The sequence below is a fragment of the Mycobacterium sp. NGS24 genome, assembly GCF_059813065.1.
In genome coordinates this window covers 1-56,966 of record NZ_JCALDW010000029.1, presented here as the reverse complement: position 1 = coordinate 56,966, position 56,966 = coordinate 1, and the positions used below count along the sequence as shown (strand labels likewise).

Genomic DNA, 56,966 nt, shown 5'->3' with positions numbered 1-56,966 from the left:
GGCGTGCGGCGCGGGCTCCCGGACGGTCAGCTGACCGGGCCGAGCGCCGGCTCGCCGGGCGCCGGCGGGCTGGGCTGCTGCGGACCGGCCGGCTTGGGCGACGGCGACGCGTTGGGCGCCCGCGGGGCCGGTGCCGGGCCTGCCGGGGCCGGAGCGGCAGGGGCCGGAGCGGCCGGGGTCGGCGGTGCCATCGGCGCCGGGGCGGCGGGCGGAGCAAACGGGTCCGGGAACGGCGGCGCGGCCGGCGGCGGAGCCGGCGCAAGCACGATGCCCCCGTTGGGAACCGGCGCAATCCCGGGCTGAACAGCCTCGGGGTTCTGCGAACTGATGCAGATCAGCGTGCATCCCGGGGTGTTCGTCGGGAGCGGGGCCGGCTGTTGGGCCGGCGGCAGCCAGGGCCACGCCGGTGCTTGCGGCGGACCGTTCAGGTTGGGGTACTGCGCCACGATCTGCGGCTGACCGAAGTCGATCAACGGCATGTGCTGCCCCAGCGGGTCGTTCACGCCCAGTCCGGTCACATTCAGCGGCAGGTTGGGTCCCAGGCCTTCGGTCCGCTCGAGGTGAGCATCGCCGATGGGCGGCGGCGGTCCGGTGATCGGCGGCAGGTCGACCGGGACCACACCGGTGGCGTAGGCGGCGGCCCAGCCCAACACGTTCTGGGCGTAGGACATCGAGTTGTTGTAACGCAGGATCGCGGCCATCACCTGCGCCGGGTCCCGCAGGTTGAGCCCGCCACTGCACAGATACCGGGCAGCGGCCATGGTCGCGTCGAACAGGTTCTGCGGATCGGGGATGCCGTCGCCGTCACCGTCGATGGCGTAGCGCGCCCAGGTGCCGGGCAGGAACTGCATCGGTCCCATCGCGCGGGCGTAGGTCACCCGGTTGCCCTGGTTGCTCTGGACGATCACCTCGTTGCCGGGCAGGGAGCCGTCCAGCGACGGACCGTAGATCGGGTTGGTTGCGGTGCCGCGGGCATCGACGGCGCCGCCTCCGGCGTGGCCGGATTCGATGCGGCCGATCCCGGCGAGCAGATTCCAGCTGACCCCGCAATTGGGTTCCAGCGTGGACATCTTGTGCTCGGCGTTGCGGTATGCAGACAAAGCCATGATCGGAATGCCAAGAGCGCCAGGGGAATTGACGACTGTCGGGGGCGGTGGCGCGGAACTGTGCGCGGCGGCGACGTGGAAGCTGGTCGGCACCCGCTGCACGGAGATGACCGTCGGGCCGGACAGGTCGACGTGCGGAGCCGGGCCCACTGCGGCGACCGGTGCGATCGCGGTGCGCGACGGCAGCTTGCCGTGCATCGCGGGCGCCGCGCCGCTGACCGCGCCGGCGAAGATCAGGGGGGAGATCATCACGACGCCGAAAGCCGGCGTCCTCGTCACGTGAAGTGCCCCCTGCCGCACTTTCGCGACGGCCGGGCCAACACCCCAGCGTCCCCCTATGCGCACCTCGACCGTCCTCGATTCATGAGCCGCCGGGAAAGCTGACCTGATTGTTAGCGTCTTGTTAGCTTCGTGAACTAGATCACCATACATAACTCTTGTAACGGGAGTTGCGCAATGGTTCAGAGGTTTCTCAGCTCGATTTCTTAGCTCGCCGCTCGGCACCGTCGGGCACCCGCACGGCGTCACCGTCCGGCGCCCCGGCCGCCAGATTCGCGAGCATGTCGCGCAGATCTTCGAGTTCGTGGCGCAGGTAATCGCGGGTGGCGACCTCGCCGACGGCCAGCCGCAGCGCGGCCAGTTCGCGCGCCAGGTACTCGGTGTCGGCCTTGGTTTGGGCGGCGCGGCGCCGATCCTCTTCCAGGGCCACGCGGTCGCGGTTCTCCTGCCGGTTCTGGGCCAGCAGGATCAGCGGGGCCGCATAGGCCGCCTGGGTGGAGAACGCCAGGTTGAGCAGGATGAACGGATAGGGGTCCCACCGCCAGCGCACGGCCCACAGATTCAGGGCAATCCAAATCATCACGAACACCGTCTGCAGCAGCAGATAGCGGCCGGTGCCGAAGAACCGGGCGATGGATTCGGTGATCTGCCCTACGGCCTCGGGATCCAGCCGGGGGGTGAATCGGCGCGACGTGCGCGGGGTGTACAGGCCCCGCGGGGTCGAGGACTTGCTCACTCCGATGAACCTCCGGGTCGTGCCGGCCGGCCGGCCGGGTCGAGCTGCGGCACGTCCACCCGCCAGTCATGCGGTAGCAGGTGATCCAGCAGGTCGTCGACGGTCACCGCACCCAACAGATGGTTCTGATCGTCGACCACCGGTCCACATACCAGGTTGTAGGCAGCGAAATACCGGGTCACCGCGGCCAGCGGGGTCTCCGGTGTGAGGGTCAGCAGATCGCTGTCGACGATTCCGCCGACCAGTTCGGCCGGCGCCTCGCGCAGCAGCCGCTGCAGATGCACACAACCCAGGTAGTGCCCGGTCGGAGTGGCCGTCGGTGGCCGCGACACGAACGCCATCGACGCCAGCGCGGCGGTCAGGTCGGGGTCGCGCATCCGGGCCAGCGCCTCAGCGACCGAGGTGTCCGGGGCGAGCACCACCGGATCGGAGGTCATCAGACCGCCCGCGGTGTCGGGGGAGTGCTTGAGCAGCCGTCGCACCGGGTCGGAATCGTCGGGATCCATCCGGGTCAGCAACACCTCGGCGTCGGTGGGATTGAGCACGCCGAGCAGGTCGGCCGCGTCGTCGGGATCCATCTCCTCCAGGACGTCGGCGGCGCGCTCGGTGCCCAGCTGGGACAGCACCTCGGCCTGGTCGAGTTCGGGCAGCTCCTGCAGGATGTCGGCCAGCCGCTCGTCGTTGAGGGCACTGAACACCTCGTAGCGGCGTTTGGACGGCAGGCCACGGATGGCGTCGGCGACGTCGACCGCCTTGCGCCCTTCGAACTGGTCCAGCAGCTGAGCCACACCCTGCCCGGGCATCGCCAGCGCCGACGGCGTCAGGCCGTGCACGTTCTGCCAGTCCACTACGTGCACCGGCCCGCGCCGTCGCAGCCGGCGATGGGTGCGCACCGCGACCCGGCTCACCACCCAGTCGCGGGTCCGGGTCTGCTCGATCCCGAGATCGGCGACCACGAAGTCCAGTCCGGCCAACTCCGGCAGGTCGGGATCGTTGACCTTGACCTGCGTGTCCAGCACCTGGCCCACCGCAAGCACCTCACCCGGCCGCTGCTCGAAATGACGCAGCGACACGTTGCCGGTGCTCAGCGTGACCGCGCTGGGCTCGATTGCTGCGACTCGCAGCATCGGGATGAAGATGCTGCGCCGGGTGGCCAGGTCGACGACCAGCCCCAGTACCCGGGGTTGCTGACGCACGATGCTGATGCCGATCACGACGTCGCGGACCCGTCCGAAGGATTCCCCGAGTGGACCCAGCACCATCATGCGCGGCAACCGCGCCACGTACACCCTGTTGACGGATCCCATAGATAAGAGCCTAGGAGCGCCCTCGGCGGTCACGCGTGGCGAGTCCGCCGAACGGGTCGCGCGGGGTGTGCGATCAGCGGCTGGCAGCGGCCATCGCGACGAGGTAGATGATGAAAAACACCGCGCCGAGCCCCAGCGTCGTCCCACCCACCGCGATGCCCGCGATCGCCATGCCGCGTCCGGGCTGCTGGGTTTGTTTGATCTGGTTCAGTGCGACGACGCCCAGCACCACGGCGGTAATGGGCAGCGCCGCCCCGATGAAACAGAACAACATCAGCGGAATGCCGATCACCACACCCACGATCGAGGTGATCAGCGCCGCGAGGGCCATGCCGTTGTTGCCGGGGGCGGCGGGGTAGTAGGGACTGATCGGTCCCGGATAGGGCGGGTAACCGGGAGCCGGGTAGGCCGGAGGAGGCGGCGCAGCGGGATACGGCATGGCGCCATAGTTCGGCGGAGGTGCGTAGCCGGGCGGCGGCGTCGACGGGTAGGGGGGCGGGTAGCTCGGGGCCGGTTGCGAGGACCCTGGCACTGCCCACTGGGTTTCGTCGTACGGGGACGAGGATCCCCCGTAGGCCGCGCCGTCGTCGCGGGGAGCTGTCATGGTGGTCGACTTTACCCGCGCACGGGCCGGTGGCCAGGGGATATCCGGACCGTTGCGGACGCGGCCGGGCCCGCTGCATAGTGCGTGGACCAGGGACGTGAAAGAATGAGGACCGATGACTAGCCCATTCCAGCCCGAACAACCCGGGCCCGCGGCGGGCCGCGGTGCCGCGGGTCGGCGCAATGTGCCCGGATTGCCCACCCCGCCCAACGGCTGGCCGGTTGGGTCGTACCCCACTTACGCTGAGGCGCAGCGCGCCGTCGATTACCTGTCCGATCAAGAGTTTCCGGTGCAGCAGGTGACGATCGTCGGCGTCGACCTGATGCAGGTGGAACGGGTGACCGGGCGGCTCACCTGGGGCAAGGTGCTGGGTGGTGGCGTGCTCAGCGGCGCGTGGCTCGGGCTGTTCATCGGGCTGGTGCTGGGCTTCTTCAGCCCGAACCCGTGGGGTGCGCTGGTCACCGGCCTGGTCGCCGGAGTCTTCTTCGGTTTGATCACCTCAGCGGTGCCCTACGCGATGGCGCGCGGGACCAGGGACTTCAGCTCGACCATGCAATTGGTGGCCGGGCGTTACGACGTGCTCTGCGATCCGCAGAACGCGGAGAAGGCACGAGACCTGCTGGCGCGCCTGGCGATCTGACGCTGGGGCGGAAGGTTGCTGTTGCGGCGTTGGGGGGCGGCCGCGCTGGCGGCGCTCACCGTCGCGTCGGTGACCGCGGCCTGCGGCTCTGGGAATTCCGGCCTGGCGATCAGCCTGTATACCCCGGCCACTGACGGGACTACCTACACCGCGATGGCGGCGCGTTGCACGGCGCAAGCCGGCGGGCGCTACCGCATCGCTCAGGTGAGTCTGGCCAGGTCGCCCGACCAACAGCGCCTGCAGCTGGCCCGCCGGCTGACCGGCAACGATCACACCCTGGACCTGATGGGCCTCGACGTGGTGTGGACCGCGGAGTTCGCCGAGGCGGGCTGGGCGCTGCCGTTATCGGCGGACCCGTCCGGGCTGACCGAGTCCGACGCGGTGGCCGATACCCTGCCGGGCCCGCTGCAGACGGCCACCTGGAATCATCGGCTGTACGCCGCGCCGCTGACCACTAACACTCAATTGCTCTGGTACCGAGCAGATTTGGTGGTGCAGCCGCCGCGCGACTGGAGCGGCATGCTGGCTGAGGCGACCCGCTTGCACGCAGCCGGCCAGCCCAGCTGGATTGCCGGCCAGGGCAACGAGGGCGAAGGTCTGGTGGTGTGGTTCAACACGTTGCTGGCCAGCGCCGGTGGTCGGGTGCTCGCCGAGGACGGCAAGCACGTCACCCTGACCGACACCCCCGAGCACCGCGCCGCCACCGTGACCGCGCTGCGGATCATGAAATCGGTGGCCACCGCGCCGGGGGCCGACCCGTCGATCACCCGCAGCGACGAGGGCACCGCGCGCCTGGCGGTCGAACAGGGCCGCGCCGCACTGGAAGTCAACTGGCCCTACGTCCTGGCGTCGCTACTGGAGAATGCGGTCAAGGGTGGGGTGCCGTTCCTGCGCCTGGACCGGCTGCCCGAGCTGGCCGGCAGTGTCAACAAGCTCGGCACATTCGCACCCAGCGACGAGCAGTTCCGCACCGCCTACGCGGCCAGCCGCAAGGTGTTCGACTTTGCGCGTTACCCCGGCCTGGACGGTCGCCCGGCCAGAGTCACCATCGGAGGATTGAACCTGGCCGTGGCGTCGACCACCCGCCACCGGGCTGAGGCCTTCGAAGCGGTCCGGTGCCTGCGCGACCTGCAGAACCAGAAGTACGTGTCGATGGAGGGCGGTCTGCCGCCGGTGCGGGTCTCGCTGTACTCCGACCCGCAGTTCCAGGCGAAGTACCCGATGTACGGCATCATTCGCCAACAGCTGACCGAGGCCGCGGTGCGGCCCGCGACCCCCGCCTACCAGGCGTTGTCCATCCGGCTGGCGTCGGCGCTGAGCCCCATCACCGCGATCGACCCCGAGCGCACCGCCGACGACCTGGTGGTTGAAGTGCAGAAGGCCCTCGACGGCAAGGGGTTGCTGCCGTGACCGCCTCGGAGCGGCGGCTGGCGTACCTGCTGGTCGCGCCGGCAGTGACGATGATGCTGGCCGTCACGGCCTATCCGATCGGTTACGCGATGTGGCTGAGCCTGCAGCGCAACAACCTGGCCACGCCCGAGGACACCGTCTTCGTGGGCCTGGAGAACTATCAGACCGTCCTGACCGACCGGTACTGGTGGAGCGCCCTGGCTGTGACGCTGGGGATCACGGTGGTCTCGGTGACGGTCGAGTTCATCCTCGGTCTGTCGTTGGCGCTGGTGATGCATCGCACCCTGTTCGGCAGGGGGCTGGTGCGCACCGCGGTGCTGATCCCGTACGGAATCGTCACGGTGGTCGCGTCGTACAGCTGGTACTACGCGTGGACGCCGGGCACCGGTTACCTGGCCGGTCTGCTGCCCGACGGAAGCGCGCCGCTGACCCATCAGATTCCGTCGCTGGGCATCGTGGTGCTCGCCGAGGTGTGGAAGACCACGCCCTTCATGGCGCTGCTGTTGCTGGCCGGGTTGGCGTTGGTCCCCGAGGACCTGCTCCGGGCGGCGCACGTCGACGGCGCGGGCGCCTGGCAGCGGCTGACGAAGGTTACCCTGCCGATCATCAAGCCCGCGGTGGTGGTCGCGCTGCTGTTCCGCACCTTGGACGCATTTCGCATCTTCGACAACATCTACGTGTTGACCGCGGGCGACAACAACACCGGCTCGGTGTCGATCCTGGGCTACGACAACTTGTTCAAAGGCTTCAATCTGGGTCTGGGTTCGGCGATCAGCGTGCTCATCTTCGCCTGCGTCGGGATGATCGCGCTGATCTTCATCAAGCTGTTCGGTGCGGCGGCTCCGGGAAGTGCTGCCGATGGCCGTTGAACGGTTCGAGGGCCGTCGCGTCGCTTTCTGGGTCGTCGTCGACGCACTGGTGCTGGTGTACGCACTGTTGCCGGTGCTGTGGATCTTCAGTCTTTCCCTGAAACCGACATCGGATGTCAAGGACGGCAAGCTGATTCCGGCCCAGGTGACGCTGGACAACTACCGGGGCATCTTCCGCGGCGACATCTTCAGCTCGGCGCTGATCAACTCGATCGGAATCGGGTTGATCACCACCGTGATCGCGGTGCTGCTCGGTGCCATGGCCGCGTATGCCATTGCGCGCCTTGAATTCCCAGGTAAGCGGTTGCTGATCGGTATGACGCTGCTGATCACCATGTTCCCGGCGATCTCGCTGGTGACGCCGTTGTTCGACATCGAACGGGCGATCGGGTTGTTCGACACCTGGCCGGGGTTGATCCTGCCCTACATCACCTTCGCGCTGCCGCTGGCGATCTACACGCTGTCGGCGTTCTTCCGGGAAATCCCGTGGGATTTGGAGAAGGCGGCCAAGATGGACGGCGCGACCCCGGCGCAGGCGCTGGTCAAGGTGATCGCGCCGCTGGCGGCACCCGGCCTGGTGACCGCGGCCATCCTGGTGTTCATCTTCGCCTGGAACGACCTGCTGCTGGCGTTGTCGCTGACCGCCACCAAGGCTGCGACGACTGCGCCGGTGGCGATCGCGAACTTCACCGGCAGTTCGCAGTTCGAGGAGCCGACGGGATCGATCGCGGCGGGAGCGATCGTCATCACGGTTCCGATCATCGTCTTCGTACTGGTTTTTCAGCGAAAGATCGTCGCCGGGTTGACCTCTGGGGCTGTGAAGGGATAGTTGACGCGATGGCCGAGATCGTGCTGGAACATGTGCACAAGAGCTACGCCGACGGTCACGTGGCCGTGCGGGACCTGAGCATCACCATCGCCGACGGCGAATTCCTGATCCTGGTCGGCCCGTCCGGCTGCGGAAAGACCACCACGCTGAACATGATCGCCGGACTCGAGGACATCTCGTCGGGCGAGCTGCGTATCGGCGGGGAGCGGGTCAACGAGAAAGCGCCCAAGGACCGCGACATCGCCATGGTGTTCCAGTCCTACGCGTTGTACCCGCACATGACGGTGCGCCAGAACATCGCGTTTCCGCTGACGCTGGCCAAGCTGAAGAAAGCCGACATCGCGCAGAAGGTCGAGGAGACCGCGAAGATCCTGGATCTGACTGCCCTGCTGGATCGCCGGCCCGCGCAGCTCTCCGGCGGCCAGCGGCAGCGGGTCGCGATGGGCAGGGCAATCGTGCGCCACCCCAAGGCATTTCTGATGGACGAGCCGTTGTCCAACCTCGACGCCAAGCTGCGGGTGCAGATGCGCGGCGAGATCGCGCGGTTGCAGAAGCGGCTGGGTACCACCACCGTCTATGTCACCCACGATCAGACCGAGGCGATGACGCTGGGCGACCGGGTGGTGGTGATGCACAGCGGTCTGGCCCAGCAAATCGGTACGCCCACTGAGCTTTACGAGCGGCCGGCGAATCTGTTCGTCGCCGGCTTCATCGGCTCGCCGGCGATGAACTTCTTCCCTGCCACGTTGACGACCCTCGGGCTGAAGCTGCCGTTCGGCGAGGTGACGCTGTCCCCCGAGGTGCAGGATGTGATCGCATCGCACGCCGCACCGGACAACGTCATCGTGGGGGTGCGCCCCGAGCACATCGCCGATGCCGCGTTGATCGACGGCTATCAGCGGATCGGTTCGCTGGTGTTCCCGGCCGGCGTCGACCTGGTCGAATCGCTGGGGTCGGACAAGTATGTGTACTTCACCACGGCCGGTCCCGAAGTTCACTCGGCCCGGCTGGACGAAGTGGCCGCCGAATCGGAGGTCAACGAGAATCAGTTCGTGGCAAGGGTTTCCGCTGAATCGAAGGCGGCCATGGGCGAGCAGATCGAATTGGCCTTCGATCCCGGCAAAATCGCTGTGTTCGACGCCGACACCGGCGTGAACCTCACGCTGCCGCGCCTCAAGTGACACTCGACGCGGTGCGGGGCCACCTGCGCAGTCACTTCGCCGGTATCGAACCGGATTCGGCGAGTGTCACCTTCCTCGGTGCCGAACCCATCGAGGTGTTGCGGTTCCGCGCGGCCGGCGTGACGCACTACGTCACCCTGGGATGTTCGCGGGCTGCGATGACCGATCCGACCGAGCTGGTCACCGACCAGCTTCGCGGCCCGCGTGCCGAAGTGGTGCTGCGGCTGCGTGATCCGGGACCGGTCACCGGATTGGCGCGCAGCCTGGCCATAGTGGCCGCGACCCCGGCGGTGGAAGGCATGGTGCTGGTGGTCGACGCGCTGATCGACCTGGGTGCGCCACTGTGGTCGGGCGCGCCGTTCACCGCGGTGTTGTTGGGGCACAGCGAGATTGCCGACCTGCCGCTGCAGGCACCGCGGGCGCCGGTGGAATTCTTTTCCGCGACGCCGGTCACCGCGACCGAGGCTGCCTGGGTGCGGCTCAAAGGTGCCGAAGCGATGCGCCAGGCCTGGTTCAGCGACGGCGTCGACGTGTTGGACCCGAATCGTCCTGCCGCGCAACCCAATTAGCTCGGGTTACAGCCAGCCTCGGCGCCGGAAATTGAAGTAGAGGAACATGCAGACGATCACCATGAGACTGACCACCGACGGGTAGCCCCACTTGGAGTCCAACTCCGGCATGAAGTGGAAGTTCATCCCGTAGATGCCGGCGACCATGGTGGGCACGGCGACGATACCGGCCCAGGCCGAGATCTTGCGCATGTCCATGTTCTGCTGCATGCCTGCGCGGGCCAGCGCGGCCTGCACCAGCGAGTTCAACATTTCGTCGTAATTGGTGATCTGGTCGGCGGCCTCGGTCTGGTGATCGGCGACGTCGCGCAGGTAGCGCCTGACCTCCTTGGAGATCAGGTCCTTGTTGTCGGTCTGCATCCGCATGAATGCGGCCGACAGCGGCGCGACACAGCGGCGCATCTCGACGACCTCCCGCTTGAGCAGGTAGATCGGCTCGACGTCGATTGAGCGCTCCGGCGCGAAGGCGACCACCTCGATAGCGTCGATGTCGTCTTCCATCAGGCTGGTCACCGCCAGGTAGTGGTCCACCACGGTGTCGGCGATCGCGTGCATCACCGCGTAGGGACCCAACCGCAGGTGTTCGGGATTGCAGTCCATCCGCTTGCGGACCTCGTGCAGGCCGCCGTGTTCGCCATGGCGGACCGTGACCACGAAGTCCGCGCCGACAAAGATCATGATTTCGCCGGTCTCCACGATCTCCCGGGCCAGCGCCACTGACTCGTGCGGCACGTAATTGATGGTCTTGAGGACCAGGAACAAAGTCTCGTCGTAGCGCTCCAGCTTGGGCCGCTGGTGGGCGTGTACGGCGTCCTCGACCGCCAGCGGGTGCAATCCGTAGACGTCGGCCACCTGCTGCATCTGGGCCTCGTCAGGTTCGTGCAACCCGACCCACACGAAGGCGGACTGTCCGAGTTCTCGAACTTTGGCCAGCGCTTCGGCGGGCGCCCACTTACCGGGCAGCCGGGCGCCGTCGACGTAGACACCGCAGTCGACCAGGGTCGGCACCGGCGGATCGGGGACCGGGTGAACGTGTTGCGTTTTCTGCCGGGCGACCGGTCTGAGCGCTTCGGGCAATGCGTCGAATCCAGGGAACACATCGACCTCCGATCGCTGGACAGGTCTGACCGGCGGTGGTCATCGTACGCGTTCAGGCGCCTTTCATCAGTGCCTACAGCCGGTCAGACAGCGGATTCCCAGCCACGGCATGGACCGGCGGATTCGTGATGGCGCCGGTGCGCTAGTTTCGACGCCAAACCCGTCTAGAGGATCCGTCGAACGAGGATCCGTCAAAGGAGCAGAACCGACGTGAGCGCAAGTCCTCTCAAGGTCGCCGTCACCGGTGCCGCCGGCCAGATCGGCTACAGCCTGTTGTTCCGTCTGGCCAGCGGCTCGCTGCTGGGCCCGGACCGCCCGATCGAATTGCGGTTGCTCGAGATCGAGCCCGCCCTCAAGGCGCTCGAGGGTGTCGTGATGGAACTCGACGACTGTGCGTTCCCGTTGCTGGCCGGCGTGGAGATCGGCGCCGACGCGAACAAGATCTTCGACGGGGTGAACCTGGCTCTGCTGGTCGGCGCCCGGCCGCGCAGCAAGGGCATGGAGCGCGGCGACCTGCTGGAGGCCAACGGCGCGATCTTCACCGCCCAGGGCAAGGCGCTCAACGAGGTCGCCGCCGACGACGTCCGGATCGGGGTGACCGGCAACCCGGCCAACACCAACGCGCTGATCGCGCTGAGCAATGCTCCCGATATCCCCAAGGAGCGGTTCTCCGCGCTGACCCGCCTGGACCACAACCGGGCGATCTCCCAGCTGGCCAAGAAGACCGGCGCCAAGGTCACCGACATCAAGAAGGTCACCATCTGGGGCAACCACTCGGCCACCCAGTACCCCGACATCTTCCACGCCGAGATCGGTGGCAGGAACGCCGCTGAGGTGGTCGACGACCAGAACTGGGTCGAGAACGACTTCATCCCGACCGTCGCCAAGCGCGGCGCGGCCATCATCGAGGCCCGCGGCGCCTCCTCGGCCGCCTCGGCCGCATCGGCGACCGTCGACGCGGCGCGGGACTGGCTGCTGGGCACCCCGAAGGACGACTGGGTGTCGATGGCCGTGTACTCCGACGGTTCCTACGACGTGCCCGAAGGCCTGATCTCGTCGTTCCCGGTCACCACCAAGGACGGCAAGTGGGAGATCGTGCAGGGTTTGGAGATCGACGAATTCTCCCGCGGCAAGATCAACGCGACCACCGGCGAGCTGGCCGACGAGCGCAACGCCGTCACGGAGTTGAAGCTGATCTGATCCTGCTCGCTTGAGGCGGGTACGCGACAGCGGTTCGGGGATCGCCGGCCGGGCTGAGTACGCTGAGGGCTGTGTCTGAGACGCTTGACATGATGACAAGTCTTCCCGAGCAAACACCGCAGGTCGTGATCACCGACGAGGAAATCTTCGAGGCACACGTCGGCGGCAAGCTGTCGGTGGAACTCACGGCACCGCTGGATACCAAGCGTGCGTTGTCGATCGCCTACACCCCGGGCGTGGCGCAGGTCAGTCGCGCGATCGCCACCGATCGCACCCTGGCCGCCCGCTACACCTGGGCCAACCGGCTGGTCGCCGTCGTCAGCGACGGCAGCGCCGTGCTCGGTCTGGGTGACATCGGCCCGGCCGCGTCGCTGCCGGTGATGGAAGGCAAGTGCGCGCTGTTCAAGGAATACGGCGGCCTGAACGCGATCCCGATCGTGCTGGACACCAAGGATCCCGACGAGATCGTCGAAACCCTGGTGCGGCTGCGCCCGACGTTCGGCGCGGTCAATCTCGAGGACATCTCCGCGCCGCGCTGTTTCGAGATCGAGCGACGGGCGATCGAGGCGCTGGATTGCCCGGTAATGCACGACGACCAGCACGGCACGGCGATCGTCGCGCTGGCGGCGCTGATGGGTGCCACCAAGGTGCTCGGCCGGGACATGGCCGCGGTACGGGTGGTGGTCTCCGGTGCCGGGGCCGCGGGTGTCGCGTGCACGAATCTGCTTCTGGCGAGCGGAATCTCAGACATCACGGTGCTCGACTCGCGCGGCATCGTGCACAGCGGCCGCGACGACATGAACGTCGTCAAGGATGAACTGGCGCGTCGCACCAACCCGAGTGGGCGCACCGGCGGACTGGTCGAAGCGCTCGACGGCGCCGACGTCTTCCTCGGTGTCTCCGGGGGATTGGTGCCCGAAGAGCTGATCGCCACCATGGCGCCAAACGGCATTGTGTTCGCCCTGTCCAACCCCGACCCGGAGATCCATCCCGACGTCGCGGCCAGGTACGCCGCCGTCGTCGCCACCGGGCGCAGTGACTTCCCGAACCAGATCAACAATGTGCTGGCCTTCCCCGGGATCTTCCGCGGCGCTCTGGACGTCGGGGCACGCCGTATCACCCAGCAGATGATGGTTGCCGCGGCCGAGGCGATTTACTCGGTGGCCAGCGAAGACCTGGCCATCGACCGGATCGTGCCGAGTCCGCTGGACCGGCGGGTCGGCGACGCGGTGGCCAAAGCGGTGGCTCTGGCCGCCGACTTCTCCGATTGAGGGTAGGCATGGGCAGGCTGGCCGCGCTGCTGCTGGCCCTGGTGGTGCTCAGCGGATGCTCATCGGGCGCCACCGACCGGGAGTTGGTGGTGGGTTCCACCCCCGACTCGAAACTTCTTGCGGCACTGTATGTTTCGGCGCTGCGTTTCTACGGTTTTGCGGCACGCGTCGATACTGCGACTGATCCGATGGCCAAACTGGATGATGGCTCGTTCGCCATCGTCCCCGCCTTCACCGGCACGGTGTTGCAGAGCCTGCAGCCCGGAGCGTTGCCGCCGCCGGACACCGGAGGGCGGTCGGACACCTCGGCGCACCGCGGCGCGGCCGCGTCCGACGATTCCGCGCAGTCCGACGCCCAGGTCTACCGCGCGATGAATGCGGCTCTGCCTGAAGGGATCGCGGCGGGCGACTTCGCCACCGCGGCCGAGGACAAACCCGAACTGGTCGTCACCGGGGCGACCGCGGCCGGGTGGGGCGGCAGCGACCTCGGCCTGCTACTCGTGCACTGTGACGGGTTGCGGATAGGCAGCGTCGCCAACCGCCAGCCGCCGTCGACAGTGGGAACCTGCCGGCTGCCCGTGCTCCGCGAATTTCCGGACAGCGCAACGATGTTCGCGGCTCTTCAGGCCGGCGAGCTGACCGCGGCCTGGGCCAGCACCGCCGACCCCGCGGTGCCTACGAACCTGGTTGCGCTGGCGGACGGCAAACCTGCGCTGATCCGGGCGGAGAATGTGGTGCCGTTGTACCGGCGCAACGAGCTGAGCAAGCGACAGTTGCTGGCAATCAATGAGATCGCGGGAGTATTGGACACCGCCGCGCTGGTCGAGATGCGCCGCAGAGTGGCCGGCGGGGGCGATCCGCAGGCAGTGGCCGACGCCTGGTTGGGCGAGCACCCGCTGGGGCGTTGACGCTGCGCTGGCGGCGGGCTGCACTCGAACTTCGCCGCCCTGGACGCAGCATCGACGCGGGCGTCAGCGCTCGGACGGGATCACCCGGCTGATGAACATTTCGGTGAGGCGCTGATAACCCGAACCGGTGACGCGCACCATCAGATCCAAGGCGACGGCGTCCGGACCGACCAGCACCCGCGCCTTGTTCTTGCGCACCGCCTGCAGGATGACCTTCGCAGCCCGCTTCGGGCTGGTGTTGGCCAACCGCTTGTCGAAGAGTTCGGCCAGATCGTCGCGGTTGTGGCCTTCGCCCACGGTGGCGTTGCGGGCGATCGCAGTCTTGATGCCGCCCGGGTGCACGGTGGTGACGCCCACCGGGTGGCCGTGCAGCCGCATCTCCTGGCGCAGCGCCTCGGTGTAGCCGCGCACCGCGAATTTGGCCGAGTTGTAGGCGGAGTAGCCCGGCACCGAGAACAGGCCGAAGATGCTGGAGATGTTGATGACGTGCCCGTCTCCGGAGGCGATGAGGTGCGGCAGGAAAGCCTTGGTGCCGTTCACCACACCCCAGAAGTCGACGTCCATCACCCGTTCGATGTCTTTGAACTGCTCGACCTCGGCGTCACCGGTGTGACCGATGCCGGCGTTGTTGTAGATCTGATTGACCTTGCCGAAATGTTCGGCGACCTCGTCGGCGTAGAGCAGGAAGCGCTCGCGCTCGGTGACGTCGAGCCGATCGGCCTTGACCTGCACGCCGATGGCTTTCAGCTGCTCCTCGGTCTGCGCCAGTCCTTCGGCGTCGACATCGCAGATTGCCAAACTGGCACCCGAGCGTCCCAGCTCCAGGGCCAACGCCTGCCCGATGCCCGAACCAGCGCCGGTCACCACGGCGACCTTCCCGGCAAACCCCTCCATGGGCACTCTCCCTCGTGTCGGTTCCGGGTAGAGATTAGTCGGTACCGGCGGTCCCGGGTGACTGCGGGGCATTGATTCTGCGCTGGCGGCGGGCGTTACTCGAACTTCGTCACCCTGAGCGCAGAATCAACCCCGACGAGCAGACGGCTAGCCGAACGCGGTGTCGATGATCTCCTGCTGCTCCACCGCGTGCACCTTCGACGAGCCCGAGGACGGCGCCGACATGGCCCGACGGGAGATCCGCTTGATCCCGCCGAGCTTCTCCGGGAGCACCTCGGGCAGCGTCAGCCCCAGCGACGGCCACGCGCCCTGGTTGGCAGGCTCCTCCTGCACCCAGAAGTACTGCTTGGCGTTCTCGTAGCGGTCCAGGGTCTCGTCGAGCCGCCGGCGCGGCAGCGGGGCCAACTGCTCGATGCGCACGATCGCGATGTCGTCGCCCTTGTCCTTGGCTTTGCGGGCGGCCAGCTCGTAGTAGAGCTTGCCGCTGGTCAGCAGGATCCGGGTGACCTTGCTGCGGTCGCCGTCGCCCTCGTCGTAGGTGGGTTCCTCGATCACCGACCGAAACTTCATCTCGGTGAATTCCTTGATGTCGCTGACCGCGGCCTTGTTGCGCAGCATCGACTTCGGCGTGAACACGATCAGCGGCCGCATCACCCCGTCCAGGGCGTGCCGGCGCAACAGGTGGAAATAGTTGGCCGGGGTGGACGGCATGGCGATCGTCATCGACCCCTCCGCCCACAGCTGCAGGAACCGTTCGATTCGTCCGGAGGTGTGGTCGGGGCCCTGGCCTTCGTGTCCGTGCGGCAGCAGCAGCACGACGGTGGACAGCTGGCCCCACTTGGCTTCACCGGAACTGATGAACTCGTCGATGATCGACTGCGCGCCGTTGACGAAGTCGCCGAACTGCGCCTCCCACAGCACCACCGCGTCCGGGTTGCCGACGGTATAACCGTATTCGAAGCCCACGGCCGCGTATTCCGACAACGGGGAGTCGTAGACCAGGAACTTGCCGCCGGTCGGGGTGCCGTCCTTGTTGCTGGCCAGCAGCTGCAGCGGGGTGAACTCGGCGCCGGTGCTGCGGTCGATGATCACCGAATGCCGCTGGGAGAAGGTGCCGCGGCGGGTGTCCTGCCCGGAGAACCGGACCAGCTTGCCCTCGGCGACCAGCGAACCCAGCGCCAGCAACTCACCGAATGCCCAGTCGATCTTGCCCTCGTAGGCCATCTCGCGCCGCTTGTCGAGCACCGGCTGCACCCGCGAGTGGGCGGTGAACCCCTCCGGCAGGGCCAGGAAGGCGTCGCCGATGCGGGCCAGCAGCGACTTGTCCACCGAGGTGTCCAACCCGGCCGGGATCATCTGGTCGGCCTCGACCGACTCGCTGGGCAGGACGCCGTGCTTCTCCAGGTCGCGGACCTCGTTGAACACCCGTTCCAGTTGGCCCTGGTAGTCGCGCAGGGCGTCCTCGGCCTCCTTGAGCGAGATGTCGCCGCGGCCGATCAGGGATTCGGTGTAGCTCTTGCGGACGCCGCGCTTGTTGTCGACGACGTCGTACATGTAAGGGTTCGTCATCGACGGGTCGTCACCCTCGTTGTGCCCGCGCCGGCGGTAGCACAGCATGTCGATGACGACGTCCTTCTTGAACTGCTGCCGGAAATCCACGGCCAACTGCGCCACCCAGACGCACGCCTCGGGGTCGTCGCCGTTGACGTGGAAGATCGGGGCGCCGATCATCTTGGCGACGTCGGTGCAGTATTCGCTGGAGCGCGAGTACTCCGGTGCGGTGGTGAAACCGATCTGGTTGTTGACGATGATGTGGATGGTGCCGCCGACGCGATAACCGGGCAGGTTCGCCAGGTTCAGCGTCTCGGCGACCACGCCCTGGCCGGCGAACGCGGCGTCACCGTGCAGCATCATCGGCACCACCGAGAACGCCTTGGCTTCGTCGGTGTCGGTGGCGCCGTGGTTGAGCAGATCCTGCTTGGCCCGCACCAGGCCCTCGAGCACCGGGTCGACGGCTTCCAGGTGCGACGGGTTGGCGGTCAGCGACACCTGAATGTCGTTGTCGCCGAACATCTGTAGGTACACGCCGGTGGCGCCCAGGTGGTACTTCACGTCGCCGGAGCCGTGTGCCTGCGACGGGTTCAGGTTGCCCTCGAACTCGGAGAAGATCTGCGAGTACGGCTTGCCGACGATGTTGGCCAGCACATTGAGCCGGCCGCGGTGCGGCATGCCGATGACGACCTCGTCCAGGCCGTGCTCGGCGCACTGATCGATCGCGGCGTCCATCATCGGTATGACGCTCTCCGCGCCTTCCAGCGAGAACCGCTTCTGCCCGACGTACTTGGTCTGCAGGAAGGTCTCGAAGGCCTCGGCGGCGTTCAGCCGGCTCAGGATGTACTTCTGTTGTGCCACAGTCGGTTTGACGTGCTTGGTTTCGACCCGCTGTTCCAGCCAGCGGGTCTGCTCGGGGTCGAGGATGTGGGTGTACTCCACTCCGATGTGCCGGCAGTAGGCGTCGCGCAACAGTCCCAGCACGTCGCGCAGCTTCTTGTACTCCGCACCCGCGAAGCCGCTGACCTTGAACACCCGGTCGAGGTCCCACAACGTCAGTCCGTGGGTGAGCACCTCGAGGTCGGGGTGGCTGCGAAACCGGGTCTTGTCCAGGCGCAGCGGGTCGGTGTCGGCCATCAGGTGGCCGCGGTTGCGGTACGCCGCGATCAGGTTCATCACCCGGGCGTTCTTGTCGACGATGGAGTCCGGATTGTCGGTGCTCCAGCGCACCGGCAGGTACGGGATGCTCAACTCGCGGAAAATGTCGTCCCAGAAGGCGTCCGAGAGCAGCATCTCGTGGATGGTGCGCAGGAAGTCACCCGATTCCGCACCCTGGATGATGCGGTGGTCGTAGGTCGAGGTCAGGGTGATCAGCTTGCCGATGCCCAGTTCGGCGATGCGTTCGGCGCTGGCGCCCTGAAATTCGGCGGGGTACTCCATCGCTCCGACGCCGATGATGGCGCCTTGGCCGGCCATCAGCCGCGGCACCGAGTGCACGGTGCCGATGGTTCCCGGGTTGGTCAGCGAAAGTGTTACGCCGCCAAAGTCTTCGGCGGTCAGCTTGCCGTCGCGGGCGCGCCGCACGATGTCTTCGTAAGCCGAGACGAATTCGGCGAAGCGCAATTCTTCACACCGTTTGATGCCGGCCACCACCAGCGCGCGCTTGCCGTCCTTGCCCTGCAGGTCGATCGCCAGACCGAGATTCGTATGGGCTGGTGTGACAGCAGTCGGCTTGCCGTCGACCTCGGCGTAGTGCCGGTTCATGTTCGGGAACTTCTTGACCGCCTGCACCAGCGCGTAGCCCAGCAGGTGGGTGAACGAGATCTTGCCGCCGCGGGTGCGCTTGAGTTGGTTGTTGATGACGATCCGGTTGTCGATCAGCAGCTTGGCCGGGATGGCGCGCACGCTGGTCGCCGTCGGCACGTCCAGTGAGGCCGACATGTTCTTGACGACGGCCGCGGCGGCCCCGCGCAGCACCTGCACCTCGTCGCCCTCGCCTGGCTGGGGGCCTGCGGGCTTGGCCGGCGCCTTGGCGGCTTCCGGGGTGGCCTTCGTTGCGGCCTTGGCGGGTGCGCCGTTGCCTGCCGCCGCGGTGCTCTTGGCCGGCTGGACCGCGGGCTTCGCCGCCGGGGTGGGCTTGGCCTCCGGCGCGGGAGATTCGGCCGGCTTGGATTCGGCGGTGCTGGGCTTGGTGGTGTCTTCGTGCGCGGACTCGGGGTTGTAGTCGACCAGGAACTCATGCCAGCTGGGGTCGACGGACGAGGGGTCGTCGCGGAACTTGCGGTACATCTCCTCGACCAGCCACTCGTTTTGCCCGAATGGTGAACTTATGTTGGCCACGACCGCTGTTCGCCTCAATTCTTTTGTCCTGCAAGCGCTTCACGCGACGCTTGCGACGTCGTGCGTCCCGGCTGGGCGGGCCGCCTCACACCCTGGCTGGCCGGTTGATGGTCCCGACCTGTTCTGACCCAATAAAGGCTAGCGCCTCACCCGCGATTAGCCAGCGAGACCGACAACCTTTAGCTGGCATCCCGGACGGGTGGCAGCAGGTGCAGGGTGACCGGCCAGCGCCCCGGCGGCGGGCCGAACGCCGACCGCGCGTTGCGGACGATCTTCTTGCTCACCACCCGGTTGCCGATGGCACCGATGATGGCGCCGATTCCGACCGGCATGAGCTTGCCGAACATCAGCGCGCCGCGCTTGAGCGCGAACCGCTTCATCACGTACTTGAGCATCCGCGTGTTGAACTTCGACAGCGCCGGCAGCGGCAACGACGCCATGCTTTCGGACACCCAGCCGCCTTTGGTCCGGCCGGGACCGATCAGGTCGGAGACCGCACCGGTGCCGTTGTCACCGGCCAGGACAGTCAGTATCAGGGCCCGACGGCGTTCCCGCTCGTCGAGCGGTATGCCGTACACCGAGGCCAGCGCGAGGACGAACAGCGCGGTGGCTTCCAGGAAGACGGCGGTTTCCCCGGCGGCCGCGGACAGCGCAGCCAGGGTGCCGATGCCGGGGAAGGTCGCGGCCCCGCCAACCGCGGCACCGCTGGCCGTCACCACCGAGACGTAGCGCTTCTCGAGCCGGCCGACGATCTCGGCAGGATCGGCACCGGGTGCGGCGTGGCGTAGGCGGGACACATAGGCTTCGGCCGCGGGTCCCTGGATGTGCGAACTGCGTTCGATGACCTGAGCCAGCGCTCGCGAGGACATCTTCGGGCGGCCGGCGGTCTCGCCCGCCGGCAGTTCCGGTGTTGACTTCTTGCGTCGAAAGAACATCGATGCCTCTCTCGGGGACGGCGTCTCTTCAGGCTAACCGCCTGGCAGCAGAAAACACGCTGGGCCGGAAACCTCACATACTCCCGAGAGAAACGTCGTGGTCGGGGAGCGTGTTCCCGCGCCGAGACCCGTCACAGTCGCCCTGGCGTCGTCGTCGAACTGCGCGGCGGGGAATAATGCGGGCTGGATTCGAAACGAGGCGCGAACATGAGCACAGCGACCAGCCGGGTGTCCGGCAACCCGTGGGCCGCGCTGTGGGCGATGATCCTCGGATTTTTCATGATCATGGTGGATTCGACGATCGTCGCCGTCGCCAATCCGACGATCATGAATGAATTGCGGATCGGCTACAGCACCGTGGTCTGGGTGACCAGCGCCTACCTGCTGGGATATGCGGTGGTGCTGCTGGTCTCCGGCCGCCTCGGGGACCGTTTCGGCCCGAAGAACCTGTACCTGATCGGGTTGGTGGTATTCACCCTCGCCTCGGTGTGGTGCGGTCTGTCCGGCAGCGCCGCCACACTGATCGCGGCACGCGTGGTGCAAGGCGTGGGCGCCGGGATCCTCACCCCGCAGACGTTGTCGACGATCACCCGGATCTTCCCGGCAGATCGGCGCGGCGCGGCGATGAGTATGTGGGGCGCCACCGCGGGCGTCGCGAGCCTGGTCGGACCGCTGGTGGGCGGCATGCTGGTCGACACGCTGGGCTGGCAGTGGATCTTTTTCGTGAACGTGCCGGTCGGCATCATCGCGGTCGCGTTGGCCGCCTGGCTGGTCCCGGTGCTGCCCGTCCATTCCCGCCGCTTCGACCTCGTCGGTGTCGGCTTGTCCGGTGTCGGCATGTTTCTGCTGGTATTCGGCCTGCAGGAGGGTCAGTCCGCGCACTGGGCGCCGTGGATCTGGGCCGTCCTGGTCGCCGGTGTCGGGTTGATGACGGCGTTCGTCTACTGGCAGTCGATCTATCGCCGGGCGCCGTTGGTGCCCTTGGAGATCTTCCGCGACCGGGGCTTCAGCGTGTGCAACGTCGGTGTCGCCGTCATCTCGTTCGCCGTCACGGCGACGATGCTGCCGGTGACCTTCTATGCCCAGTCGGTGTGCGGTTTGTCGCCAACGGAGTCGGCGCTGCTGCTCGCGCCGATGGCCATCGCCAGCGGGGTGCTGGCACCGATCGTCGGCAGGTACATCGACCGGACCCATCCGGTGCCCATGCTCGGTTTCGGCTTTTCGTTGCTGGCAGCGTCGCTGACCTGGTTGTCGTTCGAGTTGGATCCGGCCACGCCGGTTTGGCGGCTGGTGCTGGTGTTCATAGCCCTCGGTGCCTCGATGGCGTTCATCTGGTCGCCCCTGGCCGCGACCGCCACCCGCAACCTGCCGCCGGAGCGGGCCGGCGCCGGGTCGGGTGTGTACAACGCGACCCGCCAGCTCGGCGCGGTCCTGGGCAGCGCGAGCATGGCCGCCTTCATGACGTGGCGCATCGGCGCCGAGTTGCCCTATGCGGCCGAGTCGGCGGGCGAGGACACGACGCTGCAGCTGCCGGAGTTTCTGCGCGAGCCCTTCTCGGCCGCGATGTCGCAGTCGATGTTGCTGCCGGCGTTCATCTCGTTGTTCGGGATCATCGCCGCGCTGTTGCTGGTGCGGGGCGCGCGCCGGTCCGACGCTGCCCACCCGGCCGGTGACGTGTTCGCGGACGACACTGATGACGGCGCGTACGAGGAGGACGACGACGAGTACGTCGAATACATCCTGCGCCGCGAACCGTTCAGCGCCGATGAATCCGACACCAAACCGGTGGTGGCACTGACCCGGCGTTCGCCTGCGGCGACGGAGGACGCCTGGCCTCGCGGTCCGCGCGGAACGGCGCACAGCGGGCCGGCCGCCATGGTTCCCGGACCGCTGCCGAACAGGTACTCCCACGTCGGATCCCACCCCCGGTCAACTCCCCGTCAACGCCAGGAACGCGCCCAGCTCGAGCAGCCCGGCCGGGGTGGCGGGTAGGTACTGCGTCAGCAACTCTGAGCGCACGATCACCGCCGCATACTGCGCGCGACTGATCGCCACGTTCAGCCGGTTCCGATTCAGCAGGAATGAAATGCCGCGGGGCACCTCATCGATCGAGGAGGCCGTCATGGAGATGAAGACCACCGGCGCCTGCCCGCCCTGGAATTTGTCGACGGTGCCCACTCGGACGCCGCCCAACCCGGCAGCGGCCAGCTGCTGGCGGATCAGGGACACCTGGGCGTTGTACGGCGCGAGCACCATGACGTCGGCGGCGGACAGCGCCCGGGTGCCGTGCTCGTCGGTCCACGACCGACCCAGCACGTCCCGGACTTCAGCCACGATCGCCTGCGCCTCCTCGGGGCTGTCCGTCGAATTGCCGTAGTGCCCTACCGGCAGCACCTGCACGCCAGGGGAGTATCCGGCGAGCCGGCGCCCGGTGGTGCGTTCGAGGTGGGAGTGCAGCCGGCCTTCGTAGGACAGTTTCGAGACGGCCGCACACACATCCGGATGCATCCGGTAGGACAGGTCCAGGAAGTAGCCGCGCTCCGGGGGCAGCGTGCGTTGGCCGTCCACCAGCCATTCCAGCGCGGAGATGTCGACCGGTTCGGGGTGGGTGCCCTGACTGACCTGCGGCAGTTGTTGCGGATCGCCCAGCAGCATCAGGTTGGCCGCCGCGGGTGCCACGGCAATGGTGTTGGCCAGACAGAACTGGCCGGCCTCGTCGATGACCAGCAGGTCCAGGCTCCCCGGCGGCACCCGATTGCCATTGGCGAAGTCCCAAGCCGTGCCGCCAACCACACATCCCGCCGTCTCGGCGATGAACACCGGATAGGTGCTGCTGTCGATCTGCTGCCAGCGCTTCACGGCGTGACCGTTGCGCTTCTTGGCGATCCGCTGCGGGTCCAACCCGGCCTCGACCACGCAGTCCAGCAGGTTCTCCACCGCCGCGTGGGACTGCGCGACCACACCGATACGCCAACCGTGCGTGGTTACCAACCGGGTGATCACCTGGGCGGCCGTGTAGGTCTTGCCGGTTCCCGGCGGGCCGTGCACGGCCAGGTAGGAGGAGTCCAGACGCAGCGTTGCCGCGGTGAGATCGGCGACGGTGTCCCCGGTCCGGGGCAGCGGCGCATCACCGAGGGTGCGCGGCTCTCGTCGTAGCAACACGTCGACGAGCGCGGACCGCGGTAGCTGCGGCAGGCCGGAGGCCACGGTTCGGGCGGTGGCGTCGATCGATTCGCGCAGCTTGGCGGTGGGCACCGGCGGGCCCGGAGTCAGGGCGAACGGCAGCTGCTCGAAAATCTCCCCGTCGGCGCCGGCTCTCTCTCGCAAGACCACCGTGGTCGGCAGTGTCGGATCGTCGACCTCCACCACCTCGGCGGGCGCGGCCGCCCGACGGTCCGGGTTATCGGTCATGCCGGCCGGCGCCGGCGGGTCGTAGAGCGCAAAGACCTGACCCCTGAGCTCGCCGCGCGCCAACTCACCGGTCAGCTGCAACTGCCGTTGCGGTTTGCGGGCCCGCGGCGGCATGTTCCATTCGACGGCGACCTCGGCGTGCGTTACGACGAAGACGTCGGTACTGTCCGACCACTCCTCGACCGGATAGTTCAGCCGGTCAAAATGCGACCACCAGAAAGGCTTGTCCTCGCGCTGGTGATAACCGCGCGCCGCCGCCACCAGCGCGACCGCCGTCTGCTCCGGTGTCCGACCGACGGCCGCGGCATCCCCGGTGAAATCCGCCAGGGTCGAAGCGAGTTCGTCGTGGTCCTCGACGGTCTCGTGCTCGGCCACCGGCTGGACTCCCACCGGCGTGACACCGGTTTCCCAGGCGCGCAACAGCAGCCAGTCGCGCAGCTCTCGCGTCGACACGCAGTCGTAGTGGTTGTATTCCTCAATCTGTTTGAGCACGGTCGCTGCGTCGTCCGAGTTGCCCTCGGCGAGCAGTTCGCAATAGCGGGCGTAGGAGTTGATCGAGGCGGCGGCGGTGGTGACCTCGCCGGACCGTAGGTGCGCTCCCATGTACAGCGGTTCCAGAGCTTTGAGGCTCACTGACTCCGCGCCCACCCGAATGCTCTTACGCACCAACGGATAAAGGTCGACCAGGATGCCGTTGCGCAGCAGATCGTCGACGTCGTCCTCGCCCACGCCGTAGCGCCCGGCCAGCCGCAGCAACGCCGTGCGCTCATAGGGCGCGTAGTGGTAGATGTGCATGTTGGGATAGCGTTTGCGCCGCTTGGCGACCATCCCCAGGAACTGAAGCAGCGCCCGGCGTTCGTCGACGCGGCTGTGCGCCCAGAGCGGACGGAAGGCGCCCGCCGGCCCGGCCTCCAGCACGCCGAACAGGTATTCCAGCCCCCAACTCGTGCCGTCAGCCGTCCACAGCGGGTCACCCTCGAAGTCGAAGAACAAATCTCCCGGGTTGGGTTCCGGCAACAGGGTCAAGGGTTGCGAGTCGACGATCTCGTATTGGGGGATACCGGAGGTGCGTTGCCGCACTTGTAGCTGGGCCTGCGCGAACAATTTGTCCAAGACGCTGGGAGCCAGATCTGGAGGAGGCCCGCGATACCCGGCCAGCTCGGCGACCGTGCCGATACCGGCTTCAATTAGCTTGTCGCGCTGGCTGATTCGCATGCCGGCAACCAACAGCAGGTCATCCCGCGACTTCAACTGCTCCTCACACAGCGGGCAACGCAGACAGGCCTGCACCTGCTCGTCTTCCCAGCGGACCGGGCTGCCGGCGGCGTGGTGCTTGTCCAACAGCAGCTGCAGGTGCGCGCGCTGGGAGCGGTAGACCGGAATCAGGTCATCGACCGGATAGCGCACCACCGTGCCGTCGCCCAGTATCAGCTCCGCCTCACCGGCCACCGCCACCCCCGCTATGGCCAGCGCGTCGGCGTAGGCGGCCAGCTGCAACAGCGCGCTGACTTTGGGCGAGCGAGCCAGCTTGGTGTCGGTGACGCGATACTGGTCACCGTCGCGGATCAGGAAGTCGGCGAACCCGACGAACCGGCCGTCGTACATCGCTGCCTGGTAGACCACCGCCGCGCCGTCGGCAATCGCGCGCGCGGTCGCATCGGCTGCCGCGGTCAGTCCGGCGTGGCTGTAGGCCGGACGGCCGATAACGGCGAGTCCGTCGCCGAACTCGTCGCGCAACTCCGCCAGCCTGCGTTGCTCGTGTTCGGTGCCGAGCGTGGCGGTACGGGCCAGCAACTCGTCCTCGACGTCGACGGCGGGCGCCCAGCCCAGTCGCGCGTCGAAATCCCGCAACAACGCGTACTCGCACCGCGCGGCGGACGCGAGATCCGATGCGCTGTACACGATCCTGCCGTCGGTGAGGAACACAGCCGCCACTGTAAAGAAGGGGTACGACAGCGATGATGGAAGAGCGTTACCGCGCAGGTCGTGACTCCGGGTGCGACTGACGCGCTGCTGGGCTGTCCATCATTTGACTTGTCCGGCCCGCGTGGTTCGTGCCTCGAGCGACGAGGCCCGCGGCGAAGTCCCCGCGGCAGCGTGTGCCCGCAGCGGATACGAAATCGTTTGCGCGGTAGACGATTGCCAGATGAAAAACAAAGATTAGAAATTCGCCGAAACGCGGTTCGGCCGCGACTTCTAGTCGAATACTTGCGGGACGGTTAATGAGATCCGACCGACGGGAGTCCCGCCTTGTCCGCTTTTGTGATCGCCACAGCTGACGCTTTGACTGCGGCCTCGAGAGATCTCACCCGGATTGGGTCGGTTCTGGAGTCGGCGAGCACGGCAGCCGCTGCGTCGACCACCGAGGTCACCGCGGCCGCCGCGGACGAGGTGTCGACAGCTATTGCGCGGCTGTTCGGCACGCTGGGCGCGGAGTACCAAGCGATCAATGCGCAGGTGGCACTGTTTCAGGCGCAGCTCGTGCGGACCTTGGCGGCGGGCGGAAGCGCGTATGCCGCCGCCGAAGCGGCCGCCGCGTCGCCGTTGCAGGCGCTGCAGGAGTACGTGCTAGGAGCGATCAACGCCCCGACCAATCAGCTGCTGGGACGTCCGCTGATCGGTGACGGTGCCAGTGGGGCGCCGGGAAGCGGGGCTGCCGGTGGTCCCGGCGGGCTCCTGTTCGGCAGCGGCGGAAACGGTGGCTCTGGAACAGCCGGTGGGGGTGCCGGAGGGGCGGGTGGGGACGCAGGCCTGTTCGGGAATGGTGGCGCCGGTGGGGCAGGCGGTGTCGGAGCGGCTGGTCTAGCCGGTGGAGTCGGTGGCAACGGTGGTGCCGGTGGGTGGTTAGGCGGTTCGGGCGGGGCCGGTGGCGCCGGCGGCGAGGGTGGCTCCGGCGGCGCGACATTCGCCGGTGGTGTTGGCGGAACAGGCGGCACTGGTGGTGCCAACAGGGCTTTGTTGGGGTCGGTCGGCGGTCAGGGCGGGGCCGGTGGCACCGGGGGTGGCGGCTACACCGGTGCCGCGACGACGGTGGCCGGCGCGGTAGGTGAGAACGGTGGGCACGGCGGTGCGGGCGGCGCTGGCGGCGCTGGTGGCAGCAGCTGGGGTTTGTTGAGCAGCTCAGGTGATGGCGGCGCCGGCGGCACTGGCGGAGTGGGCGGCAACGGTGGCACCGGCGGCGTCGGCGCGGGTGTCGCGGGTGGCACCGGAGGTGATGCCGGCGACGGCGGCAACGCCGGCGTTGGCGGTGCCGCGGGCGCAGCGCGATTCTTTGCGATCGGTGGTGCCGCCGGCGCAGCGGGGACCGGTGGCAACGGCGGTATCGGCGGAACCGGTGGCGCGGGCCAGACGCCGGCATCGGTGGGCGGCGCCGGCACTGCCGGTGGCCAGGGCGGCCAGGGTGGGACGGGCGGAGACTCGGCCGGTGGCGTCAACGGTTCCGGCGGAGCCGGTGGCACCGGGGGCGAGGGTGGCACGGGTGCGGCGGGTGCCGACGACACAGGTAGCGGTCCGGGTCAGGGCGGTGACGGCGGCCGCGGTGGTGACGGAGGTACGGGTGGCGGGCAGGGCGCCGGCGGCGTCGGCGGCAGTGCCGGTGCCGGCGGGGAGGCAGGAAAAGGTGGCGACGGCGGCATCGGCGGCAAGGGTCTGACCGGTAGCGCCGCCACCGGTGCGACCGTCGGCGGTCGGGGTGGCGATGCCGGTGCCGGCGGTACCGGTGGTGATGCCGGCGCTCCGAGCGGCGCTGCCGGCGCCGGGGGCAATGGCGGTATCGGGGGTCAGGGCGGGCAAGGCGGGGCGGGCGATCCCACCTTCACCAACGGCGGAGACGGTGCAGCCGGTGGTTCAGGTGGGACCGGTGGCGAGGCCGGTGCGGCCGGCAACGTCGGCGTTGATGCCGTCAACGGCACAGGTGGCACCGGCGGCACCGGCGGCACCGGTGGCACCGGAGCCGCCGGGGGTCCGTCCGCTCAGGCCGGTCGAGGCGGTGGCGGAGGCGAGGGCGGCGACGGCGGTCACGGCGTCGCAGATGTTGGCGGCGGCGCGGGTGGCACCGGCGGAGTCGGCGGCAGGGGTGGCGAGGGCACCGGCATTGTCGGTGACCAGCCTCAGTCTGGCGGCACCGGAGGAATCGGCGGAACGGGTGGGACCGGCACCGACGGCGGCACCTTCGGTGCTGGTGGTAGCGGGGGTGGCGGCGGCTCCGGTGCAGGCGTCGGGGTGAACGCGCACGGCGGCACGGGCGGCGGCGGCGGTGCCGGCGGCACGGCAACAGCTACTGGACCCGGCCTCGGCGGCGGCGGTGGGGGCGGTGGCGGCGGCGCCTCGGTCCAGGAAGTCAATGGGGGCAGTGCCACCGGGACCGCCACCGGCGGTGAGGGCGGTGCCGGAGGCGCCGGCTCGGACACCGTCGTGGGCGGGGCGGGCGGAGTCGGCGGTTTCGGCACGGTTATCGCCGACGGGACGAACAGCGCCGCCACCGGTGCGGCGACCGGGGGCACCGGCGGAGCGGGTGGCACCGCTGGTGGGACCGGCGGTGCCGGTGGATACGGCAAGGTCGAGGCGCTGGCGGGCGGCGTCACCAGCGCCAACGCGCAGGGCGGGGCTGGCGGCGCCGGCGCTGACGGCGGCACCGGCGGAAGCGGCGGCTATGGCACTGCTTCCAGCAACGGTGCAGGCAGCACTACTGCCGGCCGCGCCACCGGCGGTGAAGGTGGCGCGGCGAGCGGCACTGACAGCTTCGGCGGTGACGGCGGCGACGCCATCGTCACGGCCGAAACCGCCGGCGCCGTTGACGGCATCGCCACCGGTGGCCTCGGGGGTCAGGCCAACGGCGTCGGGCTGGGCGGTTCGGGCGGAGTGGCCGGGCTCGGCGCCTTCGGCGGCGACGTCTCAGGAACAGCTACCGGGGGGATCGGCGGCGCCGGCGGCGCGGGCACCTCCGGCGGAACTGGCGGCGACGCCACCGTCATCGGCGTCAACGGAGCCGCTTCCACCGGTACCGCAACCGGCGGAGATGGCGGAGCCGGTGGCGCGGCCGGCACCAGCGGCGGTATCGGCGGTCAAGGCGGCGACGGCGGGGACGCGCACCTGCAGTCGTTCAGCAGCAACACATCGGTCGACGGCGCGGCGACCGGCGGCATGGGCGGGGCGGGCGGCGCCGGTGGTGCCGGTGCCGGAGGTGGGGACGGCGGAGCCGGCGGCAGTGCCCTGGTAGGCGCGGCCGACGGTGGTCTCGCCAGCGGCAGCGCTACCGGCGGGGCCGGTGGTGCGGGTGGCGCGGGCGACCAAGCCGGTAATTCCGGCGGCGCCGGCAGTGCTGGCGGCATCGGTCAGATCACTGCCGAAGGGGCTGGCAGCACCGCTGCCGGCACCGCTCGCGGTGGCACCGGAGGTGGCGGCGGTGAAGCAGGTGCGTCCGGGGGTACCGGTGGCGAGGGTGCCATCGAGGCGAACGACGGCGGCCGTGCCGGCAGCGCAGACAGCCGGGTGTGGGGCGGGGCCGGTGGCGCCGGTTCCGACGGGGCCGAAGGCGGAGCCGGGGGTACTGGTCAACTCACTGCCGAGGGCCCGGGTAGCGCTGCAACGGGCAGCGCCACCGGTGGGACCGGCGGGTCTGGCGCCGGTGCTGGCGGCGAAGGCGGGCAGGGCGGCGCCGGCACGGTGCAAGCGAACTCGGGCGGCGTCGTCTCCGACGGTGTCGCCGTCGGAGGTACCGGCGGTGCAAGCATCCAAGGTGGCATCGGTGGGGAGGGCGGCGCCGGCACCGTCAGCGCTGCCGATGCGGACAGCACTGCGACCGGCACCGCTGCCGGAGGTATCGGCGGGTCGGCCACCGGCACCGGCAGCACCGGCGGACGCGGTGGCCAGGGCAGCCTGGAAGCCACCGCCGGAGGTGATGCCGTCGGATCGAACGGAGGTGCTCGGGGTGGTGCCGGTGGTCAGGCCACCGGTGGTGGCGCCGGTGGCTCCGGGGGTGACGGCAAGGCCACGTCGGCGGGTGCGGTGAGCAGCGCCGAAGGCTCAGCGACCGGGGGCGACGGTGGCGCAGGGGCGGACGGCGGTGTCGGCGGTGGGGGTGGCGACGGTGAGATCGTCGGAGGCTTCATCGACGGCACCGGACAGCATGCCAGCGGCACGGCTGTGGGCGGGGCCGGTGGTTCAGCCGCGGGCGTTGACAGCGTCGGCGGGGACGGAGGCGACGGGATTATCGGCGCGGGGGGCGACAACGCCACTGCGACCGGCGTCGCCAGCGGCGGCCGCGGTGGTACGGCCAACGGCGGGAGTTTGGGCGGCAGCGGCGGCCAAGGCGTGGTGGCCGCAGAAAATGGCGGTGGCAGCGTCAGCGGTACCGCCACCGGTGGCAGCGGCGGGAACGGCGGTGAGAGCTTCGACGGTAGTGCGGGTGGCAACGGTGGTGAGGGTGGCGCTGGCCAGCTCTATTCGTTTAACGGCAGCGTTGCGAAAGGTAACGCCGTGGGCGGCATGGGCGGCGCGGGCGGGGCTGGTGCCGGCGGTGTGGCTGGGGGTGACGGCGGCTTCGGCGGCTTCGGCGGTGTCGGCGCATTCAATGGCGGAACTGTCGACGGATCCGCCCGCGGTGGCCACGGCGGCGGCGGTGGTGCGGTTGGCGCCGCTGGTCTTCCCGGCGGCGCCGGCGGCGAGGGCGGTTCTGCCACGGTGTCTGCCGATGGCGCCAACAGCACTGCGGCCGGAGTCGCGGTCGGCGGCGACGGGGGAAGCGGTGGCGCTGACGGTGCCGGCGGAGGTTCGGGTGGCAATGCTGACGTCGAGGCAACCGGCGGTGGACGGGCAACCGGGTCCGGCAGCGGCGTGCGGGGCGGGGCCGGCGGGAGCGGCAGCACCGGTGGACAGGGCGGTGCCGGTGGTCTGGGCCGTGTGACTGCCGATGGCCCGGGTAGCGCCGCCGCAGGTAGCGCTACCGGCGGGGACGGCGGGTCCGGTAGGGGTGCGGGCAGCACTGGCGGCGCGGGCGGTGCGGGCACCGTCGAGGCAACCTCCGGTGCTGAAGTGCTGGGCGCTGTTGCCGCCGGCGGGACCGGCGGTTTCGGTGTCGATGGTGGCGCTGGTGGTCATGGCGGCTCAGGCATCATCAGCGCCGCCGATGCGGACAGCTTTGCGACCGGCCAGGCTCTCGGCGGGACCGGTGGGTCAGGCGCCGAGGCGGGCAGCGCCGGTGGGGACGGCGGCGTGGCAAGGGTCGAGGCTACGAACGGCGGCCACGCTGCCGGTTCCAACGGAGGCGCCAAGGGCGGTAACGGTGGAGCGGCCCAGGCCGGAGGCATCGCCGGTGCGGGTGGTGACGGTCATGTGTCCGCTGACGGAGCGGACACTACTGCCAACGGTGATGCGACGGGTGGTGCCGGCGGTGCCGGCACCGGTGGCACGGGCGGTATCGGTGGGTCCGGAGAGGTATTTGCCAGCGCAGGTGGCACCAACATCGCTGGGGCAGTTGGCGGCTCCGGCGGTGCTGGTATCGACGGAGGTACCGGAAGGCACGGCGGATCTGGTACCGCGCGCAGCCAGGGGATGGGCAGCACGGTGGTTGGTGAGGCGACAGGTGGTGACGGCGGGGCCGGCGACGGTCCTGGCAGCTTCGGCGGTCAGGGAAGCGACGGCCAGCTCATCGCGTACGACGGTGCCAGCACCGACGGAGACGCCACCGGCGGCGATGGTGGTCGCGGTATCGGCGGCGGTATCGGTGGTGAGGGTGGCCTCGGCGGTGTCGGTGCGATCGGCGGCCGAGCTGTCGGGACCGCTCTGGGAGGTGCCGGTGGCATTGGTGCCGACGGGCACTCCGGCGGGAGAGGAGGCGACGGTTTCGTGGGCGCCCAGGGGTTCAGCCCAGGCGACAACCCGGCTGTTGACGGCACCGCCACGGGCGGCGCGGGCGGCGACAGCGGCACCGGGACCTTCGGGGGCGACGGTGGCCAAGGCGGTACAGCCGCGATTCTTGCCGAGCAGTCCAGTTTCGCCGGCGGCACCGCTGTTGGCGGCGAAGGTGGTTCCGGCGGTGCGAGCGGCATCGCAGACGGCCTCGGCGGCGCCGGCGGCAACGGCGGCAGCGCCGAAATCTTCGCGCAGGGCACCGATGTCGGGGATGCCGTGGCAACTGGTGGCGCCGGAGGCGCTGGTGGTGCCGGCGGCATCGGTGCGAACGGCGGCGACGGCGGCGACGGCGGCGTGGGTGCCGCCACGGTCACACCTGGCATCGGCGGCAACGGCGGAGGCGGCGGCAACGGGGGCGTGTTCTTCGACGCCGTCAACAACGGGAGTGGTGGCAGGGGCGGCGACGGCGGAAACGGCACCGGAGGCATCGGCGGCAATGGCGTCAAGGGTGGCGACGGACTGGCCGACGGCAGCCCCGGTGCGGACGGATTGGACGGCGCAGACGTCATCTGAGCGCGTGCAGTCGGCTCAGCGTGCTGTGTTGGCGACGATCTCCACCCCGCTGCCGTTCCAGCGGAACTTCACAACGCTGCCCACGCCCAGCGCATTCGGATACGTCAGCGCTACCGTGTCACCGGTGCTGTGCGTGCCGTCGATGCCGTTGAATCCGTAGGTGTCCGGCACCCCCTGGGGAATGAATTTACCCAGGTGGAACAGCACCGCGCGCGTCGTCGGATTGTCGCCGTTGGTGTTGGCCTTGATGATCACCCCCGACAATTGCGCGCACTCGTTGTAGTTGCCGGCTATCGGTTCGGGGTTCCACGGTTGCTGGCTGCGTGGGTCGCGGGGAAGTTCGGACACCGCCTTCGCGATGGTGGGCGCAGCCAGATTGACCGCACACGGGTCGGCGGGCGCGGCGCTGCTGGGCGGGACCGTGGTCGGCGCGGCAGCGCTACCTGGAGCTCCAGGCGTGGTGACGGCCGAAGAAGGCTTGGTGGCCTGCGGTGTCTTGGCCACCGTCGAGTCGCCTGACCCGCACCCGACTGACGTCACCGCCGCCGCCACGACACACAGGCCTGCGGCACACCGAACAACCATTGACACATCGGGCACGGTACCGCCACCGGTCCTGCGGGTGCGGCAGGCATGGCCGCGGGCCCGGGACGCCTTAGACTTCATCTCCTGATGGATAACCCGGACAACCTTCCCGCGACGTTCGCCGACCTGCAGATTCCGGAGCCGGTCATGCGCGCGATCAACGACGTCGGTTACGAGTCGCCGACCGGCATCCAGGCCGCCACCATTCCGGCGCTGATGGCAGGCACCGACGTCGTCGGTCTGGCTCAGACCGGGACGGGCAAGACCGCGGCATTCGCGATCCCGATCCTGTCCAAGATCGACACCACCGGCAAAGCGACCCAGGCGCTGGTCCTGGCGCCCACCCGGGAGCTGGCCCTGCAGGTCGCCGAGGCGTTCAGCCGCTACGGAGCCCACCTGCCGCAACTGAACGTGTTGCCGATCTATGGCGGCGCGTCCTACGGCGTGCAGTTGGCCGGCCTCAGACGTGGAGCCCACATTGTCGTCGGTACGCCCGGCCGGGTCATCGATCACCTCGAACGCGGGACGCTGGACCTGTCTCGGGTGGACTACCTGGTGCTCGACGAGGCCGACGAGATGCTCACCATGGGCTTCGCCGAAGAGGTCGACCGGATCCTGTCCGAGACCCCGGAATACAAACAGGTCGCCCTCTTCTCGGCGACCATGCCGCCGGCGATCCGCAAGATCACCACCAAGTACCTGCACGATCCGCTGGAAGTCACCTCCAAGGCGAAAACCGCCACCGCCGAGAACATTTCGCAGCGCTACATTCAGGTGGCCGGACCGCGCAAGATGGACGCGCTGACCCGCGTGCTCGAAGTCGAGCCGTTCGAGGCCATGATCGTGTTCGTGCGCACCAAGCAGGCCACCGAAGAGGTGGCCGAAAAGCTGCGTGCGAGAGGATTTTCCGCGGCCGCCATAAACGGCGACATTCCGCAGGCTGCTCGGGAACGGACCATCTCGGCTCTCAAAGACGGCACCATCGACATCCTGGTCGCCACCGACGTCGCGGCCCGCGGCCTGGACGTCGAACGTATCTCGCACGTGCTCAACTACGACATCCCGCACGACACCGAGTCCTACGTGCACCGGATCGGTCGGACCGGCCGGGCCGGCCGCAAAGGTTCGGCGTTGTTGTTCGTCTCGCCGCGAGAACGCCACCTGCTCAAGGCCATCGAGAAGGCGACCCGGCAACCCCTCACCGAGGCGGCGTTGCCCACCGTCGAGGACGTCAACGCCCAACGGGTCGCCAAATTCGCCGACTCGATCACCAATGCCCTAGGGGGGCAGGGGATCGAGTTGTTCCGCCGCCTGGTCGAGGATTACGAACGCGAGCACGACGTGCCGATGGCGGACATCGCCGCGGCGCTGGCGCTGCAGTCCCGCGATGGTGAGGCCTTCCTGCTCGCCCCCGACCCGCCGCCGGAGCGACGGGAGCGGGATCGGCGCGGTCACGAAGACCGACCCGAAAGGCCGCGACAGACAAGGCCTTTCACCACCTATCGGATCGATGTGGGCAAGCGGCACAAGATCGGGCCGGGTGCCATCGTCGGGGCCATCGCCAACGAAGGTGGTCTGCACCGCAGCGATTTCGGTCACATCGCCATCGGCCCGGACTTCTCCATGGTCGAACTGCCGGCCAAGCTGCCCCGGGCGGTGCTCAAAAAGCTTGAACAGACCCGCATCTCGGGGGTCTTGATCAACCTTCGACCCGATCGCAACCCCGGCAAGGGCAAGCCCCCGCACCACGGCAGCGGCAAGCCACGCCGGAAGCGGGACGGATGACCCTGTCCCAGGCCGAGGACGCCCAAGGCGGCCTCGAGCAGACCTCCGGCGTCGACCGGGTCGCATCGCTCACCGGCGTCCGGGCGGTCGCGGCGCTGTTGGTCGTCGGGACCCACGCCGCCTACACGACCGGCAAGTACACCCACGGCTACTGGGGTCTGTTCGGTGCGCGACTGGAGATCGGGGTACCGATCTTCTTCGTGCTGTCCGGTTTCCTGCTGTTCCGGCCGTGGGTGAAGTCGGCAGCCACCGGCAGTCCCTGGCCGTCGTTGAGTCGCTATGCGCGACACCGGGTTCGGCGCATCATGCCCGCCTACGTCGTCACCGTGCTGGTCGCCTACGTGCTGTACCACTACCACGAAGCCGGCCCGAATCCCGGCCACAGTTGGCTGGGCCTGATCCGCAACTTGACGTTGACCCAGATCTACACCGACGGCTACCTCGGCAAGTATCTGCACCAGGGCCTCACCCAGATGTGGAGCCTGGCCGTCGAGGCGTCGTTCTATGTGCTGCTGCCGGCGTTGGCCTACCTGCTTTTGGTGCTGATGTGCCGACGCCAGTGGCGCCCCAAGGTGCTGGTGGCGGCCATCCTGCTGATGATGCTGATCAGCCCCGGTTGGTTGGTGCTGGTGCACACCGACCGGCTGTTTCCCGACGGCGCCAGATTGTGGTTGCCGACCTATCTCGCCTGGTTCCTGGGCGGCATGCTGCTGACCGTGCTGCAGGCAATGGGAGTGCGTGCCTACGCGGCGGTGGCCATACCGTTGGCGATCGTCTGCTACTTCATCGTGTCCACCCCGATCGCGGGGGCCCCGACCACCTCGCCCGCCTCGCTGCCCGAGGCGCTGTGGAAGACCATCTTCTACGCGGTGATCGCCACGCTGGCGGTGGCGCCGCTGGCGTTGGGCGACAAGGGTCGGTATTCCCGGCTGCTGGCCAGTCGGCCGATGGTGTGGCTCGGCGAAATCTCCTACGAGATCTTCCTGATTCACTTCATGACCATGGAGTTCGCGATGGTGCACATCGTGCGGGCGCGGGTCTACACCGGTCCGATGCTCAACCTGTACATCGCGACGGTGGTGGTCACGGTGCCGTTGGCGTGGCTGCTGCATCGGTTGACCCGGGTCAGAGACGCGTAAGCGTGTCCGCGGCGGACGGCACCAGCGCTACCTCGGCGGCTCATCCGCGCCTGACGCTGTTCGCGGTGTGTCTCGCGGTGTTCATGCTGCTGCTGGACATGACCATCGTGTCAGCCGCGTTGGCCAACATCCAGGCGTCGCTGGATGCCGAATTGAGTGGACTGCAGTGGGTGGTGGACGCCTACGCGCTGCCGATGGCGGGACTGCTGCTCACCGCCGCCACCGTGGGCGACCGCCTTGGCCGCCGGCGGCTCTATTTGATCGGGATGACGGTGTTCACCGCGGCCTCCACCGCCTGCGCGCTGGCCGGCAGTATCGAGGCGCTGAACCTGAGCCGGGCCGTGCAGGGGGCGGGTGGGGCGGTGCTGCTCGGCGTCTCGCTGCCGATGGTCGCCGCAGCCTTTCCCGAACAGCGCAGCAGGGGCATCGCGATTGCGATCTACGGCGCGGTGATGGGTGCGGCCGCGGCCGCCGGGCCGTTGCTGGGCGGAGCGCTGGTCGGCGCTTTCGGCTGGGAGTCGATCTTCCTCATCAACGTGCCGATCGGGGCGGTGGCGCTGGGCGTCGCCTGGCGCTATGTGTCGGAAACCCGTGCGGCACAACACCGCCCGCTTGACCTGACGGGCGCCGCGATCCTGTCCGGCGCATTGTTCGCCGGCGTGTACGTGTTGATCGAAGGTAACCGCCGCGGCTGGACCGACCCGGTGATCCTGACGCTCGGCGCGGCCGCCGTGGCCGGCCTGCTGGCGTTCTGCTGGTGGGAGTCCCGCGTCAGCGCGCCGATGCTCGACCTGAGCGTGGTGCGCCGGCCCGGGTTCGCGGGGGTGTCGATCGCGGCCTTCGCGGCGGCCGGAACGTTGATTGCGTCTACCAACTATCTGGCGCTGTATCTGATGAACACGTTGGGATACAGCCCTTTCCAGTCGGGACTGCGTGCTCTGCCGTTGACCGTCGCCTGTGTGGTGGGCGCCCCGCTCGCCATGGTGGCCGCCCGGTACGCGCCGGCCTGGACGTCGATCCCGGGCGGGGTGGTGCTGATCGCAGCGGGGTTGTGGCTGATGACCGGCGTCACCGAAACCACGCAGTGGACACACTTCATCGCGGGGTCGATCGTGGCCGGCCTCGGCCTGGGCGGCCTGTTCGCGCTGACCTCGGACATCGCACTGCAATTCGTCCCTGCCGAGGACGCCGGGATGGCGACCGGGGCGGTCAGCACCGTTCGGCAGATCGGCATCCTGGCCGGGGTCGCCGGGCTCGGTGCCCTCTTCAGCCGACATGCCGCCGACGGCGCGTCGGCCGGTCTGAGCAAACTGGCCGGTGTGCCTTCCGGGCCCCGGCAGGTGCTGGTCGACCGGTTGTCGGCCGGTGCCGGTCTGCGGGTGCTCGACTTTCTGCCCGACGAGCTCAAACCGGCGGTGCCCGTCATCGCCCGGGTAGCCCGGCAGGCCAGCGCCGACGGTATGCAGGCGGCGCTGGAGGCGGCCGCCGTCGCCGCGACGCTGGCCGCGGTCGCGGCGGCGATACTGATCGCACTGGGAGCCCGTCGCACGTCGTAACGCTGTTTGCTGACAATCGCCCTGGGTAACCTGCGAATACCATGATGGGCGACGCGAGCATCATCCCCGCAACCGCTGGCGGCCGCTACAGCGTTGTGATTTCGACCAACCCGGCAGATATCGAAGCCGCGCAGCGGTTGCGTTATCGGACCTTTGCCGAGGAGATGGGCGCGGCGCTGCCCCGGGCGATTCCGGGTCCGCTGACCGGGGAGATGATCGATGTCGACCAATTCGATCCGTACAGCGAGCACCTGCTCGTCCGCGACGAATCGGCCGGGCAGATCGTCGGCTGTTACCGACTGCTGCCGCCCGACGGTGCCCGCGCGGCCGGTGGGATATTCGCCGACACGATCTTCGACATCGGCGGTTTGAATGCGCTGCGGCCCACGCTGGTCGAACTCGGCCGCGCGAGCGTGCATCCCGAGCATCGCAGCGGCGCGGTGATGGGCCTGCTGTGGGCGGGCATCATCCGCTATCAGGAACTGACCGGCCACGAATGGGGCGTGGGCTGCCTGTCGGTCCGGATGGAGGGCGGTGGGCCGCGGGGAGCCCTGGTGCGCGGTGTGCGCGACTTCGCGTTCGGTGCGCATCCGGCGCCTCCGCAATACCGGGTCACGCCCCGAAACCCGGTGCGGGTCAACGGTTTGAGTCTCTCGGAGCTGCCCGACCCGGGCCGGGTGCGCATCCCGCCGATGGTGCAGGGTTCGTTGCGGATCGGCGGACTGATCTGCGGTGAACCCTCTTACGACGCGGACTTCGACATGGCCGATTTCGTGGTGCTGATCAACAGGTCCATGGTGCGTGGACGCTACCTGGAGCGGTTGACGCGCGCGCATGCCCATGCCTGAACACACCGATCTGCTCGGCATCGGTTTCGGCCCGTCCAACCTCGCGCTGGCGATCGCGCTGGCCGAGTTGGACCGCGAGGCGGTGTTCGTCGAGGCGCAGCCCGAGTTCGGTTGGCACCGTGGAATGTTGCTGCCGGGCGCCAGAATGCAGATCCCGTTTCTCAAGGATCTGGTCACATTACGAAACGCCAAGAGCCACTTCACTTTTCTGAACTACCTGAGTGAGCGTGGCCGGATCGTCGACTTCATCGGTCGGCATACGATGTTTCCGAGCCGGATGGAGTTCCATGACTATCTGGCATGGGCCGCAGCCGGGCTCGGCGCCGACGTCCGTTACGGGCAGCGCATTGTCGAGGTGACGGCGGACGATTCGGGCATGCTGGTGCGCGCGGAGTCCGGGTGGGCGATGCACGCCGGTGCCCTGGTGCTCGGCACCGGCCTGTGCCCGATGCTGCCGCACGGCAGGTCCGAAACCTCCCGGCAGTGGCACAGCCACCGCCTGCTGTCCCGTCTTGCTGCCCTCGATGTTGCTGACCCGAAACGATTCGCGGTGGTCGGCGCGGGGCAGAGCGCAGCGGAAGTAGCCAGCTACCTGCATCAGACCTACCCCGCGACCGAAGTGCGCGCGGTCTTTACCCGCTACGGATACAGCGTGGCCGACGACAGCCCTTACGCGAATCGCATCTTCGATCCGTCAGCCGTGGACGACTTCTACACAGCCGACCAGTCACTGCGACAACGACTCCTCGATTACCACCGGTCGACCAACTACTCGGCGGTGGATGCGGAACTGATCGACGCACTTTATGCGCGCGAGTACGCCGAACGGGTGTCCGGCGAGCGCCGATTCTTCATCGACAATGCATCCGAAATTACTGCCACGCAGGAACATTCGGATGGGGTGCAGGTGACGATCACCCACCTGATCGACCACTCGCAGCAGACCCTGGACTGCGATGCAGTGATCTACGCGACGGGCTATGCGCCGCTGGATGTCCGGCACTTCCTGGGCGAGCTGGCCTGTCTTTACCAGTTCGACCCGGCGGGGCGCCCGCTGGTCACCCGGGATTACCGACTGGTGCCCTCGTCAGCGGCGCCCGGGGACATCTATCTGAACGGCTCGGTAGAGCACACGCACGGGTTGGGCTCCACTTTGTTGTCGAACGTCGCGGTGCGAGCCGGGGAAATTGCGGCGAACTTTGCCGCTCGGCCATGACCGACCCAGCGTGATAGGTTACCCTTACCTAACTTAATGGGAGGCGAGGATGGCCGAAACGAAGGCGTCGCGGGGCTGGCAAGGCACCGTGCTCAAGCTGATGGGTGCCGGGGACTACCGCCTCACCGTGACCCGCCGACGGGAGATCAGTCCGCACTACCTGAGGGTGAGCTTCGAGGACGGCGGGATGTTGGCCGCGCATGCGGTGCACCCGACGATGTGGATCCGAATGTGGTTCGCCGACGGCGACCGTTCGCACCAACGCGGCTACACCCTCGTCGACCCGGATCCGCAGGCGGGCACCTTCGACGTCGAGTTCGCCTTGCACGACGGGGTCGCTTCGGACTGGGCACGCAGCGCGCAACCGGGTGACACCATCGACGCGACGGTACTGGGCAGCAAGTTCGCCATCCCGGAACCGGCGCCCACCGGGTACGTCATCGTCGGCGACACCGCCTCGCTGCCGGCCATCAACTCCCTGCTGGGTGCGATCGGCGACGCCCCGGCGCGGGTGTTTCTGGAGGCCGGTTGTGACGACGACAAGAACTTGCCGGTGGCCCGCAACGCCGATGTCGTCTGGGTGGATCGGCACAGCGCGGACGAGTCGCTGATCGAGACAGTGCGCGCGGCGGCGTTCGACGCCGGCGACCACTTCGGTTGGGTCGCGTGCAGTATGCGTACCACGCGCTCGGTAGCCCGCGTACTGCGGGAAGAATTTGGGATACCACGCAAATCTATTAAGGCGCAGGCCTATTGGACGAACTGACCGGTGATACCACCGGGACGACGAACTCTTCGATCATTGCCTGTTCGTCATCCTCGTCGCGGCCGGGGAACATCAGCAGCGAGATGATCATCCGCACCGTCCAGCGCGCGCGGCGTTGCACCACGGCGGGGTCGTCGGGTCCCAGCGAATTCAGAAAGTTGGAGGCCAGGGCGGTGATCACCTCGGACTGCCCGGCCAGTTCGCCACCGATCGGCAGCACGGTGGACCCGAACCACGCTGACAGCGCCGGACTTTCGCGCACCATCCGCAATGTGGCGCTGATGCCGGCGACCAGTCGCTGGTGTGGATCCCCGACCCGTTCGATCGCCTGCAGGATCTCTCGGCCCAGTCGGTGCGTCTCCCGGTGCACATAAGCGGTGCGCAGCGCCTCCCGGCTGTCGAAGTACCGGTACAGCGTTGCCCGCGAACACCCTGCGGCTCTGGCGATTTCGTTCATGCCGACCGAGGAAGGATCCTGTTCGGTGAACAGTCGCTCGGCGGCATCGAGGATGCGGTCGGCAGCGGCTTCGCTGCGGCGATCGGCCAGCCAGTCCATCAGGCCTTGATCCTGATCGGCACCGACAGCGGACGGCGTACGTAGCTACCACCGGACCACACCGGTTCGCCGACCTCGAAATCGGGGCAGCGACTGAGTAGTTCGGTCAACGCGACCCGGGATTGCATGCGTGCCGCGGCCGCGCCCAGGCAGTGGTGTGCGCCATGGCTGAAAGTCAGGATGTTGCGCGGGCGACGCCGCACATCGAGTTCGCCTGCGTCAGAACCATATACGCGCTCGTCGCGGTTAGCCGAGCCGTACACCAACAGCACCCGGCGCCCGGCCGGGATGGTGGTGTCCTCGATCGTGACGTCGCGGGTTGCGGTGCGGGCCAGGTTCTGTGCCGGTGAGGTGAGTCGCAACAGTTCGTCGACCGCGTCCGGGATCAGGCCGGGGTCATCGACCAGCAGCTGTCGCTGATCGGGCCGTTCATACAGCAAAGGCATTGAGCCACCCAGCATTCCGGTGACGGTGTCGTTTCCGCCGGTGACCATGGTGAAGGTGAAGCCCAGGATCGACAGGATGCCGGCCATATCGCCGTCGGTGCCCACCCCGGCGGCCACCAGGTGCGAGATGGTGTCGTCCTCGGGTTCGGTGCGGCGCCGTTCGATCAGCGCGGTGAAATACGCCATCATGGTTCCGACTGCGTCGCCGACGGTTTCCAGCGCGCTGACGATGCCGCCCTCGGCGGTGTTGGCCGCGACGATGGCCTGGGTCCAGCCGTCGAACTGCGCCCAATCCTCTTCGGGCACACCGAGATAATGCGCCACCACCATCGAGGGCAGCGGCTTGAACAGCTCGGTGACGATGTCGCCACCCCCGTTGGCGCGGATCTTCTCGATTCGTTCGACGACGAATTCGCGCACCTTGGGTTCGACGGCCTCGACCTGTCGCGGGGTGAATCCCCGGGACACCAGTTTGCGAAACTGCGTGTGCACCGGCGGGTCCTGCATCACCATGGGCGGGTTGTCCCGCAGCCCGATCATGTCCAGGTCGCCGTAGTTGACGGTCAGACCTTCCGCGGAGGAGAACGTCCGGTGGTCGCGGGCGGCGGACCAGACGTCGGCGTGGCGGGTCAGCACGTAGTAGTCGTGCTCGGGATGTCCCGGCGGGACGACGTGGTGCACCGGGTCGTGGTCGCGCAGCGCTTTGTACATCGGCCAGGGATTCGGCCAGGTCTCGGCGGTGGCCAGGACGAACTTCACGGGCGCTTCGTGAGACACAACGGCAGTCATGTCTTATTATTACGACAGATCCGAAGATGCGTCAACGGCTGCGATCGCGGCGGACCAGCTTCGGCGCCACGCGAAGCCGCACCGATCAGATCCCCGACCCTGGGTTCAGAATCCCCAACGGATCCAGCGCATCCTTGATCCGCCGGTTCAGGTCCATCACCTCAGGTCCGAGATAGTCGCCCAGCCAGGGCCGTTTCAACCGCCCGACACCATGCTCACCGGTGATGGTGCCGCCCAGCCCCACGGCCAGGTCCATGATCTCGCCGTACGCCAGCTGGGCGCGTTCGGCCATCGCGGCATCGTCGGGGTCGAACACCAGCAGCGGGTGCGTATTGCCGTCCCCGGCGTGGGCGATCACCGAGATCATCAGGTCCCGCTCCTCGGCGATGCGCGCAATCCCGGTCACCAGCGAACCCAGCGCCGGCAGTGGCACCCCCACGTCCTCCAGCAACAACGATCCCTTGGCTTCGACGGCCGGGATGCAGAACCGGCGGGCGGCGACGAACGCCTCCCCCTCGTCGGGGTCGTCGGTGGAGAACACCTCGGTGGCACCATGTTCGGCGAACACCGTGGCCATCAACTCGGCATCTTCCGCGCCGGCGCGACCCCGTTCGTCGGAAGCGGCCACCAGCATCGCTGCCGCGCCGCGGTCCAGGTCCATTCGCAAGGTGTCCTCGACGGCGTTGATCGCCACCGAGTCCATGAACTCCAGCATCGCCGGGCGCAGCCGGGCGGTGACGCCGAGCACCGCATCGACGGCGGATTCCACCGACGCGAAACTGGCCACCACCACGCTCAACGGGTTCTGGGCTGGCATCAACCGCAGCGTCACCTCGGTGACCACGCCCAGCGTTCCTTCGCTGCCCACGAACAGCTTCGTAAGAGAAAGTCCGGCAACGTCTTTCAGGCGCGGACCGCCCAGCCGCACCGCGGTGCCGTCGGCCAGCACCACCTGCATGCCCAACACGTAGTCGGTGGTGACGCCGTACTTCACGCAGCACAGCCCGCCGGCGTTGGTGGCGATATTGCCGCCGATGCTGCAGATCTCCCACGACGACGGGTCCGGGGGATACCACAGCCCGTGCTCGGCGACGGCCTTCTTCACCTCGGCGTTGAACAGGCCCGGCTGGCATACCGCGGTACGGGTCACCGGGTCGACGGTGATATCGCGCATCTTCTCTGTGGACAGCACGATCCCGTTGTCCACCGCCGTCGCCCCGCCGGACAAGCCGCTGCCGGCGCCGCGGGTCACCACCGGCACCCGGTGCGCAGCCGCCCACCGCAGCACGGTCTGCACCTCTGCAGTGTGGCGCGGGCGCACCACGGCCAGCGGTTTGCCCGCCGAAGGGTCCAGCGCACGGTCCTGTCGGTAGCCCTCGGTCACCGCGGGATCGGTGATCACCATCCCGTCGGGCAGTTCGGCGATGAGGTCCTCCAGCACACGCCGATCCTACGTCGCTGGATCCACCGCAAACTCCGGCGCGCGGTCCAGTTCCCGCAACGCCGGCAGCCGCAGGCAGATCAGCCCGGTCGCCAGAATCGGCAACGCCAGCGCCAGGAACGCGACGTGCAAGCCGGCGGCGTCGGTCAGCGGGCCGGCCAGCAGCAGACCCAGCGGACCGGCGCCGTAGGCCAGCGACGTCATCACGCCGACCACCCGGCCGCGCAGCTGCGTCGGGGTGCGCGTCTGCACGACGTAGGCGTAGATCGGCTGGATCGGCCCGTACACCACGCCCACCACCGCGACCAGCGCCAGGATTACCGGCAGCGGCGGCAGCAGCGCGATCAATGCCGCGGCCGCGCCCAGGGTCAGGACCGCGGCCAGCATGATCATCCGGCGCGGTACCCGTTGGGCCAGCGCCACGTAACCCAGCGCACCCACCAGCCCGCCCAGCGACAATGCCATCAGCACCGTCCCGAGCTGTCCCGGCTGATTGCGGTCGGTGAAGTACTTCGGGAACAGCACGCTTTCCATCGGCAGGTACAGCGCGGTGACCACCAGGTCGATCAGCGCCAAGGTGCGCAGCACCCGCAAACTCCACACGAAGCGCAAGCCTTCGGAGATCCCCGACCGCAGACCCTCGGGCCGCGAGGCATGCAGCGGTTTACCGGCACCCTCGAGGCGCAGCACCGAGATCGCCAGGATGGACAATGCGAACGCAGCGGCGGTGATCCACATGGTGGTGATGCCGCCGACCGTTGCGATCATCAGCCCGCCGATCCCCGGACCGACCATGAAGGCCAGGTTGAGGATCGCCTCGTAAAGGCTGTTCACGCGGTCCAGCGACCACCCCGCCCGGGCGGCGGCCTCGGGCAGCATCGACTGGCGGGCGGTGATGCCGGCCGGGTCGAAGGCCGCCGCGCACGCGCCCAGCCCGGCCAGCACCGCAACGTTGACCGCCTGCTCGCCGAACGCCCACGCCACCACCGGGACCGCGGCCACCGCTGCCCCGGACAGCGCATCGGCCACCATCGACACCCGCCGGCGCCCGAAGTAGTCCACCGCGGTGCCTGCGACCAGCGTGGAGAACAGCAGCGGCAGCGTGGTCGCGCCCGCGACGATCGAGGCCTGTCCCGCGCTGCCCTGTCGCTGCAGCACCAACCAGGGAAACGCGACCAGGGAGATACCGTCGCCCGCACCTGCCATCAGGGTGGCGAACAGGACCAGCAGGGCCGGGGTCTTGTGGTTCACGGGCTTCTTCTCGTTCATGGATACCCTTGATGTGGTCGGGCCGAATGTAGCGGTAAACCACCCGCCGGAACCACCGAATTTCGGTGCAGCCGAGCGCCGCCGGCTGGGTGAATGCAGGATGTACGTGTGTCGCTCCGCCATCCCCGCACCGGCCGCGCCTTCGACTCGCCGGTGCCGCCCGGCTCGGGGTGGCCGGGTGACAGGGCGACGCCGCAGACCCCGGTGGCCGCCGACGCTGCGCAGGTCACCGAGCTGGCGGGGGCAGCGGGGTCCATCGCCGAGCTGGACGCGCAGAGCAGCGTGTGCCGGGCGTGCCCGCGCCTGGTCACCTGGCGCGAGGACGTCGCGGTGACCAAACGACGCGCGTTCGCCGAACAGCCGTACTGGGGACGACCGGTGCCGGGGTGGGGTTCGGAGCGTCCGCGGCTGCTGATCGTCGGGCTGGCTCCCGCCGCCAACGGCGCCAACCGCACCGGACGGATGTTCACCGGTGACCGGTCCGGCGACCAGCTCTACGCGGCGCTGTTCCGGGCCGGGTTGGTGAACCAGCCGACCAGCGTCGACGCCGCAGACGGCTTGCGGGCCAAGCAGATTCGTCTGGTCGCCCCGGTGCGTTGCGCGCCGCCGGCCAACGCCCCGACGCCGGCCGAGCGGGATACCTGCGCGCCCTGGCTGGGTGCGGAGTGGCGGCTGGTCTCGGCGCACGTGCGGGTGCTGGTCGCCCTCGGCGGGTTCGCCTGGCAGGTCGCCCTGGCGATGACGGGCGCTCCCAAGCCCAAACCAAAGTTCGGTCACCGGGTCGTCGCCGAGTTGCCTGCCGACAAGCGCCTCCTCGGCTGCTACCACCCGAGCCAGCAGAACATGTTCACAGGTAGGTTGACTCCGGCAATGCTCGACGAGGTGTTCGCGGACGCAAAGAAGCTGGCAGGGATCAGGTAATGGTGGAATCGGTGCTGGTGTCCGGTGCCAGCGTGGCGGGCCTCGCTGCGGCGTATTGGCTTGGGCGCAATGGTTATTCGGTCACTGTGGTGGAACGTCATCCGGGGCTGCGGCCGGGCGGGCAGGCAATTGACGTGCGTGGGCCGGCGCTGGAGGTGCTGGATCGGATGGGTCTGCGGGCCGTCGCCGAAGATCTCAAGACCCGCATCAAGGGTTTTTCCGTCGTCGACCGTGACGGCAACGAACTGTCCAGGGACACCGAATCAACGCCGACCGGTGGGCCGATCGACAATCAGGACATCGAACTGCTGCGCGACGATCTGATCGGATTGCTTTACGACGAAACCAAATTGAAGACCGAGTTCCTGTTCGACGACACCATCGTCACCATCAGCAATCTGGGACCGTCCGTCGACGTGACATTCGAGCATGCCGACCCCCGCAGCTTCGATCTGGTGGTCGGCGCGGACGGCCTGCACTCGAACGTGCGCCGACTGGTGTTCGGTCCCGAGGACCGTTTCAAGAAGCGACTGGGAACGTACGCGGCGATCTTCACCGTGCCGAACTTCCTGGAACTGGACTACTGGCAGATGTGGCACTACGGCGACACGAGCATGGCGGGCGTGTACAGCGCGCGCAACAACTCCGAGGCGCGGGCAATGCTCGGATTCATGGAACCCGACGTGCGAATCGACTACCGCGACAGGGAACTTCAGTTCGCCGAGCTGGACAGGCGAATGGCCGACGACGGGTGGGTCCGTCCGCAGTTGCTCGAGCTGATGCGATCCGCGCCGGATTTCTACTTCGACGAGATGGCGCAGATCGTGATGGATCACTGGTCGATCGGACGGGTGGTGCTGGTGGGCGACGCCGGCTATTGCTCCTCGCCGATGTCGGGCCAGGGGACCAGTCTGGCGCTGCTGGGCGCCACCATTCTGGCCGGCGAACTCAAGCTGGCCCGCCTCGATCACGGACTCGGATTCGCCAACTATTTCAAGCGCTTTCGCGCCTACACCGAACGCACCCAGTTCCTGGCCACCGACAGCATCCCGGGTGGCGCACCCATTTCGCAGGAACAGTTCGACCTGATCGTGAACTCGATCACGTTGATGAACTACTGAGGGAAGGTTCCTGCCGCCGAACGCGTTGTTCCCGTCGTGCGCCTTTCCGTTCTTGATCTCGTCCCGGTGCGCACCGACCAGTCCACCGGGAACGCGCTGGCGGCCACCGTGTCGCTGGCGCAGACCGCCGACCGTCTGGGTTTCACCCGGTACTGGATCGCCGAACACCACAACATGCCATCAGTGGGTGCGACCAATCCGCCGGTGCTCATCGCCTATCTCGCCGCGCAGACCCGGCAGCTGCGGCTGGGTTCGGGTGGGGTGATGTTGCCCAACCACGCGCCGTTGACCGTCGCCGAGCAGTTCGCGCTGCTGGAGGCCGCCGCGCCGGGCCGTATCGACCTTGGCATCGGCCGTGCCCCCGGCTCCGATCCGGTCACGTCCTACGCGCTGCGTGGCGGGAAGGACGACAGCGACATCGCGAACTTCCCGGACTACCTCGACGATGTGGTCGCGCTGATGAGCGCCCACGGAGTGCGGGTGCCGCTGCGTTCGGGGGATTACACGCTCAAGGCGACTCCGGCCGCGGTCAGTGAGCCGCGGTTGTGGTTGCTGGGCTCGTCGATGTATTCGGCGCGGCTGGCAGCTGCCAAGGGACTGCCGTATGTATTCGCCCATCACTTCTCCGGTCAGGGCACCGAGGAGGCGCTGCAGTATTACCGCTCGCATTTTCGTCCCAGCGACCTCACGGCCGAACCGCTGACCTTCCTGACCGTCAATGCCGCCGTCGCCGAAACCCGGGACGAGGCAACGGATTTGATCCTGCCCAACCTGCAGATGATGGCTCGGTAGCGCACCGGGAAACCGCTCGGACCGGTGCCGTTGGTCGAGGAGGCCCGCGGGGCGCAGTTGACGCCGCCCGAGCAGCACATCGTCGACAGTGGGTTGCGCCGCGCTGTGGTCGGCGCACCCGCCGAGGCGGCCGAGCAGCTGCGTGTGTTGGCCGAGCGCTTCGAGGTCGACGAGGTGATGGTGCATCCGGTCGCCTCGGCACACCGCGGCACCGACCCGGCGACCGCACCCGCCCGGGTGGCGACGCTGGAGCTGCTCGCCAAAGAGCTGTTCTGACCCGGCCCGTCTTACGCCAACGTGGCGGACGGCGGCGGATTGTTCGCCGCCGGATCGGGCACGTGCCTCTCGATCCATCGTTGCAGATCAGCTGCCGGCAGCGGCGGGCTGTGCACGAAACCCTGGGTGATGGTGCAGCCGTACTGACGCAGCGCGCGCAGGGTCGCCTCGTCTTCGACGCCCTCGGCTACCAGGTCGGCGCCCAGACTGGCGGCCAGCGCCACGGTGGATCGCACGATCGCCACCGACCGGGGATCCTGGGCGAGTCGTGCCACGAACACCCGGTCGAGTTTGAGCTCGTCGACCGAGACATCCTGCAGCCGCGCCAGCGAGGACCAGCCGGTGCCGTAGTCGTCCAGCGAAATGCGCACACCGAGCTGCTGCAGCGCAGCGACGGTGTTGCGGGACCGTTCCGAGTCGACCAGCGTGCTCTCGGTGATCTCGATGATCAACGCGTCGGCGGGCAGGCCGTGGGTGCGCAACTGCTGCTCGATGGTGCCGACCAGGTCCAGGTCCAGCAGGTTCGTCGTTGACAGGTTCACCGCGACGGTCAATCGCAGGCCCTGCTCACGCCAGCTGCGGATCTGCTCGAGTGCGACGTTGACGGTACGGTTAGCGACCTTGCGCATCAGGCCGGCGCGTTCGGCGGCGGGCAGGAACTCCTCCGGCAGCAACAACCCGCGGCTGGGATGATGCCAGCGCAGCAAGGCCTCGACGCTGTGCACGCTGCCGTCGTGGGCGTTGATCTTGGGTTGGTAATGGCAGGTCAGGTCGGCGCCGTCGACCAGCGCGACGCGTAGTTCCTCGATCAGGTTGGGATCGTTGTCGCGGTACAGCTCGTACGCCGAGTCGTACACCACGATCTTGCTCCGGGTGGACTTGGCGTGCGGGATCGCAATCTCGGCGCGGTTCAGCAGCTCCTGCGGATGATCGCAGTGGTCGGGGTACAGGGCGATGGCGATGCGGGCGTCGACCTGCACGGTCATCGGATCCAGCGTGAACGGGTGCCCCAACGCCTCCAGCAATCGGCCCGCCTGTGCGCGCGCCGCGATCAGGTCGGCCCCTTCGGCAAGCAGGATCGCGAACTGGTCGTCACCGGCGCGGGTGAGCAGATCTTCCCGACGTACGTTCTGGGACAGTCGGTTCGCGATCTGGCACAGCAGCTCGTCACTGAAATGGTGGCCGACCGTGTCGCTGATCTCCTGGAATTCGTGCAGTTGCAGCAGCAGCAGCGCGCGACGGGCCGGGGTCCTGGTGCTCAGGGTGGGGGTGAGCACGGGTGTGGACGGCGGAGAAGTGGGCACCTCGGTCAGCGCTGTGGCCAGCGACCGCCGGTTGGGCAGCGTGGTCAGCTCATCGGTCATGGCCCGCTTGTGGGTTTCGGCCATGATGCTGACCTCGCGGAACGTCACCGAGAACCGCGCTGCCACCGCGATCAAACTCAGCGCCGCCAGAATCTGCGCGGCGCGGGATTCGGGCCCCACCGCGGTGACGGACAACGCGACGATGGTGCATGCCACCGGTGCCACATAGGGACCCAACCCGCGCCTGGGCAGCGGCGGCACCGACGACCACGCCGCCCAGCTGGCCGCTGCGATCAACAGCGAGGAGGCGGGCCAGAACGCGTCGAGGATGGTGCCGACCCGATAGTCGCTGGCGGACGTCTCGAACAGGTACGCGGTGTCGGCCGTCGCGAACAGGACGAACCCGGCCGCCAGCAGTCCCCAGCGGAATTCGTGCCGCCAGCCCAGGATCGGCAGCATTCCGGCGGCCAGCGCCAGCAGCACCAGGTCGAACCACGGGTAGACCAGTCCCACCAGCACGGTGGCCGGTGCCCGCAAGGCGGCGTCGTGAATGGGCCCGGCCATCAGCGCGGCGCCGACGGCCGCCATGGCCAGGCCGCACACGACGGAATCGAGACGGATCGGGACGGGCACCCGTTTCAGCCGGAAGCGCATCAGCAGTAACAGACCGGCGTAGGTGAGCGGGTAGAACGCCAGATAGGCCGGATCGGCGATCGACGGCGACTGACCTTCGTGGACCCAGCGGGTGTAGATGATGTCGCCGAATGCCGAAGAGGCCATCCCGACGGCGATCAGGATCCACGCCGGACGGTCGGCCGTGACGCGGTAGCCGCGGACGGCGACCAGCGACGCGGCGAACAGGTTCAGCGCGGGATAGAGGACGTTGGCGAAGAACGGCGTGTGGTCGGCGCGCGGGTCGGGCCAGCACGACGCCGCGAAAATGACCACACCGATCGTCAGAAGCGTCAGCGCTATCCGGATGCCCAGCGGCGGCCACCGGACGCTGGGCGCTTGTTCGTAGGTTTCGTCCGGCTTCGGTCTGGCCGCCGTGGCGAGCGGCCGGAAGGTGCGGGCCAGCGCGCTGGCGTTGGCCGAGCCGCTCACCGATCCGAAGGCGCTCGGGGCACCTCGGGGCAGCCGGCCGCCTTCGAGGCTGTTCTCGAACGCCGCGATCGCCGAATCGGCCGATTCGGGCAGTGCGTAGCGCAGTGGCAGATCCGGCACGAAGCTGCGGATGCATTGTCCGCCTTCGCGTTTGGCGGCATACATGGCCAGGTCCGCGTGGCGCAGCAGCTCGTCGACGGTGACGGTGGACTCGGCGACCGCCGCGGTGAACCCGATGCTGGGTCGGACGGCCAGGGGGACGCCGTCGATCACGATCGCCCGCTCGAACGCGTCGAGGACTCGTTGTGCCACGGCGTGCGATTCGGCGACCGGGCCTTCGACGAGCACGGCGAATTCGTCACCGCCGAGTCGGGCGACGGTGCCCGCCTGATCCAGCGCGGCGGTGAGCCGACCGGCGACCCGGACCAGCAATTCGTCGCCGGCCGGGTGGCCCAGCGCGTCGTTGACGGACTTGAAGTCGTCCAGGTCCAGGCACATCACCGCGATCGGTGCGGCGTGCTGGCGGCGACGGGAAACAGCTTCTTCCAAGGTGTGCAGGAAGTTCGCGCGGTTGGCCAGCCCGGTCAGGCTGTCCCGGAACGCTTCCTGGGCGACATCGCTCAACAGGCGCTGGTTCTCGACCAGCACCAGCAACTGCCGGATGAGCACCGTCGCCACCAGAATTCCGAGCCCCACCAGTAGCGGGCCGTGCCGCATCATGTGCAGGGCGTGGCCCAGCCCGATGGCGGCGGCCAGCACCAGCGGAAGGTAGGGCAGCCACAGCCGTACCCGCGAGGTGATCTCGTCGAGCGTCGGCGGGACATCAGACTCTTGCGCGCTCACCAGTCCGGCCAGCGCCGCCAGGCCCAAACCCGCCACCCGGCTGACGTCCACCAGATCGCCGGTGTGGTAGCTGCCGATGCCGGTCTGGAAGAGCACGACCATGTCGGTGAGACCGATGGTCACAATCCCGCTGGACAGCAGCGTCATGCTGCGGCGGCCGCCGGGGCGGCCCCGGGACAACACCAGGATCGCCGTGGTCATCAGGGTGACGTCGGCGAAGACGTGGACGACTGTGGTGGGCCGCGAACCGGTGTTGGTTTGCAGCAGTTTGTCCAGGACGAACACCCACGAGGCCACGAACAGCGATGTCGCCACGATGATGCCGTCCAGGACGAGTCGCCACAGGTTGTGGCCGGCCGGCTGGGCCAGCAGCAATAAGGCGGTGAGGGTACCGACGGGATACAGCAGCAGCACGAACTCCGCTGCGGCCGGATGGGTGGCGTGGTCGAGTTCGGGTCGCACGTCCAGCGCGGCCCAGATGACTTCGCCGACAGCCCAGCCGGTCAGTGCCACCGCCATGGCCAGCCACCCGAACCTGAATCGCCCGACCGCCTGCCGGGCCGCCGCCACCGCACAACTGCTCGCGAACGTGAGGCACAGCACGGTCACGACCTGCACCACGGGCCGCGTCGCGTAGGGACCCTGCCAGCCGCACAGCGAAGAGCAGATCACCAGCAGCGCCGCGAAACCGTACCCGAGGACGACGGCACAACTGACGCCCATGCTCAGCCCGGTGAGCGGGCACGGCAGTCCCGTCCAGCGCTTCATTCCAGCTCCAGCTCGCGCGCGCATTTTCGGCGAAGTACCGACGAGCTTCACCGCGCTCCCACAGAATAGCTGCCGGACTCTGGTCCGACTCGATGACGAGCGACTACGCGGCCACCGGCTACGAACTCGTCGCGGCCAGCGCGTCCCGCAGGATGCGCCCGGTGGCCTCCCGGTCCGGGTCGCGGCGCAGCACCATGCCTTTCACCAGCGACAGCTTGTCGCCGCTGCGCCGGGGCAGGACGTGCAGGTGGATGTGCAGGACGGTCTGGAAGGCGGCCCGGCCGTCGTTGATCGCGATGTTGGTCGCGTCCGCCAGGTCGGTGGCTTTGGCGGCCCGCGCGATGCGCTGGCCCAGGGTGATCATGCCGGCCAGCGTCTGTGGTGGCGTGTCGGCGAGGTCCACGCTGTGCTTCTTGGGGATGACCAGGGTGTGCCCGCGGGTGAACGGCCGGATGTCCAACAACGCCAGGTACTCGTCGTCTTCGCAGATCCGGATGGCCGGGGCGTCCCCGGCGACGATCGCACAAAACACGCAGGACATGCCGTCACCGTACTGGGTCGCGACAGTCCGGCCGCAGCCAGCGATACGCTGCGGCGGTGGACCCTCGTGATCTCGCGTTCGCCGGCGCGGCCGAACAAGCGCGCATGCTGGCCGACGGGGAAGTCACGGCGCCGGAGCTGCTCGAGGTCTACCTGGAACGCATCGAGCGGCTGGACAGCGAACTGCGCTGTTACCGGGTGGTGCGCTACGACGCTGCCCGCAAGGACGCCGAAACCGCCCAGCAACTACTGGACGCCGGGGTGCGCCGGCCGCTGCTCGGGGTGCCGCTAGCAATCAAGGACGATGTCGACGTCGCCGGTGAGGCGACCACCTACGGCAGCGGCGCGCACGGCCCGCCGGTAACCGACGACGCCGAGGTGGTGCGCCGGCTGCGGGCGGCGGGCGCGGTCGTGATCGGCAAGACCGCGGTGCCCGAACTGATGATCATGCCGTTCACCGAGTCGCTGACGTTCGGCGCGACGCGCAACCCGTGGAACCCGCGTCGCACGCCGGGCGGCAGCAGCGGCGGTAGCGCGGCGGCGGTCGCTGCCGGACTGGCGCCGCTGGCGTTGGGTTCCGACGGCGGCGGGTCCATCCGTATCCCGGCGACCTGGTGCGGATTGTTCGGACTCAAACCGCAACGGGACCGGGTCTCGCTGGAGCCGCACGACGACGCCTGGGAAGGGTTGAGCGTCATCGGTCCCATCGCGCGTTCGGTGCTGGATGCGGCGTTGTTCCTGGATGCGACGACGACGGTGCCCGGGCCCGACGGCGAGTTCGTCGCGGCGGCGACGCGCAGTCCCGGACGGCTGCGAATTGCGTTGAGCACCAAGGTGCCGACGCCGATGCCGGTCCGGGTGGGCCAGGCCCAGTTGACCGCGCTCGAGCAAGCGGGTGCGTTGCTGCGCGACCTGGGCCACGAGGTGATCGTCCGCGATCCGCAGTATCCGCCGTCGCTCTACGCGAACTATCTGCCCCGAATGTTGCGGGGCATCAGCGACGACGCCGACGCGCAGGCGCATCCCGAGCGGCTGGAGCCGCGGACCCGCACCATCGCGCGAATGGGTTCGTTCTTCTCTGACCGGCGGATGACCGCGCTGCGCGAGGCCGAGGTCGGTTTGAGCCGGCGGATCCAGTCGATCTTCCAGGACGTCGACGTGGTGGTGACTCCGGGCACCGCGGCCGGCCCGTCGCGGGTCGGCGCCTACCAGCGCCGCGGCGGGATCTCGACGTTGTTGCTGGTGGGCCAACGGGTTCCGTTTCAGCAGGTGTGGAACCTCACCGGCCAGCCCGCCGCCGTGGTGCCGTGGGACTTCGACGACGAGGGCCTGCCGATGTCGGTGCAGTTGGTCGGCCGGCCCTACGACGAGGCGACGCTGCTGTCGTTGTCGGCGCAACTCGAAGCGGCCCGACCGTGGGCGCAGCGACGCCCACCGGTGTCATGAGCTGTTCAGCGCCCGCCAGGCGGCCAGTTTCACCCCGGGTTTGGTGGCGTGCGCCGGGCTGGTCGACGGCAGCCGCCGGCAATCGACGCCGGCGCGGTCACCGACGAAGCGCCCGTACAAGTCGGCCGCCTTCGCACCGTTGAAGTAAACCCGTTGGATGGCAGGGTAGTTGGCGTATAGCTCAGTAAAATCGTTAATTACCAGGCTTTTCGGATCGATTGCGGAGTCCAGGCTGCCCAATCGGTGGCAGGCGTGCAACACATCCCACAGTGCCACCGCCCGATCCTGCAGGTTGGCCAGTCGTCGGGAATACGTTGCTGTGCAGTCGAATCCGAAGACTTCGCCAAGGATGGTCCAGAACGCGTTGCGCGGGTTCGCGTAGTACTGCTGTACGGCCAGCGACTGGGCGCTCGGAAACGAGCCCAGGATCAGGGTGGTGGCCCGGTCGTCGATAACCGGCGGCAGTCCATGCAGCTGCGGTGTGGTCGTCATTGTCTCGGTGGGTACCCCGGGTAACGCTGTCATGGCGAACGTTGCTGTTATCAGGGTATCCGTCGGTGCGTGGGTCGCGCGGCGGGCGCATCGAATCGCCACCCGTCGTTATACGTTGACCAAATGGCTGAGGACGTGGACGACGATCTGCTCGACGGGTTGGCCGGTGAGCAGCGCGCGGAGCGCGCAGAGCTGGTGGGGTGGCTGCAGGAGCAGGGCATCACCGCCGAGGAGATCCGCTCGTCCAGCCCGCCGCTGCTGCTGGCGAGCCGCCATCTGATCGGTGACGACGGCACCTACGTCTCCACCCGGGAGATCAGCGAGAGTCACGGCATCGATCTCGGTCTGCTGCAACGGATTCAGCGCGCGATCGGCCTGGCCCGGGTGGACGACCCCGACGCCGTGGTCCACATGCGCGCCGACGTCGAAGCCGCCGCGACGGCCCAGCAGTTCATCGAGTTGGGCTTGCCGCCCGACCAGGTGATCGCTGTCGTGCGGGTGCTCGCCGAGGGCTTGTCGCACGCCGCCGAGGTGATGCGGCACGCCGCGCTGTCGGCGATCATGCGCCCCGGGCTCAGCGAAGTGGAGATCGCGAAAGCGTCGAAGGAGCTGATCAGCAAGATCACCCCGCTGCTCGGGCCGATGATCCGGGAAATGCTGTTCATGCACCTGCGGCACATGATGGAGACCGAGGCGGTCAGTGCCGGTGAGCGGGCAGCCGGTCAGCCGCTGCCGGGTGCCCGCGCGGTCACGATCGCGTTTGCCGACCTGGTCGGATTCACCAAGTTGGGCGAGGTGATCTCGGCCGAGGAACTCGGGCAACTCGCGAACCGGTTGGCCGACCTCGCACGCGACCTGACCGCCCCGCCGGTGCGGTTCATCAAGACGATCGGTGACGCGGTGATGTTCGTCAGCCCCGAGCCGGCGCCGTTGCTGAACACCATGCTCGAGCTGGTGGAGAAGGTGGACACCGACGACGACTTTCCCCGGCTCCGGGCCGGGGTCGCGTCCGGGATGGCGGTGAGCCGGGCCGGTGACTGGTTCGGCAGTCCGGTCAACACGGCAAGCCGGGTCACCGGGGTGGCGCGCCCGGGCACAGTTCTGGTCGCCGAGTCGACCCGGGAGGCGCTGCAGACCGATTCCGGCGACGACGGTTTCGAGTGGTCCTTCGCCGGTGCGCGCCGCCTCAAGGGCATCAAGAACGAGACGAAAGTCTTTCGGGTTCGGCAGGGCGGGTGAGCCGGTCTCGCATATGGGCAGGCCCGGTGTGACTCTGGGGGGCGTCACCGACTCCGTCTTGCGCGGGTCTGACGCGGCCGGGTCTTACCCCTGCGTCCGGCACTTGAGATTCGGTCACTTCCGGGCCTGCTTCGTTACCAAAAATACAACTGGACCTGCCGGATCGCAACGGTTCTCAAGGTCGCATCGGGCGCCCGGGAGCGGTGGGGGAGGTTCGCCGAGCGCGAAATACATTCTGCGAACTTAGTAATCATGTAATGATGTAATCATGAGCATTCACCATCATGGACGGCGGCACGGCCGCCCCGGCGGCTGGCAGCAGGCCGACCAACCCGACGCAACGGGTGCGGCCGAGTGGTTCGCCGGACGGATCCCTGAAAGCTGGTTCGACGGCGATCCCGAAGTCGTCGTCGATCGGGAGGAAATCACCGTCGTCGGCAGACTCGGCGCGGCCGACGAAAGCGCCGAACGTGCCGAGGGCCGGGCGTCGCGATTCCGAAAGGAAACTCGGCCGGAACGGATGGCCATCGCCGACGAAGCGCAGGCCCGCTTCGGGCGCAAGGTGTCCTGGGGCGTCGAGGTCAACGGGGAACGAAAGTTGTTCACCCACATCGCGGTTCCGGTGATGACGCGGCTCAAGCAACCCGAACGCCAGGTGCTGGACACCTTGGTCGATGCCGGCGTCGCACGCTCCCGCGCGGATGCGCTGGCCTGGTCGGTCAGACTAGTCGGCGAACACACCGAGGAGTGGCTGGCCAAGCTGCGCAGTGCCATGTCCGCGGTGGACGACTTACGCGCCCAGGGGCCCGACCTGGCGCCACCGTCGTCGTCGAACTAGCGACTACTTTTCTTTGTCGATCTTGGCGAAGATCTTGTCGACGATCTGACCACCCTGGTTGGTGATCTTGAACCCGCAGGCATTGACGTCCACGATGATGTTGTTCGCCACACCCATCGCCCGCTGGCATTCCCAACCGTTGGCGCCTTCCTGGGTGTTCATCACCGTGATCTTCGGTGGGCTGCCCACGACCTCCGAGAAGGTCCACCGGTAGGTCTTGCCCTTGTTGGTGGCCGTAATCGTCTTCCCGGCGCACGTCTTCCACTTGGTGAACTGGGCTCGCACAATCGATTCCGCTTTGTCGGCGGTCGGAAAGGCGATCGCGGCCTCGTTGACCCAGTGGTCGTTGTTGTCGCCCGGCTCCGACAGAATCAGGCCGTTCAGCCCGGTGTAACCGGATCCGGAGTACACCGGTCCCTGACTGGTATACATCGCTCCCTGGCAGTCCGGCTGCGACAGCGTCACCGGCGAGTTGTCCATCGTCGTGATCGGCTTGCCGGGTTGCATGGTCGACGCACTCATCACCGAGTTGATTTCCGACGAGGTGAGCAACAGTGAATTCAGCCGGTCCTCGGAGATCGGCGGCTTCGGCTTGGTCGGCTCGGACTGGTTGACCAGCCAGATACCGATGCCGCCGATCAGGACAACCACGACGACCGCGACGGCGGCCAGGATGGGCCACAGGTTCCGTTTGCGTGGCGGCGGTTGCTGTCCCGGGTTCCAGGCGGGGACCGGTCCCGACGGGTGTGGCGGTAGCGGGCCACCGCCCTGGAAGTACTGCGGATGCGGCGGCTGATTCGGTGCGGCGATCGGGCCGCTCGAGCCCGCCCAGGCCGGCCGTTGCTGCGGGATCGGACCCGACGGTCCGGACCCGCCCGGATACTGGGGACCCGACTGCTGCGGTCGCGGCGGCGACGGGGGTGGCGGAGTCCGCGGCGGCGGCGGCACGGACCCGGCGGCCATGGTCGGCGGCAGCACGGTGGGGGCACCGGGCAGGACGGCTTCCTGGCTGCGGCGCACGATCTTGTCGGCGTGGTCCTGGTCGGGGCTGCTGAGCGCTTCGTGCGCGGCCAGGGCGAAGTCGCCGGCGCTGGAGTAGCGGTCTTCGGGCTTTTTAGCCATGCCACGCGCGATCACGGCGTCGAAGGCCTTGGGGATGCCGGCGCGCGCGGCACTGACCTGCGGGATCGGATCCATCAGATGAGCCGTCACCAACATGCCGGCGCTGTCCGCGCGGTAGGGCGCCCCCCCGGTCATGCATTCGAAGAGCACGCAGGCCAGGGCGTAGATGTCGGCGCGGTAGGTGACCTCGTCGTTGGAAAAC

The 56,966-nt window shown here is 68.3% G+C and carries 39 protein-coding genes and 2 pseudogenes; 23 read left to right on the top strand and 18 right to left on the bottom strand.

What is annotated here, in order from left to right:
- Window positions 1–26: 26 nt before the first annotated feature.
- The 4 genes from AC5Y6Y_RS24550 to AC5Y6Y_RS24535 form a co-directional block, all read right to left on the bottom strand.
- Window positions 27–1,451, bottom strand: coding sequence for a lytic transglycosylase domain-containing protein (locus AC5Y6Y_RS24550; RefSeq protein ID WP_499930637.1), 1,425 nt, complete (start codon window positions 1,449–1,451; stop codon window positions 27–29).
- A 127-nt stretch (window positions 1,452–1,578) separates the two neighbouring features.
- Window positions 1,579–2,121: a DUF1003 domain-containing protein gene (locus AC5Y6Y_RS24545; RefSeq protein WP_463826701.1), complete on the bottom strand. Its 543-nt coding sequence runs from the start codon at window positions 2,119–2,121 to the stop codon at window positions 1,579–1,581.
- Entirely contained in the window at window positions 2,118–3,428 is a 1,311-nt protein-coding gene (locus AC5Y6Y_RS24540; protein WP_463826700.1) for a magnesium transporter MgtE N-terminal domain-containing protein, read from the bottom strand. Before AC5Y6Y_RS24540 ends, AC5Y6Y_RS24545 begins: the two co-directional genes overlap by 4 nt.
- 73 nt (window positions 3,429–3,501) lie before the next feature.
- Window positions 3,502–4,032: a DUF4190 domain-containing protein gene (locus AC5Y6Y_RS24535; RefSeq protein WP_463826699.1), complete on the bottom strand. Its 531-nt coding sequence runs from the start codon at window positions 4,030–4,032 to the stop codon at window positions 3,502–3,504.
- A gap of 115 nt (window positions 4,033–4,147) precedes the next feature.
- Between AC5Y6Y_RS24535 and AC5Y6Y_RS24530 the strand changes: the two genes are divergently transcribed.
- Genes AC5Y6Y_RS24530 through AC5Y6Y_RS24505 form a run of 6 tightly spaced genes read left to right on the top strand, consistent with a single transcriptional unit; the run spans window position 4,148 to window position 9,530 of the window.
- Complete coding sequence (locus AC5Y6Y_RS24530) at window positions 4,148–4,672, top strand: YflT domain-containing protein (protein WP_463826698.1); 525 nt, start codon at window positions 4,148–4,150, stop codon at window positions 4,670–4,672.
- 15 nt (window positions 4,673–4,687) lie between these two features.
- Window positions 4,688–6,082 carry an extracellular solute-binding protein gene (locus tag AC5Y6Y_RS24525; RefSeq protein WP_499930635.1) on the top strand — a complete coding sequence of 465 codons (1,395 nt, stop codon included), beginning with the start codon at window positions 4,688–4,690 and terminating at the stop codon, window positions 6,080–6,082.
- Window positions 6,083–6,132: 50 nt separating this feature from the next.
- A complete protein-coding gene (locus tag AC5Y6Y_RS24520) occupies window positions 6,133–6,951 on the top strand; it encodes a carbohydrate ABC transporter permease (RefSeq protein ID WP_499930644.1) in 819 nt (272 codons plus the stop codon).
- Window positions 6,941–7,780: a carbohydrate ABC transporter permease gene (locus AC5Y6Y_RS24515; protein WP_499930633.1), complete on the top strand. Its 840-nt coding sequence runs from the start codon at window positions 6,941–6,943 to the stop codon at window positions 7,778–7,780. The genes AC5Y6Y_RS24520 and AC5Y6Y_RS24515 overlap by 11 nt, the downstream gene beginning before the upstream one ends.
- A gap of 8 nt (window positions 7,781–7,788) precedes the next feature.
- Entirely contained in the window at window positions 7,789–8,961 is a 1,173-nt protein-coding gene (locus AC5Y6Y_RS24510; protein WP_499930631.1) for an ABC transporter ATP-binding protein, read from the top strand.
- The gene (locus AC5Y6Y_RS24505; protein ID WP_499930629.1) at window positions 8,958–9,530 is read left to right on the top strand and encodes a suppressor of fused domain protein; all 573 of its coding nucleotides are present in this window, start codon (window positions 8,958–8,960) and stop codon (window positions 9,528–9,530) included. The genes AC5Y6Y_RS24510 and AC5Y6Y_RS24505 overlap by 4 nt, the downstream gene beginning before the upstream one ends.
- Before the next feature lie 6 nt (window positions 9,531–9,536).
- Here AC5Y6Y_RS24505 and corA read toward each other — a convergent pair whose 3' ends face one another.
- Window positions 9,537–10,628 carry a magnesium/cobalt transporter CorA gene (corA, locus tag AC5Y6Y_RS24500; protein WP_463826693.1) on the bottom strand — a complete coding sequence of 364 codons (1,092 nt, stop codon included), beginning with the start codon at window positions 10,626–10,628 and terminating at the stop codon, window positions 9,537–9,539.
- 210 nt (window positions 10,629–10,838) lie between these two features.
- On the opposite strand from corA, the gene AC5Y6Y_RS24495 reads away from it, so the two are divergent.
- The 3 genes from AC5Y6Y_RS24495 (at window position 10,839) to AC5Y6Y_RS24485 (ending at window position 14,007) form a co-directional block, all read left to right on the top strand.
- Complete coding sequence (locus tag AC5Y6Y_RS24495; protein ID WP_463826692.1) at window positions 10,839–11,828, top strand: malate dehydrogenase; 990 nt, start codon at window positions 10,839–10,841, stop codon at window positions 11,826–11,828.
- Between the two features lie 89 nt (window positions 11,829–11,917).
- Window positions 11,918–13,099: an NAD(P)-dependent malic enzyme gene (locus tag AC5Y6Y_RS24490; RefSeq protein WP_463826816.1), complete on the top strand. Its 1,182-nt coding sequence runs from the start codon at window positions 11,918–11,920 to the stop codon at window positions 13,097–13,099.
- An 8-nt stretch (window positions 13,100–13,107) separates the two neighbouring features.
- On the top strand, window positions 13,108–14,007 hold the full coding sequence (locus AC5Y6Y_RS24485; RefSeq protein WP_499930627.1) for a glycine betaine ABC transporter substrate-binding protein: 900 nt from the start codon (window positions 13,108–13,110) through the stop codon (window positions 14,005–14,007).
- 63 nt (window positions 14,008–14,070) lie between these two features.
- Here the strand turns inward: AC5Y6Y_RS24485 and AC5Y6Y_RS24480 are convergent, their stop codons facing one another.
- The 3 genes from AC5Y6Y_RS24480 to AC5Y6Y_RS24470 form a co-directional block, all read right to left on the bottom strand.
- The gene (locus AC5Y6Y_RS24480; RefSeq protein WP_463826690.1) at window positions 14,071–14,901 is read right to left on the bottom strand and encodes an SDR family NAD(P)-dependent oxidoreductase; all 831 of its coding nucleotides are present in this window, start codon (window positions 14,899–14,901) and stop codon (window positions 14,071–14,073) included.
- Window positions 14,902–15,048: 147 nt separating this feature from the next.
- Window positions 15,049–18,792: a multifunctional oxoglutarate decarboxylase/oxoglutarate dehydrogenase thiamine pyrophosphate-binding subunit/dihydrolipoyllysine-residue succinyltransferase subunit gene (locus AC5Y6Y_RS24475; protein WP_499930625.1), complete on the bottom strand. Its 3,744-nt coding sequence runs from the start codon at window positions 18,790–18,792 to the stop codon at window positions 15,049–15,051.
- 179 nt (window positions 18,793–18,971) lie between these two features.
- Window positions 18,972–19,727 (bottom strand): hypothetical protein, encoded by a 756-nt coding sequence (locus AC5Y6Y_RS24470; RefSeq protein ID WP_463826688.1) that lies wholly within the window; start codon window positions 19,725–19,727, stop codon window positions 18,972–18,974.
- A gap of 207 nt (window positions 19,728–19,934) precedes the next feature.
- On the opposite strand from AC5Y6Y_RS24470, the gene AC5Y6Y_RS24465 reads away from it, so the two are divergent.
- Window positions 19,935–21,719: an MFS transporter gene (locus AC5Y6Y_RS24465; protein ID WP_499930623.1), complete on the top strand. Its 1,785-nt coding sequence runs from the start codon at window positions 19,935–19,937 to the stop codon at window positions 21,717–21,719.
- Here AC5Y6Y_RS24465 and AC5Y6Y_RS24460 read toward each other — a convergent pair.
- Window positions 21,657–25,064, bottom strand: coding sequence for a TM0106 family RecB-like putative nuclease (locus AC5Y6Y_RS24460; protein WP_499930621.1), 3,408 nt, complete (start codon window positions 25,062–25,064; stop codon window positions 21,657–21,659). The two genes, AC5Y6Y_RS24465 and AC5Y6Y_RS24460, sit on opposite strands and share 63 nt — an antisense overlap.
- A gap of 357 nt (window positions 25,065–25,421) precedes the next feature.
- On the opposite strand from AC5Y6Y_RS24460, the pseudogene AC5Y6Y_RS24455 reads away from it, so the two are divergent.
- Window positions 25,422–26,942: pseudogene (locus AC5Y6Y_RS24455) on the top strand (PE family protein); the annotation flags it as partial.
- A gap of 4,635 nt (window positions 26,943–31,577) precedes the next feature.
- Here AC5Y6Y_RS24455 and AC5Y6Y_RS24450 read toward each other — a convergent pair.
- On the bottom strand, window positions 31,578–32,147 hold the full coding sequence (locus tag AC5Y6Y_RS24450) for an LppP/LprE family lipoprotein (protein ID WP_499930641.1): 570 nt from the start codon (window positions 32,145–32,147) through the stop codon (window positions 31,578–31,580).
- A gap of 87 nt (window positions 32,148–32,234) precedes the next feature.
- Here AC5Y6Y_RS24450 and AC5Y6Y_RS24445 point away from each other — a divergent pair, with 87 nt between their 5' ends.
- From AC5Y6Y_RS24445 to AC5Y6Y_RS24420, 6 genes are read left to right on the top strand one after another with little or no spacing between them, the layout of a single operon-like run.
- On the top strand, window positions 32,235–33,932 hold the full coding sequence (locus AC5Y6Y_RS24445; RefSeq protein ID WP_499930619.1) for a DEAD/DEAH box helicase: 1,698 nt from the start codon (window positions 32,235–32,237) through the stop codon (window positions 33,930–33,932).
- Window positions 33,929–35,071 carry an acyltransferase family protein gene (locus AC5Y6Y_RS24440; RefSeq protein WP_499930617.1) on the top strand — a complete coding sequence of 381 codons (1,143 nt, stop codon included), beginning with the start codon at window positions 33,929–33,931 and terminating at the stop codon, window positions 35,069–35,071. Before AC5Y6Y_RS24445 ends, AC5Y6Y_RS24440 begins: the two co-directional genes overlap by 4 nt.
- 50 nt (window positions 35,072–35,121) lie before the next feature.
- A complete protein-coding gene (locus tag AC5Y6Y_RS24435) occupies window positions 35,122–36,627 on the top strand; it encodes a DHA2 family efflux MFS transporter permease subunit (protein ID WP_499930639.1) in 1,506 nt (501 codons plus the stop codon).
- A gap of 41 nt (window positions 36,628–36,668) precedes the next feature.
- Entirely contained in the window at window positions 36,669–37,475 is an 807-nt protein-coding gene (locus tag AC5Y6Y_RS24430) for a GNAT family N-acetyltransferase (RefSeq protein ID WP_499928068.1), read from the top strand.
- Window positions 37,462–38,691 (top strand): lysine N(6)-hydroxylase/L-ornithine N(5)-oxygenase family protein, encoded by a 1,230-nt coding sequence (locus AC5Y6Y_RS24425; RefSeq protein ID WP_499930615.1) that lies wholly within the window; start codon window positions 37,462–37,464, stop codon window positions 38,689–38,691. Before AC5Y6Y_RS24430 ends, AC5Y6Y_RS24425 begins: the two co-directional genes overlap by 14 nt.
- Window positions 38,692–38,740: 49 nt before the next feature.
- Window positions 38,741–39,457 carry a siderophore-interacting protein gene (locus tag AC5Y6Y_RS24420; RefSeq protein WP_499930613.1) on the top strand — a complete coding sequence of 239 codons (717 nt, stop codon included), beginning with the start codon at window positions 38,741–38,743 and terminating at the stop codon, window positions 39,455–39,457.
- Here the strand turns inward: AC5Y6Y_RS24420 and AC5Y6Y_RS24415 are convergent.
- The 4 genes from AC5Y6Y_RS24415 to tap form a co-directional block, all read right to left on the bottom strand.
- Window positions 39,429–40,013 carry a TetR/AcrR family transcriptional regulator gene (locus AC5Y6Y_RS24415; RefSeq protein WP_499928062.1) on the bottom strand — a complete coding sequence of 195 codons (585 nt, stop codon included), beginning with the start codon at window positions 40,011–40,013 and terminating at the stop codon, window positions 39,429–39,431. The genes AC5Y6Y_RS24420 and AC5Y6Y_RS24415 overlap by 29 nt on opposite strands.
- Complete coding sequence (locus AC5Y6Y_RS24410; protein ID WP_499928060.1) at window positions 40,013–41,248, bottom strand: cytochrome P450; 1,236 nt, start codon at window positions 41,246–41,248, stop codon at window positions 40,013–40,015. Before AC5Y6Y_RS24410 ends, AC5Y6Y_RS24415 begins: the two co-directional genes overlap by 1 nt.
- Window positions 41,249–41,333: 85 nt before the next feature.
- Complete coding sequence (locus AC5Y6Y_RS24405) at window positions 41,334–42,653, bottom strand: FAD-binding oxidoreductase (protein WP_463826813.1); 1,320 nt, start codon at window positions 42,651–42,653, stop codon at window positions 41,334–41,336.
- A gap of 45 nt (window positions 42,654–42,698) precedes the next feature.
- The gene (tap, locus tag AC5Y6Y_RS24400) at window positions 42,699–43,958 is read right to left on the bottom strand and encodes a multidrug efflux MFS transporter Tap (protein WP_499930611.1); all 1,260 of its coding nucleotides are present in this window, start codon (window positions 43,956–43,958) and stop codon (window positions 42,699–42,701) included.
- A gap of 93 nt (window positions 43,959–44,051) precedes the next feature.
- On the opposite strand from tap, the gene AC5Y6Y_RS24395 reads away from it, so the two are divergent.
- The 3 genes and pseudogenes from AC5Y6Y_RS24395 (at window position 44,052) to AC5Y6Y_RS24385 (ending at window position 47,068) form a co-directional block, all read left to right on the top strand.
- Window positions 44,052–44,879 (top strand): uracil-DNA glycosylase, encoded by an 828-nt coding sequence (locus AC5Y6Y_RS24395; protein WP_463826676.1) that lies wholly within the window; start codon window positions 44,052–44,054, stop codon window positions 44,877–44,879.
- A gap of 2 nt (window positions 44,880–44,881) precedes the next feature.
- Window positions 44,882–46,000 carry an FAD-binding protein gene (locus AC5Y6Y_RS24390; protein WP_463826812.1) on the top strand — a complete coding sequence of 373 codons (1,119 nt, stop codon included), beginning with the start codon at window positions 44,882–44,884 and terminating at the stop codon, window positions 45,998–46,000.
- A gap of 36 nt (window positions 46,001–46,036) precedes the next feature.
- Window positions 46,037–47,068: pseudogene (locus AC5Y6Y_RS24385) on the top strand (LLM class flavin-dependent oxidoreductase).
- An 11-nt stretch (window positions 47,069–47,079) separates the two neighbouring features.
- Here the strand turns inward: AC5Y6Y_RS24385 and AC5Y6Y_RS24380 are convergent.
- Together AC5Y6Y_RS24380 and AC5Y6Y_RS24375 are read right to left on the bottom strand one after the other, a co-directional pair.
- A complete protein-coding gene (locus AC5Y6Y_RS24380; RefSeq protein ID WP_499930609.1) occupies window positions 47,080–51,087 on the bottom strand; it encodes a diguanylate cyclase domain-containing protein in 4,008 nt (1,335 codons plus the stop codon).
- A gap of 118 nt (window positions 51,088–51,205) precedes the next feature.
- A complete protein-coding gene (locus AC5Y6Y_RS24375) occupies window positions 51,206–51,628 on the bottom strand; it encodes an HIT family protein (protein WP_463826673.1) in 423 nt (140 codons plus the stop codon).
- Window positions 51,629–51,684: 56 nt separating this feature from the next.
- Between AC5Y6Y_RS24375 and AC5Y6Y_RS24370 the strand changes: the two genes are divergently transcribed.
- On the top strand, window positions 51,685–53,073 hold the full coding sequence (locus AC5Y6Y_RS24370) for an amidase (RefSeq protein ID WP_463826672.1): 1,389 nt from the start codon (window positions 51,685–51,687) through the stop codon (window positions 53,071–53,073).
- On the opposite strand, the gene AC5Y6Y_RS24365 is transcribed toward AC5Y6Y_RS24370, so the two are convergent.
- Window positions 53,068–53,565, bottom strand: a complete 498-nt coding sequence (locus AC5Y6Y_RS24365; RefSeq protein WP_499930607.1) for a DNA-deoxyinosine glycosylase — start codon at window positions 53,563–53,565, stop codon at window positions 53,068–53,070. The two genes, AC5Y6Y_RS24370 and AC5Y6Y_RS24365, sit on opposite strands and share 6 nt — an antisense overlap.
- 123 nt (window positions 53,566–53,688) lie before the next feature.
- Here AC5Y6Y_RS24365 and AC5Y6Y_RS24360 point away from each other — a divergent pair, with 123 nt between their 5' ends.
- Complete coding sequence (locus AC5Y6Y_RS24360; protein WP_499930605.1) at window positions 53,689–54,804, top strand: adenylate/guanylate cyclase domain-containing protein; 1,116 nt, start codon at window positions 53,689–53,691, stop codon at window positions 54,802–54,804.
- A 268-nt stretch (window positions 54,805–55,072) separates the two neighbouring features.
- On the top strand, window positions 55,073–55,642 hold the full coding sequence (gene abmR / locus AC5Y6Y_RS24355) for an ATP-binding transcription factor AbmR (protein WP_463826669.1): 570 nt from the start codon (window positions 55,073–55,075) through the stop codon (window positions 55,640–55,642).
- 3 nt (window positions 55,643–55,645) lie between these two features.
- On the opposite strand, the gene AC5Y6Y_RS24350 is transcribed toward abmR, so the two are convergent.
- A partial coding sequence (locus AC5Y6Y_RS24350; protein ID WP_499930603.1) for a sensor domain-containing protein occupies window positions 55,646–56,966 on the bottom strand: 1,321 nt, incomplete at its 5' end.

What these genes read in the sequence shown, in the direction of transcription:
- AC5Y6Y_RS24470 (WP_463826688.1), bottom strand. Translation starts at nt 19,727, where the DNA reads ATGTTCTTTCGACGCAAGAAGTCAACACCGGAACTGCCGGCGGGCGAG.
- AC5Y6Y_RS24445 (WP_499930619.1), top strand. Translation starts at nt 32,235, where the DNA reads ATGGATAACCCGGACAACCTTCCCGCGACGTTCGCCGACCTGCAGATT.
- AC5Y6Y_RS24515 (WP_499930633.1), top strand. Translation starts at nt 6,941, where the DNA reads ATGGCCGTTGAACGGTTCGAGGGCCGTCGCGTCGCTTTCTGGGTCGTC.
- AC5Y6Y_RS24440 (WP_499930617.1), top strand. Translation starts at nt 33,929, where the DNA reads ATGACCCTGTCCCAGGCCGAGGACGCCCAAGGCGGCCTCGAGCAGACC.
- AC5Y6Y_RS24360 (WP_499930605.1), top strand. Translation starts at nt 53,689, where the DNA reads ATGGCTGAGGACGTGGACGACGATCTGCTCGACGGGTTGGCCGGTGAG.
- AC5Y6Y_RS24420 (WP_499930613.1), top strand. Translation starts at nt 38,741, where the DNA reads ATGGCCGAAACGAAGGCGTCGCGGGGCTGGCAAGGCACCGTGCTCAAG.
- AC5Y6Y_RS24535 (WP_463826699.1), bottom strand. Translation starts at nt 4,032, where the DNA reads ATGACAGCTCCCCGCGACGACGGCGCGGCCTACGGGGGATCCTCGTCC.
- AC5Y6Y_RS24365 (WP_499930607.1), bottom strand. Translation starts at nt 53,565, where the DNA reads ATGACGACCACACCGCAGCTGCATGGACTGCCGCCGGTTATCGACGAC.
- AC5Y6Y_RS24450 (WP_499930641.1), bottom strand. Translation starts at nt 32,147, where the DNA reads ATGGTTGTTCGGTGTGCCGCAGGCCTGTGTGTCGTGGCGGCGGCGGTG.
- tap (WP_499930611.1), bottom strand. Translation starts at nt 43,958, where the DNA reads ATGAACGAGAAGAAGCCCGTGAACCACAAGACCCCGGCCCTGCTGGTC.
- AC5Y6Y_RS24480 (WP_463826690.1), bottom strand. Translation starts at nt 14,901, where the DNA reads ATGGAGGGGTTTGCCGGGAAGGTCGCCGTGGTGACCGGCGCTGGTTCG.
- AC5Y6Y_RS24380 (WP_499930609.1), bottom strand. Translation starts at nt 51,087, where the DNA reads ATGAAGCGCTGGACGGGACTGCCGTGCCCGCTCACCGGGCTGAGCATG.
- AC5Y6Y_RS24430 (WP_499928068.1), top strand. Translation starts at nt 36,669, where the DNA reads ATGATGGGCGACGCGAGCATCATCCCCGCAACCGCTGGCGGCCGCTAC.
- AC5Y6Y_RS24485 (WP_499930627.1), top strand. Translation starts at nt 13,108, where the DNA reads ATGGGCAGGCTGGCCGCGCTGCTGCTGGCCCTGGTGGTGCTCAGCGGA.
- AC5Y6Y_RS24425 (WP_499930615.1), top strand. Translation starts at nt 37,462, where the DNA reads ATGCCCATGCCTGAACACACCGATCTGCTCGGCATCGGTTTCGGCCCG.
- abmR (WP_463826669.1), top strand. Translation starts at nt 55,073, where the DNA reads ATGAGCATTCACCATCATGGACGGCGGCACGGCCGCCCCGGCGGCTGG.
- AC5Y6Y_RS24540 (WP_463826700.1), bottom strand. Translation starts at nt 3,428, where the DNA reads ATGGGATCCGTCAACAGGGTGTACGTGGCGCGGTTGCCGCGCATGATG.
- AC5Y6Y_RS24520 (WP_499930644.1), top strand. Translation starts at nt 6,133, where the DNA reads ATGATGCTGGCCGTCACGGCCTATCCGATCGGTTACGCGATGTGGCTG.
- AC5Y6Y_RS24375 (WP_463826673.1), bottom strand. Translation starts at nt 51,628, where the DNA reads ATGTCCTGCGTGTTTTGTGCGATCGTCGCCGGGGACGCCCCGGCCATC.
- AC5Y6Y_RS24465 (WP_499930623.1), top strand. Translation starts at nt 19,935, where the DNA reads ATGAGCACAGCGACCAGCCGGGTGTCCGGCAACCCGTGGGCCGCGCTG.
- AC5Y6Y_RS24510 (WP_499930631.1), top strand. Translation starts at nt 7,789, where the DNA reads ATGGCCGAGATCGTGCTGGAACATGTGCACAAGAGCTACGCCGACGGT.
- AC5Y6Y_RS24530 (WP_463826698.1), top strand. Translation starts at nt 4,148, where the DNA reads ATGACTAGCCCATTCCAGCCCGAACAACCCGGGCCCGCGGCGGGCCGC.
- AC5Y6Y_RS24415 (WP_499928062.1), bottom strand. Translation starts at nt 40,013, where the DNA reads ATGGACTGGCTGGCCGATCGCCGCAGCGAAGCCGCTGCCGACCGCATC.
- AC5Y6Y_RS24410 (WP_499928060.1), bottom strand. Translation starts at nt 41,248, where the DNA reads ATGACTGCCGTTGTGTCTCACGAAGCGCCCGTGAAGTTCGTCCTGGCC.
- AC5Y6Y_RS24490 (WP_463826816.1), top strand. Translation starts at nt 11,918, where the DNA reads ATGATGACAAGTCTTCCCGAGCAAACACCGCAGGTCGTGATCACCGAC.
- AC5Y6Y_RS24405 (WP_463826813.1), bottom strand. Translation starts at nt 42,653, where the DNA reads ATGGTGATCACCGATCCCGCGGTGACCGAGGGCTACCGACAGGACCGT.
- AC5Y6Y_RS24395 (WP_463826676.1), top strand. Translation starts at nt 44,052, where the DNA reads ATGCAGGATGTACGTGTGTCGCTCCGCCATCCCCGCACCGGCCGCGCC.